Source organism: Mycobacterium sp. IS-1590, assembly GCF_001500025.1.
In the GTDB taxonomy this organism is placed as follows: domain Bacteria; phylum Actinomycetota; class Actinomycetes; order Mycobacteriales; family Mycobacteriaceae; genus Mycobacterium.
In genome coordinates, this window is sequence record NZ_LQIW01000005.1 from 1 (window position 1) to 56,460 (window position 56,460).

Below are 56,460 nucleotides of genomic sequence, written 5' to 3' on the forward strand. Positions count from 1 at the left end.
GTGAACGCAATCCCGTGCGTCTGGGCCACCGCCTGCTGCAAACCCACCACCGGATTCCCACCACCGTGCACCACCGCAGCCGGCGCCACCGCGGCGGCCGCGTGCTGCAACTGGGCCGCCGACGCGTTCTGCACGCCGGCACCGCACATGGCGCGTTGCGGATCGTCGACGAAGGCCTGCGCCGAGACCTCGTCGCGGAACAGGTTCAGAATCCAGTCGATCACGTTCATCTCAGTTGTCCTTTCGAATGCCTCGCCGACCTTCGGCGAACTGATGCGAACGTTATGGATCGGCAGACACCGCGAAAACGGGTCGAAGCCCCCTCCCTACCGCACACGGATACAGGGTCGACCGGGGCCCCCATTAGGGGGTTAGGGGCAGTTTGTGGTCGCCGGACAGCGTCGAGCGTGCGGCAACTGCGGACATTCGGCGGCGCGTCGTGTGCAGACACGCACGCTCGCGCAGCAAGGGAACGAGAGAGGGCTAGCGGGAGGCCTTTTTGCGTTCGATGTCGGCGAGGGCCGCGGCAAGTTCCGCGCGCTGCGCCGCCGATGTCTCCCAGGCGAGTTGACGGTTCTTGACCACCTTGGCGGGCGCGCCGACCGCGATCGAGAAGTCGGGCACGTCGCCGCGCACGACCGCATGCGATCCGAGCACGCAACCACGCCCGATCGTGGTGTTACGCAACACCGTGACCTTGACGCCGACCCAGGTGTCGGGTCCGATCCGCACCGGACCCTTGACGATCCCCTGGTCTTTGATCGGCACGTTGATGTCGTCCATGCGATGGTCGAAATCGCAGATGTAGCACCAGTCGGCCATCAGCACCGAGTCACCCAGCTCGATGTCGAGGTAGGTGTTGATGACGTTGTCGCGGCCCAGCACCACCTTGTCGCCGAACCGCAGCGAACCCTCGTGGCAGCGGATGGTGTTCTTGTCGCCGATGTGCACCCAGCGGCCGATCTCCATTGTGGACAACTCCGGCGTCGCCTCGATTTCGACGCCCTTACCGAGGAAGACCATCCCGCGCGTGATGATGTGCGGATTGCGCAGCTTGAACTTCAGCAATCTCCAGTACCGCACCAGGTACCACGGGGTGTAGGCGCGGTTGGCCAGCACCCACTTCAGCGAGGCCAGGGTCAGGAACTTGGCCTGCCTCGGGTCCCGCAGTCGCGACCCTCGCCAGCGCTTGTGCAGCGGCGCGCCCCACATGGTCGTCATGGCCGGAAAGCCTACGCGAGCGTTCCAGTGCCGAACGGTTACCCTCACGTGGACCGATGACGAGGAACGGGAAGGATCGAGTGTTCCGGCGATTGACCGTGCTGGCTACCTCAGTACTGACAGCGCTGATCGCGGCCACACTGGCGGGCTGCCAGGACACCACCTCCTGGGTCGACGCCAAGGCCGCTGACGGCTGGGCCGCCCAATACGGTGACGCCGCCAACAGCAGCTACCAACCGGTGGCGGGCGCCGACGCGCTGCGCCTGGAATGGACGCGGTCGGTCAAGGGCGACCTGGCCGCCGCGGTGGCACTCGGCTCCGGCAGCTATCTGGGGGTCAACGCGCAGACTCCGGCCGGTTGCTCGCTGATGGTGTGGGAGGCCGACAACAGGGCGCGACAGCGGTGGTGCACCCGCCTCGTGCAGGGCGGCGGCGCGTCCAGCCCTCTGTTCGATGGCTTCGACAACCTCTACGTCGGACAGCCCGGCGCGATGCTGTCGTTCCCGCCGACGCAGTGGATCCGTTGGCGTCAACCGGTCATCGGGATGCCGACCACCGCACGGATCCTGAAGCCCGGCCACCTGCTGGTCGTGACGCACCTGGGTCAGGTGCTGGTTTTCGACGCCCATCGCGGCACCGTGGAAGGCAGCCCGCTGGACCTGGTCGCCGGTGTCGACCCGAAGGACTCCGAACGCGGACTCGCCGACTGCCGGCCGGCCCGCCCCCGCTGCCCGGTCGCCGCCGCACCGGCGTTCGCCTCGGCGACCGGGACCGTCGTCCTCTCGCTGTGGGAGCCGGGTGCTGACGGGCCCGTCCTCGTCGGCCTGCGCTACCGGCCCGGGCAGTCGCCGCTTCTGACCCGCGAATGGACCAGCGACGCGGTCGGCGGCGGACCCCTTGCCAGCCCGGTGTTTTCGGCCGACGGATCGACCGTCTTCGTCAACGGCCGCGACGACCGATTGTGGGCGCTCGACGCCGGCGACGGCAAGGCCAAGTGGTCGGTGCCGCTCGACTACCTCGCCCAGACCCCACCGTCCGTGTCGCCCGACGGGCTGATCGTCACCGGCGGCGGGCCCGGGGCGAAGTTGATCGGCATCAGAGACGAGGGCGATCGCGGCGAGGTGCAGTGGACCCGTGACGACGTCACGCCGCTGTCGACGTCGAGTCGATCGGGAGCCGACGTCGCCTACACCGTCGTGCGCGACGGCGATGGGGAGGACGCCGGACAGGCGTTGCTGGTCTTCGATCCCGCCGACGGGCGCACCCTCAACAGCTATCCGCTGCCCAGGGCGACGGGGTGGCCGGTGGGCGTCTCGATCGGGAAAGACCGCCGCGTGGTCACCGCCACCAGCGACGGCATGGTGTACGGCTTCGCACCGGCGTAGTGCCGTTCGGCGCGGACCGACTCTTACAGCGCGAGCATCGGCGCCACCGCGGCGCGGGGCACCGTCGCCTGAACCGGGCCCACCGATTCGGGGAACAGACCGCCCTGGCTGAAGAAGAAGATCAGCGAATCGTCGGTCAGCGCAAAGTTCTGGTAGTTCGCCGGATCGGTACCTTCACCTTGGGGAACCGGGGCGATCATGCCCTGCTTCTGCAGGTACCGATCGATCTGCGGGTAGATCACGTCCATCGGTTCGGTGCCCGGTTTGAACAAGGTGTCGAAGGTGATCGGCGCATTCGTGGCGAGGTTCCAGTTGAACGACTGGTAGAAGGTCTGCGGACGCAACCCGCCGACGTTCTGCCAGACGGTGAACACCACGCTGCGGGTGCCCGTGGTCGGTGGTCCCGATCGGTAGCCGGTCCCTTCGGCGTCGAGTTCATACGGCAGCCTGCCCGCATCCGGGTTCTCGGCGACGTTGACGAATCCGTCGCGCGCCTGCGTCAGGTAGGCCACCAGCGGCGCCTGGTCGGGATAGTCGTCGGGGAAACTCAAATCGAGGGTGTAGTTCGGCTTTTCGACGTGCACCCGGCATATCTGATCCGGCCCCACCGTGCCCTGCAGGTCGGCGCACCCCGGCTGGGCGGCGGCCGCAGGACTGGCGAGGGCGCCCATGGCGGCGGCCACCGCGAACAGAGCGGTCCACCTGGAAATGCGCATCGTCGACGTCCTCGCAACCGGCGCCGGTCTGGATACCGGCGCGTGCCGCAAGGATACGTGGGCCGTCAGCGCGACGGACGACAAATGTATGCCGTTGCCCGGCTTGCGGCTCCGGCCCCGATGCGGGTGATCACCACCGAGGCTTGCTGTGAGCCGCGCAGGCGAAGCCGGGGACGCAGTGCGTCGGGGTGCACGTCGACGCCGCGCACGAGGATCTCGACCGCGCCGACGTGGCGGGCCGCGAGCGCCTGTCGCAGCCGCCGTTCGCTGAAGGCCACCTCGTCGAGAACCTCGAAACCGCGTACACCGGGCGGGAGCCGGTCCCCGGACAGGTAGGCGATGGCGGCGTCGAGTTGCCACAGCCCGTGCCGTGCGGCGTAGTGCCGAACCAGCCCCGCGCGCACGACCGCCCCGTCGGGGTCGACGATCCATCGCCCGGCGGGCGCCACCGCACAGTCGTCGGGTTCGGCGTCGGTGATCTGTTCGCCGGTGTCCAGCAACGAGGCTCGGCGTCGGACGCCGCCCTCTGTGAGCCCGACCGACCACAGGCACGCTTCACGCACACTTCCCGCCAGCGACGTCACCTCGACCTCCCCGTCGAAGCCCAGCCGCTGCACGGCGTCGAAATCGATTCCGGGAGCGCACTTCACGACCGTGTCGCGCCGGCGATAGACATCCAGCAGCTCGTCGAGCGGGGGCGCGTAGCCCCGCGGGTCGAAACGCCGGCGCCCGGCGCTGCGTCGCGCCGGGTCGAGCACCACGACCGTGCCACTCGTGATGGGCCGCAGCGCATCGGCGCGGCAGAGGTCCACACCGTCGACGTTGTTATGCGCCATCGCGATCCGAACCGGGTCGATATCGCTGCCGATCAGGAGCTCTGTCGTTTCGCGGAGCGCCGCCAACTCCGCGCCGATCGAACACGTCGCGTCGTGCACTCGGGCCCCGCCGAGCCGGCGGGCGCGGTGCCGGGCGACGGGTTGGCTGGTGGCCTGCTGCAGGGCTTCGTCGGTGAACAGCCAGCCGTCCGGATTCGAGAGTTTGGCCGCCGCCTTACGACGCAGCCTGACGGTCTCGACCAGAACGGCGGCACGAGCACCGAAACGGGCACGCGCCGAGGCGATGTCGGCGACCAACGTGTCGGCGGACAGCTGCAGCATGGCGATTTCCCGCAGAGCGTCGAGGCCGGGCGCGCTGCGCAGATAGTCGACGTCGTCGACGTCGAACGCCACCGTCACGTCGCGGCGGGCTTGACCCCTGTGATCATGACGTTGTAGTACCAGGACTTCGGCACCACACGGCTCCAGAGGTTGGCATCGATCCAGCTCAACGCGATCCAACTGTGGAACGCGAACTTCGCGTAGCCCCAACCCAATCGGCCGGGCGGAACGGCGGCCTCGAAGGTACGCAGCGGCCAGCCCAGCATCGCGGCGGTGAACTCGGTGGTGGCGGTCGAGACCTCGACGGCGCCGGCGTTGCTCGCCATGCGCTCCAGATCCGCCGGAGAGAAGGTGTGCAGGTCCACGACCGCCTCCAACGCGGCCGCGCGTGAGGACTCGTCGAGTTCGGCCTGGGGGCGACGCCAACCCGAGAGCCCCGGCAGCTTCGTCACATTGGTCACCGCGCGCCAGGTCAGCGTCGACAACGGGCGGGCGTAGTTCTCCCCCGCGTTCGTCGGCTCGCCGGCGAAGATGAACCGGCCGCCGGGCTTGAGCACCCGCACCACTTCGCGCAGCGACAGTTCGACGTCGGGGATGTGGTGCAACACGGCATGGCCGACCACGAGATCGAAGGTGTCGTCGTCGTACGGGATGCCTTCCGCGTCGGCCACCCGCCCGTCGATCTCGAGGCCCAGGTTCTCACCGTTTCGGGTGGCGACCTTGACCATGCCCGGCGACAGGTCGGTCACCGAACCGCGCCGTGCCACACCCGCCTGGATCAGGTTGAGCAGGAAGAACCCGCTGCCGCACCCGAGCTCCAACGCCCGGTCGTAGGGCAGCTTGCGCTGCTCGGCGAACGGAACCGTGGCGTCGAACAGGTCACGGGCGTAGTCCACGCAGCGCTTGTCGTAGGAGATCGACCACTTCTCGTCGTAGCTCTCGGCTTCCCAGTCGTGGTACAGCACCTGGGCCAGTTTGGAGTCGTGGCGGGCGGCTTCCACCTCTTCGGCGGTGGCGTGCGGATTCGGAGCCGGCTCGCCGGCGACATCTGGCAGGGCGCCGGGTTCCTTCAGGTCCATAACAGGGCAGCCTAAAGGTCAAACGTCGCCTTGGCCGCAGCCAGTACCTGGGGCGGGTGCTCGACGAACCGTTGCGCCCAGGCCAGCGCCGCGTCGTAGACACCGTCGGGCGCCACCATCTGGTCGACGAGGCCCAACGCATGCGCCTCCTTGGCGTCGATGAACCGGCCGCTGAAGACCAGCTCCTTGGCCCTGCTCACGCCGACGGTGCGGGCCAGTCTCGCCGTTCCGCCCGCGGGCACGAGCCCGGCGAGGATCTCCGTCACACCGAACTTGACGTTGTCGCCGCTGACCCGCCAGTCGGCCGCCAACGCCAGTGTGAGCCCCCCACCCAACGCGTAGCCGGTGATCGCGGCGACCGTGGGTTTGGGGATGGCCGCCACGGCGTCGACGGCCTCGCGGCAAACCTTCGCCGCCGTGTCGGCTTCATCGGCATTGAGCGTGCGTAGTTCGGGGACGTCGTCTCCGGCCGAGAAGATCTCGTGGCCGCCGTACACGATCACAGAGTGGATGTCGTCACGTTCCCCGATGCGTCGCGCAGCGGAGGCCAGCTCGCGGTAGACCTGGCGGGTCAGGGCGTTGGTCGGCGGCCGTGAGAGCAGCAGCGTGGCGATGCCAGCTCGCTCATCGCTGGTGTGGATCGAGACGAACTCGCTCATACCCGGCGCGCGTCGGATCCGTAGCCCTCGGGGCTGCGGCGGTTGCGGGCGGCGTTGTAGCGGTCGCTGTCGAAGAACTCGATCTCCCAGTTACCGGTGTCCTTGTTCGCAGCCAGATGCGGTGTGACGGAGACGATCTGACGTTCCACCGCAAGTACCTCGGCGACGGTGCGGCCGGCCAGTGAGTCCAACTGGGTCCATGTCGGTGGCAGCAGGAACGTCCGGCCGGCGGCGAAATCGTCGAGCGCTTGCTGCGGGGTGATCCAATCGGCCGCGTCGGTCTCGGTGTTGTCGCCGTCGGCGCGTTGCCCCTCAGGCAGGGCGCCGACGAAGAAGTAGGTGTCGTAGCGGCGGGTGCGTTCTTCCTTCGGCGTCACCCAATTAGCCCACGGCCGAAGCAGATCGGCGCGAAGCACCAACTTCTCGCGGTGCAGGAAGTCGGCGAATGACAGCGACCGGTTGACCAGCGCCGCGCGCGCCTCGTGGTAGACCGAAGCGTCGTCAACCAGGACATCCGGGTCGTCCGCCGCGCCGGCGAACAACACCCCGGACTCCTCGAAGGTCTCTCGCGCCGCTGCGCACACCAGCGCCTGTGCGAGGCTCGGCTCCACAGTCAAACGCTTTGCCCACCAGTCGGGTTCGGGACCGAACCAGTCGATGTCGGCGTCACGGTCGCGATCGTCGACCCCGCCGCCGGGAAAGACCATCACGCCGGCGACGAAATCCATCGCGGAGTGCCGCCGCATCAGAAAAACTTCAAGTCCTCCCGCGAGCCCGTCCCGCTTGTCGCGAACCAACATCACGGTCGAGGCGGGCCGCGGCGTGAGTGGCTGTTCGGCTGGTTCTTCGGTCATGCTCGTCTCCTGTGCGCGGCCCGACTCCTGGCACGTCGGGCGAAATAGCGCCCGTCCACGACCTCGAGCGTGATCGACTGGCCGAAAGCTTTGGAGAGGTTCTCGGCGGTCAGCACATCGGGCAGCAGCCCGGAGTCGACCACCTTGCCCTCGGACAGGATCAGCCCGTGCGAGAAACCGCGCGGAATCTCTTCGACGTGATGGGTCACCAACACCATCGCCGGGGCATCCGGGTCGGCGGCCAGATCCTCGAGCCGGGCCAGAAGTTCCTCGCGTCCACCGAGGTCCAGTCCGGCGGCCGGCTCGTCGAGCAACAGCAGTTCGGGATCGGTCATCATCGACCGTGCGATCAGCACCCGTTTGCGTTCGCCTTCGGACAGCGTGCCGTATGTGCGCAGGGCCAGATGTTCGGCGCCGACGCTCTCGAGCATGTCGATCGCCTGCTCGTAGTCGACGTCGTCGTAGGCCTCGCGCCACCGGCCCAGCACCGCGTATCCGGCCGAGACCACCAGATCGCGCACCACCTCGCTGTCGGGCACCCGCTGCGACAACGCCGAACTGCTCAACCCGACCCGCGAGCGCAGTTCGGACATGTCCGTTCGGCCGAGTCGTTCACCGAGCACGTACGCCGTCCCCGACGACGGGTACTCCAGAGCGGCCGCGATGCGCAGCAGCGAGGTCTTGCCCGCACCGTTGGGGCCGATGACCACCCAACGCTCGTCGAGTTCGACCGCCCACGTGATGGGTCCGATCAGGGTCTGTCCCCCGCGCCGCAACGACACCTTCGCGAAGTCGATCAGCACGTCGGGGTCGGCTGCATCTCCTTCGGTGGTGGGCACTCGCCCATCGTAGACAGGCGACTTGTGCGTGATTTCGCTCGCCCAGCGATCGATTTCACGCCCAAATCGCCCGCGCGCCTGCGGCGAGCCTCGGCGACGGAAGTTGTCGCGCGCCTGCGGCAAGCCTCGGCGGTCAACCCGACCAGGAGAACGAAGCCGCGGACGACCCCCCTACGCATGGTGGGGGAAGCGCACCTTGATGAGTTCGAGTTCCCGGGCCATGCGTTCGGCGTCGCGGTCGTCGTAATCGGCGCGCGCGACCGGCGGCTGCCACGCCAGGGTCGAGGCGAGGCGGCGGCTCAAGCGAGGTATCCAGTTCAAGCTCATGCAGGCCATGCTCCGTAACAACTGGCTTGCTCTTCAATAGCCAGTTAGACCATACTGGCCTCTAATGACGCTCGAAATGCCCGCCCGAACTCTCGATGTGGACCTTTTGGCTCGCGAGTTGGGCAACTGGCGGACGTCCAGTAGAAGTGGACCCGCGTACCAGGGTCTGGCCGACGCCCTGCGTCTTCTGATCATCGACGGACGTGTCCCCGTCGGGGCGCGCGTGCCCAGTGAACGCGCACTCGCCGACAAGTTGCGGGTGTCACGCACCACGGTCACTGCCGCATACACACAGCTGCAGGAGGACGGGTATCTCGTCGCGCGCCGCGGTACCCGTAGCACCACTGCGCTACCCGTCGCCCCTGCCGCGCGCGTGGAGCCCGCCGCACCATCGGTGAGTCTGGCCGCGGCAGCGTTGTCGGCTCCCGCCGCCGCGGTGATGGAGGCCTTCACAGAGGCCACCCGTGACGTCACGCCGTATCTGCACGCTCCCGGTCACGAACTCGTCGGCGTACCGGCACTGCGAGCGGCGATCGCCGAAAGATACTGCGAGCGTGGGCTTCTGACCGAGCCTGACGAGATCATGGTGACCACCGGGGCGTTGCACGCCATCGGACTGATCCTGACCACATATGTCCAGCCAGGTGACCGCGTACTCGTCGAACAACCGACGTATCACGGTGCGCTGTCCTGCCTCACGACCGCAGGTGCGCGCCCCGTTCCGGTCGCGCTGACCGAAAACGGCTGGGATTTCGACGCACTCCAGAACGCGCTGCATCAGATGTCACCGACGCTGGCGTATCTGATACCCGACAATCAGAACCCGACCGGTATGACGATGTCGGCCGCGGACCGGAAATGGCTGGCGCGCATCATCACCGAGACCCGCACCCGCACGGTCATCGACGAGACGATCCTCGACATGTGGCTGGACGAGCCCGCGCCCGGCCCGGCGGCGGGCGAGATGACGTCACGACGCGATCTGGTGCTGACGGTCGGCTCGATGTCGAAGTCGTTCTGGGGCGGGTTGCGGGTCGGCTGGATCCGGGCGGAACGCGCCACCATCGCCACCATCGCCGCGCTGCGGCCGTCGGTCGACATGGGTACGGCGGTGCTCGAACAGTACGCCGCCGCAAGACTTCTCGCGCGACACGAGCAACTGTTGCCGGAGCGGCGCGAGATCTTGCGCAGCCGTCGCGCATATCTGCAATCGCTGCTGAGTCAGCACCTGCCCGACTGGGAACCGGGCCCCGGCGCCGGCGGTATGTCGTTGTGGGTGCGGCTGCCCGCCCCGATGAGTACCGCGCTGTCGGCCGCGGCCTCCCGGCTGGGTCTCGACATACCCGCGGGCCCACGGTTCGGGGTGGACGGCACCCTCGAGCGGTTCGTGCGCGTGCCGTACGCGCTGCCCGAGGAACAGTTGAGCGAGGCGGTGGAACTGCTGGCGCGGGCGTGGCGCAACGTCACCGGGCTGTCGGCGCCGGAGCCAACCACCGTCGTGGTCTAGTCGGCCGGGAGCCGCTGCCCCACGTCGGCCAACACCCGCCGCGAACGACCGCGTCTGCCCCTCGACACGCCGCGGGCGGGCGTACAAATGCGGTCGCTCGCACCAGACGAGGGGCCGCACTCAGTCGGGAATCTCGACCCGCCGCACCACACCGTCGACGGCGTCGGCGGCCTCGATCTCGCCGCGCGTGACGCCCAGAATGAACAGCACGGTGTCCAGGTAAGGCTGGCTCAGCGACGCGTCGGCGACCTCCCGCAGCGCCGGCTTGGCGTTGAAGGCCACACCCAGACCCGCCGCAGCGAGCATGTCAATGTCGTTGGCGCCGTCGCCGACGGCCACCGTCTGCTCCATCGGCACACCGGCCTGCTGCGCGAAATCCCTGAGCGCCTTGGCCTTTCCGGGCCGATCGATGACCGGGCCGATCACCCGGCCGGTCAATTTGCCGTCCACGATCTCGAGTTCGTTCGCGGCGACGAAATCCATCATCAGCTCATGTGCGAGCGGTTCGATGACCTGGCGGAAGCCGCCCGACACAATGCCGCAGTGATATCCCAGCCGCCGAAGCGTGCGCAGCGTGGTGCGGGCACCGGGCGTCAGCTCGATCTGCTCGGCGACGTCATCGAGCACCGACGCGGGCAGACCCGCGAGTGTCGCCACGCGCCGGTGCAGGGATTCAGCGAAGTCGAGTTCGCCGCGCATGGCGGCCTCGGTGACCTCGGCGACCGCGGCCTCGGCGCCCACCTTGGCGGCCAGCATTTCGATCACCTCGCCCTGGATCAGCGTCGAGTCCACGTCGAACACGATGAGGCGCTTGGCCCGTCGCGTCAGGCTGTAGTCCTCGAGCGCGACGTCGATCTCCTGGGCGACCGCCACGCGCGCCAGCGCCTGCTGCAATTCCTCGTAGACCGTGCGCGACGGCACCGAGACCCGCAGCTCCAATCCCGTGACCGGGTAATCCGATATGCCGCCGATCGTGTCGATGTTGACCCCGAGCCGCGCGAGTTCGCGGGCCACCACACCGAACTCCTCAGCGGTGATCGGACGGCCGAGGACGACGATCGTGTGCGTCGACGGTTGCCGCATGACGGGCTCGCCGTCGCTGCGTTCGATCGTGACGTCCAGACCCACCTCGCGGATCGCCGCCGTGACGGCGTCACGAAGCTCAACGCTGCCGGCGGCCTCCGCCGATCCGGCGACCAGCACGCCCAGCGTCAGCCGGCCGCGGATCACGACCTGTTCGACGTTGAGCAGCTCGACCTGGTGACGCGACAGCACCTCGAACAACGCCGAGGTGATGCCGGGTTGGTCGCGGCCGGTGACCGTGATCAGCAGCGACACGCGTTCGCGTGATTTGCCGGTCATGCCGCGATCGTCAGGTACGGACGTTCGCGTCGTCCAGCCGTGTCACATCGCCGTCCGCGGGCCCGTGGGCGCGTCCGACGTGAGCCTCCGCGCGCATCCGCTCCACCATGTGCGGGTAGTGCAACTCGAATGCCGGTCGCTCCGAACGGATTCGGGGCAGCTCGGTGAAGTTGTGCCGCGGCGGCGGGCACGACGTCGCCCACTCCAGCGAGTTGCCGTAACCCCACGGATCGTCGACCGTGACCGGCTCGCCGTAGCGCCAGCTCTTGAAGATGTTCCACACGAACGGCAGCATCGAGATACCCAGGATGAACGCGCCGATGGTCGACACGACGTTGAGCGTGGTGAACCCATCGGTCGGCAGGTAGTCGGCGTAGCGGCGCGGCATACCCTCGTCGCCCACCCAGTGCTGCACCAGGAACGTGACGTGGAAGCCGATGAACGTCAGCCAGAAGTGCAGCTTGCCCAACCGTTCGTCGAGTAAGCGGCCCGTCATCTTCGGGAACCAGAAGTAGATCCCGGCATAGGTCGCGAACACGATCGTGCCGAACAGCACGTAGTGGAAGTGCGCGATGACGAAGTAGCTGTCGGTGACGTGGAAGTCCAGCGGCGGGCTGGCCAGCAGCACGCCGGACAGGCCGCCCAGCAGGAACGTCAGCAGGAACCCGATGGAGAACAGCATCGGCGACTCGAACGTCAACTGGCCCTTCCACATCGTGCCTATCCAGTTGAAGAACTTGATCCCCGTCGGCACCGCGATCAGGAACGTCATGAACGAGAAGAACGGCAACAGCACGGCACCGGTGGCGTACATGTGGTGCGCCCACACCGCGATCGAGAGCGCGGCGATCGCGATGGTCGCGTAGATCAGCGTGGTGTAGCCGAAGATCGGCTTGCGGCTGAACACCGGGAAGATCTCGCTGACGATGCCGAAGAACGGCAGCGCGATGATGTACACCTCGGGATGGCCGAAGTACCAGAACAGGTGCTGATACAGCAGCACACCGCCGTTGGCCGGGTCATAGATGTGTGCGCCGAGGTGCCGGTCGGCGGCCAGGCCGAACAGCGCGGCGGTCAGCAGCGGGAAGGCCAGCAGCACCAGGATCGACGTCACCAGGATGTTCCAGGTGAAGATCGGCATCCGGAACATCGTCATACCGGGTGCGCGCATGCACACCACGGTGGTGATCATGTTGACCCCGCCGAGGATGGTGCCCAGACCCGAGATCGCCAGACCCAGGATCCACAGGTCACCGCCGGCGCCCGGTGAGTGGATCGCGTTGCTCAGCGGCGCGTACGCCGTCCAGCCGAAGTCGGCCGCACCACCGGGGGTGATGAAGCCACTGATCGCGATCAGGGCGCCGAACACGAACAGCCAGAACGACAGGGCGTTCAGCCGGGGGAACGCGACGTCGGGGGCGCCGATCTGCAACGGCAGCACCAGGTTGGCGAACCCGAAGACGATCGGGGTCGCGTAGAACAGCAGCATCACGGTGCCGTGCATGGTGAACAGCTGGTTGAACTGCTCGTTGGACAGGAACTGCAGTCCCGGCATCGCCAGCTCGGTCCGCATGAACAGCGCCATCAGCCCGCCGATGAAGAAGAAGATGAAGCAGGCGACGCAGTACATGATGCCGATCATCTTGTGATCGGTGGTGGTGATGAGCTTGTAGATCAGGTTGCCCTTGGGGCCGAGTCGCTCCGGGAAAGGACGCCGTACCTCGAGTTCTCCGATAGGGGGCGCTTCGGCTACCAACAGGTCCTCCATACATCCAGGTCGGGACATCCCCGCGGTTGTCTCGATGAATCCTAGCCGCCGTCCGATCGCGGCTGCTCGGGGGTCCTACAAGGTGTCGTAATTGGCGGGCACTCGGCTTTCGGCCCGGGAGCTGGCCGGATGTTACCGTCGGCGACGTGTTGACCGGCGGACGGCGCAGGGGCCTCGTGGCCGCCAGGACGGTGGGCCTGGGCGCGCTCGCAACCGCCGTCGCCATGGCCGTGGTGAGCGGTTGCGGCTCCCCCGGCGGGGAGGCCTCCGACATCGCCTCGCAGACGATCGTCACCAGTACGACCAAGATCGCGGGCGCCGGGGTGTTGGGCAATCAGCGACGCCCCGACGAATCGTGTCCGGCCGAACCCGCAGCGGCGGATCCCGGGCCACCGGAGCGGATGGTGCGCCACGCCGCGGGCGAGACCCTGGTCCGGGCGGACCCGCAGCGCATCGTGGTGCTCTCCGGCGATCAGCTCGATGCTCTGTGCGCGTTGGGGCTGCAGTCGCGGATCGTGGCCGCCGCACTGCCCGACGGCTCGGACAACCAGCCGTCATACCTGGGCCAGGTGATCCACGACGTGCCCGGCGTCGGCACCCGTAGCGAACCGGACCTCGACGGCATCCGCGCCGCAAAACCCGACCTGATCCTCGGTTCGCAGGCGTTGACCCCCGAAGCGTTCGGGCCGCTCTCCGATATCGCGCCGACGGTGTTCTCCGGCCCGCCCGGGGCGGCCTGGCAGGACAACCTGCGCACCGTGGGTGACGCGACCGGCCGCCAAGACGCCGCGAACGGGTTGGTCGAGGATTTTCACCGCGCGGCCGACAAGACGGGCGCCGACAACGACGCCACACACTTCCAGGCGTCGGTCGTGCAGTTCACCGACACCACGATGCGCGTCTACGGCGTCGACACCTTCCCGGGCAGCGTGCTGGCTGACGTCGGCGTCGATCGCCCTGTCACACAACGCTTTACCGATAAGCCCTACATCGAGGTGGGAGTCTCCGACACCGACCTCGCGAACAATCCCGACCTGTCGGTCGCCGACGGCGACATCGTCTACGTGTCCTTCGACTCGCCGGCCGCGCGCGACCGCGCCCCAGCGGTGCTCGAGAGCGACGCGTGGAAGAAGCTGGGCGCCACGCGGGACAACCGGGTCTTCGCGGTCAACAACGAGGTGTGGCAGACCGGAGACAACATCGTGGCCGCGCGCGGCATACTCGCCGACCTGCAATGGCTCAACGCCCCGATCAACTAGCGTTGCCGTCGTGTTCCACGTCCTGAAATCGACCTACCTGCAACCGCCCGAGGTCGTCAACCAGACCCGCCCCGCTCACCTGGAATGGCTCAAGGACGAGGTCGGCGCAGGCCGAATCGTGTTGGCCGGCCGCCTGGAGGACGAGTCGGGCGCCGTTTTGATCACCGGCGACATGGATGCCGAGCAGGCCCAGGACATCGTCGACCGGGATCCCTACACGGCGGCCGGCGTCGCGCGCTACGAACGGTTGTCATTCAACGGGGCGTTCCGCGCCGCCGGTCTCTAGCCCCCGCAGATCTCTGGGAGAAAACTCACAGCTTGGCCAGGAATCATCGGGGCAGGCCACCCCGTTGGTCGTTGCGGGCCGATCGCTGTCAGCGACGGCGTCGATAGTCGATGTCCATAGTCGATATGGGAACGAAAAGAAGAAGGTCGTAATGAGCACTGTTGCCGCATATGCCGCACCGTCGGCGTCCGAACCACTGGTCAAGACCACCATCACCCGCCGCGAGGTCGGGCCGCACGACGTAGCGTTCGACATCCACTTCGCCGGCATCTGCCACTCCGACATCCACACCGTCCGTGACGAGTGGGGCCGCGCGAACTATCCGGTGGTTCCCGGCCACGAGATCGCCGGCATCGTCACCGAGGTCGGTTCGGAGGTGACGGGCTTCACGGTCGGCGACCGCGTCGGCGTCGGCTGCTTCGTCGATTCCTGCCGCGAATGCGCGCAGTGCCGCGCGGGCGAGGAACAGTACTGCGTCAAGGGGATGGTCGGCACGTACAACGCGATCGGTCGTGACGGGGAGCCGACACAGGGCGGCTACAGCGGCGCCATCGTGGTGGACGAGAACTATGTGCTGCGCATTCCCGACAGCCTTCCGCTGGACGCCGCGGCGCCGCTGCTGTGCGCGGGTATCACGGTGTATTCGCCTCTGCGCCATTGGAATGCGGGCCCCGGGACCCGGGTGGCGGTCATCGGACTGGGTGGGCTGGGCCACATGGGCGTCAAGCTCGCGCACGCGATGGGTGCCCATGTGACGGTGCTGAGCCAGTCGCTGAAGAAGATGGAGGACGGGCTGCGTCTCGGCGCCGACGAGTACTACGCGACCTCCGACCCCGAGACGTTCACCACACTGCGCGGATCGTTTGACCTGATCCTGAACACGGTGTCTGCCAACCTCAACCTGGGCCGCTATCTCGGGCTGCTCGCACTCGACGGCACGATGGTGGAATTGGGGATGCCGGAGCAGCCCATGTCCGTACCCGCCGGTGCGCTGGTCTCCGGTCGGCGCCGCCTCGCGGGCTCGCTGATCGGCGGCATCGCCGAGACGCAGGAGATGCTCGACTTCTGCGCCGAGCACGCCGTACGCCCCGAGATCGAGGTCATCACACCGGATTACATCAACGAGGCTTACGAGCGGGTGGTGGCCAGCGATGTGCGGTACCGCTTCGTGATCGATACGCAGTCACTGCGTGCGTGATCCGCTCGTCAGACGTCATGCGGCCGATCAGAACTGACGAACGTCCTCGGCGTTGATGAAAAGTCCGTGACCGGTGGCGTCATACGTGATTCGGGTCCGCAGGTCCTCGTCTTGAATGGTCCACCCGTCGACGCGATATGTCTGTCCGGCGTCCACGGCGACGTCTCCGCCGGGGATCTCGTTCTCGGCGGGGACGACGCCCCGCTCCCAGTACATTTCACCGGTGCCACGCACAACCGCGAGGTTGAGCCGGTTGTTGAATTTCGACGTCTCCCACGGAGCCTGGCCCCATGGTTGGCCGTCGACACGCTGACATACCACAATCGGTCCACCGCCGCGCTTCACGTCGTCGGCACTCACCAGGCAGCGGACCGTCCCGGACTGCAGAAGCACCAGCTGCTGCCCCGCGTCGGCAGCAGCCGGCGGCGCCAAAACCACTGCACCGAGAACGGAGGCACCAAGAGCCGTCACTGCCCGCCGAATCATGCCCGTCTCCACCATCGCGCTACACCATCACCTTCAGCCCGGAATCGTCTCACGGGGCCGATCATGACAGGCCGGTTTCGTGCGAATCCGGCCGGTCGGTGCAGGTTCAGCGGTTCCAGTCCTGGTTTTTCGGTCACGACGGGCGGGTGACCACGCAGCTCGACCCGGGAAACGAGTCGAGCTCCGTGAGCCGTCCCCTCCGCGGCTCACGGAGCAAAGTTGACGCTATGTGCCGGCCGGGTGCCGGGAATATAGGGAATTCCCTGGGCTTTGAGGTGACGGCCCGGGCGCAAGGCCGCTGTTCCTACGGTTCGCGGGCCGCGGGGAGGCGGGCGTGGACGGCGCTGATGCGATCGGCCGGCAGACCGGCTTGGCGGCAGGTGTGCGCGACGGTTTCGGCGGTGTCGGAACTGAAGACGCCGTAGAGAATCTCATCGCCGGCCGCGGCCACCGTGATGATCAGCTCTACGGGCTCGCCCTCGGCGGCGATCCCGCGCGCGCTGTGCTCGAGCGCGCTGGTGAGGTAATCGAGGTCGGAGGTCTTGAGCCGCGGTTGGTACCACTCGGTGAGGAAGCAGCGTCGCCGGTCGAGACGGGTGGTCACCACCGGAGGATATTGACTGCCGGCGATCTAGGTACCGGGGATTTCCCTGGTATCGGGGTCCGGCAGATGAGTGTGCAGTTGGGAGCGTGAGCGGATTCCGAGCTTTCGGTAGACGTTGCTCAGGTTCATCTCGACCGTCTTGGCCGATATGAAGAGTTCTGCGGCGATTTCGCGGTTGGACAGTCCATCTGCAGCACGGCGCGCGACGCGTTCCTCGGCCGGCGTGAGGCCCAGCCCCGGAGTTGCATTGCGGTTCAGATGGTTGCGCTCGGCACGGGCGCGACGCACCCACAGCGGTGCGCCGAGCTGTTCGAAGGCATGCTGGGCGGCCACGAGGTGTACCTCGGCCGGCTTTCTGTGGCGTCGTCGCCGCAGCACCTGGCCCAACACCAGTTGCGTGCGGGCGGTCTCGAAGGGCATCGGCAGTTCGCGGTGGTGGTCGAGCGCCGTGAGGGCCACCGCCTCGGCGGACGACAGGTCGCCGCGCGCGGCAAGCCACAGACACCGTCCACGCGCGCCGACGGCCAGCATCCACGGCCGCTGTCGCCGGTTTCCGTTCGTTTCGAGGGCATCGATCAGCGGCTGGGCCTCGTCGAGTCTGCCCAGGGCGGCCAAGGCTTCGATGGCATCGGGGAGGTATCCGCCGCTGATGATTTCTGTGTCGTGGGCGGGGTCGAACGTGCGCAGCAGAGGCTCGTAGGCATCGGCCGCTGCGGTGTAGTTCCCCAGCGAGATTTCGAGGAATCCCAGGCTGGTGATGGGCGATCGGGCCAGATACTGTCCGCCGGTTGCGCGCGCTATGCCGACCGCCAGCTGAGCCGCCTCGCGGGCTTCTTGCTCACGTCCGGTGTAGGCGGCGACTGCGGCACGGCAGCTCGCCGCGAACAACCGGGGGTGGTGGCCGTCGATCTCTTCGGCTCGTCGGGTGGCCTCCTCGGCGATCGCGGCGGCATCGTCGTATCGGCCTGACCAGATGTTGATCATCGTCGCGTGAGTGTCGACCCAGATCGCGTCGATTTCGTTGCCCCGGTCGGCGGCCTGCCCCCTGAGGGCCTGCATCACCTGTTGGGCCTGCTGCAGATCGCCGGTACCGGCGTCGATCACGGCCTTGACCGCGTCGGCTCGATGGTGGACGTGGCCAAACGGTGTGCTGCCTTGGAGGCGGAGGGCCTCGGCGAGCGTGTGTTCTTCAATGCCACGCCCGTACTGGAAGTGCAGCATGGCCGCCAATGCGCGCGCTTGGCTCTGGAAAGCGGTGTCGGGGATCTGGTCGGCGACGTCGACGGCTTCCCGCGCGTACGCGAGCGCCTGTTCGAAGTCGCCCGTGATACCGGTGGCGGGCGCAAGTGTCATCAGCGCCTGCAGCCGCAGGTGCGGGCTGTCGACAGCGTCGTCCAAGCCTCGGGTCAGACCCTCGACGGCGGCGGTGAACGAGCCGTCGTATCCGTCGATGGCGCCTTGGAGGATCACCACCGCACCGCGGATCGCGCCTGGCGGGAGTTCTTCAGAGAGCCCCTTGAGGTGCTGGCGCGCGGCCGCAATGGCCCCGGCATCGAAGTGGTATCGCGCGGCGAGAATCCGCCGCACGGGTTCGTCACCACCGAGCGCGATCGCAAGTTCGACGAGTTCGGCGGCGGCGGTGGGCGCCCCCTGTTCGCGGGCTGCGAATGCGGCGGCGTCGAGGGCCGCCAGGGTTGCCGGGTCGGCGCTGGTAGCCGCCAGCGCGAGATGACGCGCCTTGAGTTCCGGCGTCTCGACGAGCTCAGCCAGCCGACGGTGCATCGCTCGGCGGTCGGCGGGTTGCGCCGCATCGTAAACACCGGCCGACAGCAGGGCATGCGAGAACTCGATGGCCGTTCCGACGACAGAGACAACGTGTGCGGCCTCCCCGCGTTCCAGTAATTCCACAACGCGCTCTTCGTCGACTCCAGTCGCTTGGGAGACCGTCGCAATGGTCGGTTTCGTCGCACAGGCGGCGGCGAGCAGGAGGGGGGCCGCCTCCTGTTCGAGTCCTTCCAGCCGGGCCGCGACGATGGCGGCCAGCGTTTCTGGAAGCGTCCCATCGATTCCGCGACCGTCTTCGACGGCCCGGACCAGTTCCAGCGCGTAAAACGGGTTACCGCCCGAGATCTCCTGGATTCTCCGCATCTGTGGTCGTGGCAGGACTTTCCCGTGGCGTTTGGCGATCAGCGCGTGAAGCCCACCCATGGTCAGTGGCGTCATGTGGACGCGGCGCAGCGCGTCGGGATGAGCCATCTGCAGGCGTAGCTGTGCTTCAAGCGATCCCGGCTCGCCGGTACGCGTGGTGACGAGGATGCCGACCGGCCCCTGCACCCGCCGCGCCACATAACGGATGGCCGTGGCGCTCGGTGTGTCGAGCCACTGGCCGTCGTCGATCGCGATCAGCACCGGTGTGTGGGCCGATAACCACTGCACCACTGACTGAAACGCCGCCGCGGCCCCGCGTTCGTCGGTGGCGGCGGGCGCGTGATCGTGGAGAACAAGACTGTTCACCGCCGCTCGCTGTATCGAGGACAGACACTCGAACGCTTCGGGATCGACGCCGCCGAGGAGATCTGCAAGGGCAGCGAAGGAAAATGTCACCTCACCCGGATCACCTTGAGCTGTAAGAACTTTGAACCCGCGAGCCGAAGCCGCGCTGACGGCGTCGCGGTACAGCGTTGTCTTGCCGATGCCCGGTTCGCCGTCGACGATCAGCCCTGTCGCCGTGGCGGCAGCACTGTCCAGGAACGCTGTCACGGCGGACTGCTCGGCAAGGCGTGTTACCGAGTGCGCCCCGCTGAATTCCACGTCAGACTGGCTCGGACCGCCCACCAACATCGGCGCGCTTCCCCCGTCCCCATCGCTGATCCGTTGTGAAGCCAACGATAAGCCAGATCGGAGCGAGGTTCGCTGTTTCTCGGTAGATCCGCGTGAGCGCCGGTGGGCCAGAACAGATACCCGAAGCCATCGTTGCCTCGAGTCATCGGGTGGCGGCGTGATCGTCTCGTGTGTACCGGCTGGGCGTTACCCGCATGACGTGCCCGGCGCGCGAATGACGCTGCAGCGGATAGTCTCTCGGTTCAATTGACCTCCAGTGCGGCGGCGCCTGGAAGCTCCCGACACCGAGTTGATATCGCGACGCGGGCAGGGCGAGAAACAGGCGGTGGTGATCGGTGGATTCCGTCGTCGAACCGAACGGCCGAGTGCGTCAGTTCAGAGATGCGCCACCGGTCACCATAGTTAGCTCGGCGAACCGAGAGCTTTGTCCGACGCGCGAAAATCGCACGCGCTGCGCGCTAGCGTGAAACTCATGGCACCGACGTTGCCTGGCTTCGACGAGTGGCTGACTGCCGCTCTGATCGAAGAGGCAGACAGCGTCGGCGAATCCGTGGAGACCTACATCGGTCGCGCCGTCGCTGCCCGGATGATCATCGAGCGGGCACGCAGGGGTGAGGGCGATGTGCGCGAACTCATGGCGCACGTCAGGTCGTTGAATTTGGACACGCATGACCCGGTCGCGGCCCTCGCCGAGGGTGCCGTCATCTCCGACCCCGATCGACTCCGCGCTCTCTACGACAGCGGTTTGCTCAACGCCGACCGAGCGCGCAGCCTCGACCGGATCGTCGGCATGGTGGTGTCCGCGGTCGGGGTGCCGTCGGCCGCGGTGACACTGATCGATCGCGACACCCAATACATGTGCAGCGCGATCGGCCTCACCGGCGAAATGGCGGTCAAACGTCAAGGCCCGCTGAAGGGTTCCCTCGGCCGCGAGGTTCTCGTCACCGGCAAACCGCTGGTCGTCGCCGATGCCCGACAGGAACCGCTGCTGCGCGACCACTGGGCGGTCAAGGAGGGAACCGTCGTGGCCTACGCGGGCTTCCCGTTGACCGACGCCCAGGGACACACCATCGGCACGCTCATCGCCTGGGACACCAAACCCCGCCGGTGGATGCCCGGCCACATCCGGGTGATGGAAGATTTCGTCATGGTGCTGCGCGCGCGCCTGTTCGGCGTCAATCCCTGACAGCATCCGCGACGAGCCCTCGCCGCAGAAGCACCCCGGCTAGAAGTCCCAGTCCTCGTCTTCGGTCACGACGGCCTTGCCGATGACGTAGCTGGACCCAGACCCGGAGAAGAAGTCGTGGTTCTCGTCGGCGTTGGGTGAGAGTGCCGACAGGATCGCGGGGTTGACGTCGGTCTCGTCACGCGGGAACAGCGCCTCGTAGCCGAGGTTCATCAGGGCCTTGTTGGCGTTGTAGCGCAGGAACTTCTTGACGTCCTCGGTCAGGCCGACGCCGTCGTAGAGGTCCTGGGTGTACTCGACCTCGTTGTCGTAGAGCTCGAACAGCAGCTCGTAGGTGTAGTCCTTGAGCTCGGCCTGCTTGGCCGCGTCCTCGAGCGCCAGACCGCGTTGGTACTTGTAGCCGATGTAGTAGCCGTGCACGGCCTCGTCGCGGATGATCAACCGGATCATGTCCGCGGTGTTGGTCAGCTTGGCCCGGCTGCTCCAGTACATCGGCAGGTAGAACCCGGAGTAGAACAGGAAGCTCTCCAGCAGCGTCGAGGCCACCTTGCGCTTGAGCGGCTCGTCGCCCTTGTAGTACTGCATGACGATCTCGGCCTTGCGCTGCAGGTTGGGGTTTTCCTCCGACCAGCGGAACGCGTCGTCGATCTCGGCGGTCGAGCACAGCGTGGAGAAGATGTTGCTGTAGCTACGCGCGTGCACCGACTCCATGAACGCGATGTTGGTGTAAACGGCTTCCTCGTGCGGGGTCAGCGCGTCGGGGATCAGGCTGACCGCCCCGACCGTGCCCTGGATGGTGTCGAGCAGCGTCAGGCCGGTGAACACCCGCATCGTCAACTGCTTCTCATGGTCGTTGAGCGTGTTCCACGACGGAATGTCATTGGAGACCGGCACCTTCTCCGGCAACCAGAAGTTACCCGTCAGCCGGTCCCAGACCTCGGCGTCCTTCTCGTCCTGGAGACGGTTCCAGTTGATCGCCGAGACACGGTCAATCAGCTTCATGCCATCACTCACGAGAACCCCATTTCACCTGGTCTTTGGTCCGCTCGAAGCGGTTCTTTCGCCCGCCATCGACACTACCCCTGGGGGACGACATCGCGGGCCAACACAACATCGTGTGTTTTGGCGTGTCGTCCCGCCAACGAGTTACCGCTGCGGCAGTGTGCATTCTGATCGTCTTTTCCGGCCGACGGGCACGGAACCGCGATCTGGGCGCACACTAGGCGGCGACGACCGCCCGCCGCCCACCGAAGAACCGGTACTCCGACTTGTCGAACTTGCGGGTCGCCAGCCAGTACTGCCATGTCATGCCGCTCCACAACGTCCGGTTCACGCCGTGCTCGTCGAGATACCAGCTCTGACAACCGCCGGTGCTCCACACGGTTCCGGCCAGGTCGTCCTGCAGCTGATCGTTGTAGCGGTCCTGAGCCTCGCGGGTCGGCGCCAACGCCTCTGCGCCTGCCCGGTCGACGGCCGCGATCGCCTGGGCGGCGTAGCGGATCTGCGACTCGATCATGAACACCACCGAGTTGTGCCCCAGCGCGGTGTTGGGTCCGAGCAGGAAGAACAGGTTCGGCATGTCGGCGACCGTGATGCCGCGCAGCGCCGCGATGCCCTCGCGGTTCCAGCGGTCCACCAGGTCCTCGCCGCGCGGACCCTTGATGTGGACATAGGTGTAGGAATCGGTGACGTGGAAGCCCGTGGCGAATACGACGACGTCCACCTCGCGCTGGATGCCGTCGGCGGCCACGATGCCCGTCGGCGTGAACCGCGCGATCCCGTCGGTGATGATCTCGGTCCTCGGGTCGGCGATGCCGCGATAGTAGGTGTCGGAGTTCAGGATTCGCTTACAACCGGCCCGGTAGTTCGGTGTCAGCTTGCGGCGCAGCTCGCGGTCCTTGATCGACCTGCGGATGTTCCACCTACCCATCAGCTCACCGATTTTCAGCAGCCGCGGCTCGCGCGTCATCGCGAAACCGACGCCCTCGTGAATCCAGTAGATGCCCGCGCGCACAAGTTGCCGGGTACCCGGCACGTTGGTGAACAGGTCGCGCGCCCATCGCGGAATCGGGTTGTTGGGCCGCGGCATCACCCACGCCGGCGTGCGCTGGTACAGGTGCAGCGAGCCGACGTCCTTGACGATCTCCGGCACGATCTGGATCGCACTCGCGCCGGTGCCGATCACCGCCACCCGTTTGCCGGTCAGATCCACACCGTGGTCCCACTCCGCGGAATGGAAAGTGGCACCGGTGAATTCGTCGAGCCCGGGAAACTCTGGAACGAACGGGATGTGCAGACCGCCCGCCCCGGAGATGACGAACTGCGCGACGAATTCGCGGCCGTCCTTGGTGAAGACATGCCAGCGCAGTTCGTTGTCGTCCCAGTGCACCCGCTCGACGTGGGCGCCGAACTCGATGTAGCGGCGTAGCCCGTATTTGTCGGTCACACCCTTGAGGTAGTCGAGGATCTCGGGCTGGAACGACCACATGTGGCGCCAGTCGGCCTTGGGCTCGAACGAGAACGAGTACATGTGCGACGGGATGTCGCAGGCGCATCCGGGATAGGTGTTGTCCCGCCACGTGCCGCCGATCTCGTCGGCCTTTTCGAGCATCAGGAACCCGACGTTCTGGCGCTGCAGCGCAATGGCCATTCCGATGCCGGAGAAGCCGGTGCCGATGATCAGCGCGCGGGTGTGCACCGGTTGTTGGGCGGTGGCGCCCTCAGCCGTCTGCTCGGCAACCGTCATCATCGGGCCTCTTTCCTGGGAACGCCGGTACCGGGTACTTACCTCAAGTTTCCGGGGCACGGGCGTGGGTGTCAATGACGACGTCCGCTCCCCAGCGTGCTCTCGAGTGTGGCCTCATGACACGTTCCCACGCCTGCAAGCGTGTCAAACCCCCACACTCGGCGGGTGATCCCGGGCGTCAGGCGACCGGCTGCTGCTTGCGAACCGCGGTGTGAACCGGCTGGTCAGGATCGATCTGGATGCCCAGCAGATCGGCGGTGCCGTTGATCGCGCCCACCATGATCGTGGTCATGTGCGCGACGAACTGATCGGCCGGCATGCGGCGGGTGCCGTCGTCATCGTCACCCAGCCACCAGTCCGTCGCCGACGCGGCGGTACCGAAGATCGCGTACGCCGCCAACTCGAAGGCGGCCGGATCCGGCGCCAGATCTTTGAGTTCCTCGCTGATCATGTCGGCGACGGCCAGCGTGATCTCGCTGCCTCGGTTGACGGTTGTCATTGCGGCGGCCGACTTGTCGGCGAACCGACCCTGCAACAGGAACCGCACCACATTGGGATGCTGCTCGACCAGGTCGACGTAGTGCGCGACGCCACGACCGACGATCTGGCGCGCGGAATCGTGCTCGACGTCGATCGACGGAATGATCGCCGCCCACAACATGTCTCGCATGCGCTGGCCGATCTCGCTGAACATGTCCGACTTGTCGGTGAAGTGGCGGTAGATCTTGGGTTTGGCGGTGCCGGCCTCTTCGGCGATCTCTCGCACACTGACGTTGGGGCCCAGCCGGTCGATGGCGCGGAAGGCGGCGTCGACGATCTCGGCGCGCACCTTCTTGCGGTGCTCGCGCCAGCGCTCACTGCGGGCGTCCACCTTGACACCCGGCTCGCCACTGGACCGTGGCCTCCCCGCTCGTCGCACCCGGTCACTCTACCGCTCAAGCACCGCTGACCAGCTCAGACCAGGTCACATGCGTTTCCGGACGCCGCCTCTGGGCAACTCCGTCCGACAGGAGAGGCCGACGCAGCACGGGTAATATCGCTGCGACAGCCGATCGACGAGACGAGTTTCATGACGCAGCAATACGACCTGGTCATCGCAGGTGGCGGGCCTTCCGGCTCGGCAGCCGCGTGGCAGGCCGCTCAGACCGGCGCAAAGGTCGTGGTCCTGGACAAGGCCGAATTCCCGCGAGCCAAGCCCTGCGGTGACGGGCTGACGGCCCGCGCGGTGAGCTATCTGCAGAAGATGGGTCTGGCCGACGAGGTGGCCACTTATCACCGCGTGAATCGCGTGACGGTGTTCAGCCCGAGTCAGTGGGAACTGTCGTTCCCGAAGCGGCCCGGCATGCCCGACCACGGTCATACCGTCAGCCGCGAGCGCCTCGACACCACCCTGCTCAAGCACGCCGAGTCGGCGGGCGCCGAGGTGCGCCAGGGCGCGGAGGTGTCCGGGCCGATCCTCGAGAACGGTCGCGTCGTGGGGGTGACGCTCAAAAGCGGCGAGAAGGTGCACGGCGACGCGGTGATTGCCGCCGACGGCGCCTACTCCCCCATCAAGCGGGCCCTGAAGATCGACTCCGAATACAACGGCTACTCGGCGATCGCGATCCGCTCGGAGATGCCAGCCAACCGGCCGGACTCCGACAGCCTCGACATCTATCTCAAGCTCGTCTTCGAGGGCGATCAGCTGCCCGGGTACGGCTGGGTGTTCCCGATGGGCAACGGCATCTTCAACATCGGGCTGGGCTACGTCAACAGCTATAAGAACTGGCAGTCGATCAACGCCACGCAGTTCCTCGGCGACTTCCTTCGCACACTGCCGCCGGAGTGGGACCTGCCGCCGATCGAGGAGCTCAAGAAGAACAAGAGCGTGCGGGCGTGGCGGCTGCCGATGGGGTTCACCGCGTGGCCCCCGTGGCGCCCGGGCGTCCTGTTCACCGGCGACTCGCTGGGCGCGGGCAAGCCGGCCTCGGGCGCGGGCATCTCCAAGGCGCTCGAATCCGGTTTGGCCGCAGGCGAATGCGCGATCGCCGCCTTGCAGAACGGCGGGCCCGACGACTTCACGAACTACGCGCAGCGCATGGAGGCCGCGTGGGGCCGGGAATATCGCCGGGGCCGCTACTTCCACAAGCTGCTCGGGTATCCGAAGTTCGCGAACGCCGGAATCAAGCTGATCGACAACGCGATGTTCCGCGACCGGATGCTCAAGGCTCTCTACAAGAAGGCGCAGGGCCCGCAGCACACCGTCAAGTGAAGCGGCGGGCTTAGCTCACTTCTTGGCGACGACAGTCAACAACACCGCCGAGTCCTCGAGGGCGTCAAGGCTGTGACGTTCGTCCGGTATCGCGAGGTAGTCTCCTTCGCCACCCTCCACCGAGGCGCTCGCCGCCCGCAGTGCCACCCGTCCGCGCAGCACCAACAGCGTTGCCTCGCCGGGGCTTTCGTGGTCGTCCAGGCCATGGTCGGCGGCCAGCGCCAGCACGGTCTGACGCAGCGTGCGCCCGCTCCCGCCGTACACGGTCTGCGCGGAACGTCCGGACGACGCGGCCTTGGCGGCGGCGAGTTGCTCGTCGGCGAGTCGCTGCAACGACAGAGCGGTTGTCGCGGTCATGAGTCTTCCCTCCTCGCCCCGACTTTCATCGTTCGGGGCGCAATACCAAACTGACTTCGCACGAGCCGCCGTGCGGGTCGGGCGTCACCGACGCCTGATAGCGGGCGCCGACGGCGTCGGCGTTGCAGTTGATCACCTCTTGGATGAGGCCCTGCTGGATGCCGCGTACGACTTCGGGCGCCGACGCGGCCACCTCGGCCAGCGGGCACGTGCAGATCTGCACCGTCACCTCGCCGAACGACGTCAGCACCGAACGAACCTGAAAGCCCAGCTCGTTCAGGGTGGCGACGACCATATCGGCAATCGTCGCCTCGCGGCGCCTGCGCGCCAACCGAACCCGACGGGCCAAATCCGCACCGATCCGGTGAGCACGTTGTTCGCGTTCCTGCATTGTTCCGCCCAGGTGTGCGGCGAACAGCGAGACGATGTCTGCGTAGTCGAACCGGGGCGCCAACTCGTAGGTGAGCCGCGGTCGCCCCGCTCGACCGGCCTTGACCGCGTCGCCCCGCCGGATGAAGCCCTGGTCCTCCAGCGTGGTCAAGTGAAAGCGGGCCGTGGTGATGTGGATCTGCAGCGCGTCGGCCACGTGCTGGGCGTCGACGGGGTCTGCCGCGTTCTTGAGCAGGCTCAACACTTTCTGGCGCTGCTGGCCCGCCGCCCGTTCCGGCTGCGCATCGAGATCGTGGCGCGACACTGGCATGGTGCGAGTCTGTCACGACGTCGGCACGACACCGACCACCGCAACCGCGGTCAGTGCGCGCCGATAACGATGGAACGTCTTGCGCATACCGATGACCCGTTTGCGCGCCGCGGGCCTGACGATCAGGTTGCCGACGATGCGCAATGCGCCGGTGAACCCCTCGTCGGCCAGCACCCGCGCCGGGTTGAGCAGCGCCATCTTCGCGTGGTCCACGGCCATGACCTCGAACCCGGCCTCGGTCAGCAGCGCCACCCATTCCGACGTCGTCAGGGGCCGCGCGTTGACCTTGATCGCACGCGCCATGTCGCGCCGGATCTCGTCCTTGGTGTCCTGCGGGAGGTCATCGGGCTGTAGACCCAGTTCGTGGATCGCGTAGCGCCCGCCGGGCCGCAGCACGCGGAAGGCCTCGGCAACGATCGCACGCTTGTCGCGGTCGCCCTGCATCGTCAGCATCGCCTCACCGATCACCACATCGGCACTGCCCGAGGGTAATCCGGTCTCTGCGGCGTTGGCGACCACGACCTTGCCGTCGACGGGCGCGACGACGGCGCGCACCGTCTCACTGGTGGCTGCGGTGTCGTCGACACCGACATAGGAGCGCGGTTGTCGGGCGACAATGTCGGTGGCGGTGCGGCCCAGTCCCGGACCGAGTTCGACGACGTCGGCCCCGGTGACTTTGGCGGAAGCGAGCAGCCGGCTGGTCAGCTCGAGACCGCCGGGCCGCAGCACCCGCTTGCCCAGCCGGGCCAGCAGCCAGTGGCCGGGCAGGTCGGCGTCGGACCGCTGCGCGAGCGGGAGTGATTCTTTGCCTGTCATCTTCGGATTGTCCTTCCCACGGCGGCGATCACGAAGATCGCCGAAAAAACTGAGCATGCGTAGAGCAGCGCACCGGTCTGGCCCCACGGCGGCGTGAGCACGGTGTCTTGTCCGGTGGCGTATACCGCGTTCAGAAGGGGCATGTACCGCTGGAGCGTCGCTCCGCTCGGTAGGTATCCGGCCGCGGTCTCGGCGACGAACGCCCACAGCAGGATGCCGCCCACCGCGGCGAGCGGCGAGCGGGTGAGGGCCCCGACTCCCACACCCGCTCCCGCCGCGAACAGCGCCAGCACCGGCACCGTCCACAACAGCCGCAGCCCGACATCGTCGGTCAGCGACACCGGTCCATAAACCATCGGCGCCACGGCAGGCAGACCCGCGAGCACCACGATCAGGGTTACGACGGCCACGAGTATGCCCAAGACACCGTAGAACGCCCACCGGCCGAGCAACACCGGCCAGGTGCGCGGCATGGCGAGGCGTACGTGTTCGCCTGCGCCGTAACGACTTTCAGCGGCCTGGCCGTCGGCTCCTGCGACGGCCACCAGCGCGACGGTGATTGTGATGACCCAGTACGCGGCGTTCGAAGTCGTGACCTGCAGTACCGAGATCTGGCCGGGGATCCGCGCGAACGACTCCGCGACGAGCGCGATGCCGAACGTGATCACCACCGGGACGATCACCGCCGCGGGCGTCACCACCGTCCACAGCCGACTGCGCCCTCCGGTGCGGATGGCCTCGGCGCGCGCGCTGCGCGCGACCGCGACGGTGCTCACGCGCACTCCAGCAGGGTGGCCTCGAGCCACTCCCGGGCGTCGGCGCCGGTGGGGGTCAGCTGCGCCAGCTCGCCGGCAGCCTGCATCCGACCGCGACTGAGCACGGCGACGTGATCGGCGGTCAGCGCCACTTCGCCGAGCAGATGGGTGGCGACGACGACCGTGCGGCCCTGATCGGCGAGCCGACGAAGCAGGGATCGGAACCAGACGATGCCGGGAACGTCGAGCCCGTTGAGGGGTTCGTCGAACAGCAGCGTCTTCGGGTCGGCCAGCAGGGTGGCCGCGATGGCCACGCGCTGGCGCAGGCCGAGGGACAGCCGGTCGATGCGCGTCGACCGGTAGGCGCGCAGGTCGGCCTCGCCGAGAACCTCGTCAAGGCGGGTGCCGTCGATACCCGAAAGTGCTGCGAGCCACGACAAATAGCGTCGCACGGTGTGACGGGGGTCCATGCAGGCCGGACCCAGATGAAATCCCAGCACGCGTGGGTCGTGGCCGGGGCGCTGCCCGCAGACCGCGATCGTTCCGCTGTCGGGACGGGTCAGCCCGGCGAGCACGCGCAGCAGAGTGGTCTTGCCGGCGCCGTTGAGCCCGAGGAGCGCGGTGACGGATCCGGCGGGAAAGGTGACGGTGACGTCGTCGATGGCGCGGTGAGGGCCGAACGACTTGGTCAATCCAACGACTTCGATCACGCGGACATCATTCGAAATTGCAGGGGATGGGCAGGCCGAGGGTCTTGATGCCGTTGCACAGCGACTTGCTGGCCAGCTTCCACCGACCGTCGATCCGGCGCCATTCGGCTTCCACGCGCACGGTCGGCGCCCCCTGCCTGCTGGCGTTGATGATCGCGGTGTGGCGGTCACCGTCGTGGGTTTCGGGACCGGTCACCTGGCTCGATCCGCGAGGCGGGCGGAAGAAGCCGATCCGGTAGACCATCTTCGGCACGACCACCGCGCGGCTGCCGCCCTCGAGTTGAGCGGCCTTCACCTCGTCCGGCGCCGGAGTCCCGACCAGCAGCCGAATCTGAGCATCGAGTTCGGCCAGGGTCGGGATCTCGGAGGTGATCGCGAACTCATGCTCCGGTAGGGGCTGGGCATGCGCCGTTGGGGCAAACGAGGCTGCGGCGACCACCGTTGTCGCGAGAACGCACAGGCGCCTGAGCATCAACCGGACTCCTATTTAGAGGAAATCTTTCCGGTTAATGTAGATCCGAATACAAGCTGAGGCAAGCCTTACCTCTTCCCCGCATCCCCTACTTGTCGGCGGTGCCATTCCCTGATCGGGGCCCTGCGGATGGCGGTGCCTCCCCCGTTTCCTGAGACGTCCCTGCGCTGCAGGCTCATCCGCATGACCATCACACGACTCCTGAGCACGGTCGCAACGACGCTCGGCGTCGCCCTCGGAATGGCCGCGACGGCCGGCGCGGCCCCCGTCAGCGACGACTTCTGGGAATGCGCGGCCGACCACCAGGACACCGACGGTCTCGGCGTGTGCTGCGTGTTCTACGGCGGTGACTACGACGAGAAAACCGGCGAATGCTGGATAGACCACGAAGCGAAGTCAGAGGAGGCCCAGACCGGCCCCGGCGTTCCGCCGAAGCGCCCGGCGCTGACGCGGGTGGACCGCCTGCCCATTTACGTCATGGGCTAGCGGCGTTCGCCGAGAGTCGGATCAATGCACGGTCGATCCGCACACAGCGTGTCTCAACCCGACACTCGGCGGGGCGGTCCTACAGCATGCAGGACACGCAACCCTCGACTTCGGTTCCCTCCAAAGCCATCTGGCGCAACCGGATGTAGTACAGCGTCTTGATGCCCTTGCGCCAGGCGTAGATCTGCGCCTTGTTCACGTCGCGCGTGGTGGCCGTGTCCTTGAAGAACAACGTCAGGCTCAAGCCCTGGTCCACATGCTGTGTGGCCGCGGCGTAGGTGTCGATGACCTTCTCGTAGCCGATCTCGTACGCGTCCTGGAAGTACTCCAGGTTGTCGTTGGTCATGTAGGGCGCCGGGTAGTAGACGCGGCCGATCTTGCCTTCCTTGCGGATCTCGACCTTGCTGGCGATCGGGTGGATCGAGCTGGTCGAGTGGTTGATGTAGCTGATCGACCCCGTCGGCGGCACCGCCTGCAGGTTCTGGTTGTAGATGCCGTGCTGTTGCACCGACTCCTTGAGCCGCTTCCAGTCCTCCTGATCGGGGATCCGGATGTCGGCATCGGCGAAGAGCGCACGGACCTTGTCGGTCTTGGGCTCCCACACCTGCTCGGTGTACTTGTCGAAGAACTCCCCCGACGCGTACTTGGACTTCTCGAAGCCCTTGAACGCCGTACCCCGTTCGATCGCAATGCGATTCGATGCCCGCAGCGCGTGATAGAGCACCGTGTAGAAGTAGATGTTGGTGAAATCGACACCCTCTTCGGACCCGTAGAAGATCCGCTCACGGGCCAGGTACCCGTGCAGGTTCATCTGGCCGAGACCGATCGCGTGAGACTCGTTGTTGCCCTGCTCGATCGACGGCACCGAGGTGATGTGGGTCTGATCGCTCACCGCGGTCAGCGCACGGATGGCCACCTCGATCGTCTGGGCGAAGTCCGGTGAGTCCATCGCCTTGGCGATGTTCAACGACCCCAGGTTGCACGAGATGTCCTTGCCGATCTTCTTGTAGGACAAGTCCTCGTTGAACTCCGAGGGCGTGGACACCTGCAGGATCTCCGAGCACAGGTTCGAGTGGGTGATCTTGCCGTCGATCGGGTTCGACCGGTTCACCGTGTCCTCGAACATGATGTAGGGGTAGCCCGACTCGAACTGCAGCTCGGCCAGCGTCTGGAAGAACTCGCGCGCCTTGATCTTCGTCTTGCGGATTCGGCTGTCGTCGACCATCTCGTAGTACTTCTCGGTGACCGAGATGTCGGCGAACGGCAAACCGTAGACCCGTTCGACGTCGTACGGCGAGAACAGGTACATGTCCTCGTTCTTCTTGGCCAGCTCGAAGGTGATGTCGGGGATCACCACGCCCAGGCTCAGCGTCTTGATCCGGATCTTCTCGTCGGCGTTCTCGCGCTTGGTGTCGAGGAACCGGTAGATGTCGGGATGGTGGGCGTGCAGGTAAACCGCACCGGCACCCTGGCGGGCACCGAGCTGGTTGGCGTAGGAGAACGAGTCCTCCAGCAGCTTCATGATCGGGATGACGCCCGAGCTCTGGTTCTCGATGTTCTTGATCGGTGCGCCGTGCTCACGAATGTTGGTCAGCAGCAACGCGACTCCGCCACCGCGCTTGGACAGCTGCAGCGCCGAGTTGATCGAGCGCCCGATCGACTCCATGTTGTCCTCGATGCGAAGGAGGAAGCACGAAACCGGCTCTCCCCGTTGCTTCTTCCCTGAATTCAGGAAAGTCGGCGTGGCCGGCTGGAAACGGCCGTCGATGATCTCGTCGACAAGCTTCTCGGCCAGGGTGGTGTCGCCGGCCGCCAAGGTGAGCGCCACCATCACCACGCGGTCCTCGAAGCGCTCCAGGTACCGCTTCCCGTCGAAGGTCTTCAGCGTGTAGGAGGTGTAGTATTTGAACGCGCCGAGGAACGTCGGGAACCGAAACTTCTTGGCGTACGCCCGATCCAGCAGCGTCTTGACGAAGTTACGCGAGTACTGGTCGAGCACCTCACGCTCGTAGTACTCCTTCTGGATCAGGTAGTCGAGTTTCTCGTCCTGATTGTGGAAGAAGACCGTGTTCTGGTTGACGTGCTGCAGAAAGTACTCACGCGCGGCGAGTACATCCTTGTCGAACTGAATCTTGCCGTCGGCGTCGTACAGATTCAGCATCGCGTTGAGCGCGTGATAGTCCGTCTCGCCGGGCAGCGTGGCCGGCGCGGACGTTACAGGCTCTGCAGCTGTGACGGTTGGTGACACGTCTGGTCCTTCCAAAAGTCTTCCAAACCCGAACGGACGGCGGCGACGTCGTCCGGGGTTCCCATCAGTTCGAAGCGGTACAGGTACGGGACGCCGCACTTGCGTGACACGACATTGCCCGCATAGGCGAACTCGGCGCCGAAGTTGTTGTTGCCCGCCGCGATCACGCCGCGGATCAACGACCGGTTGTGTTCGTTGTTGAGGAAAGCGATGACCTGCTTGGGCACATAGCCGCCGTCGTTGATGTCCGGTGTGGCCCGCCCACCGCCGTAGGTGGGCAGGACCAACACATAGGGCTCGTCGACCTCGATGCGCCCGTGCAGCGGAATCCGGATGGCGGGCAGGCCCAGCTTCTCGACGAAGCGATGGGTGTTCTCCGAGACGCTGGAGAAGTACACGAGGTTGCTCACGCGTTCCCCCTTTCTGCCCGTCGAGTACCCCTGAGCCGTCTAAGCCGTCGCTGCGACCGCTCCGAGCGCCTTGATGCGGTCGGGGCGGAAGCCCGACCAGTGCTCGCTGCCGGCCACGACGACCGGGGCCTGCAGGTAACCCAACGCCATCACGTAGTCGCGGGCTTCGCTGTCGAGGCTGATGTCGACGGTCTCGTAGGCGATGCCCTGCTTGTCCAACGCCTTGTAGGTCGCGTTGCACTGCACGCAGGCGGGCTTCGTATACACGGTGATCGATTGCTGAGTCATCTGCGGTACGGCTCCTCTACAACTGGCCCTGCATGCTGGCTGGCAACTGGTCGGACACTTCTTGTTGCCGAGATTCATCGAATTTCAGCAGCCCGAAGACCCGGAAAATTCCTGCCGTCCGAGGCCACCGCCGGTGTGTCTGGGAAAACCCATACAACCGGGTCCGGGGGCTCCGGCCGACCCTCGGAAGGTTTGGGAATCGTGGGGCCTGTCGGTGCTCGAAACACTACACCTAGTGTCCGACAATGCGAAGGAATACCAGATGTTCTGAATAACAATTTTGGAATTCCCAGGTCGTAAGCTGTTGGGGCCGGCGCGCCACGGCGTGTCGCACGTCACATTGGGGGCGTGTCGCGCACGCCGAGCCAGAAGTGGTGGGCGATGCGGTAGATATAGCAGCCGGGACCGACAACGGGGCCCAGCGCTTCGCGCCACCAGCAAACTCGACGGCCGGCCCTCCGACCCGGGTTCAGCGTCCTGTGCGCGCCAACGGGTCAGCCGACTTCGGCGACCAGTTTCCCGATGACATCGCGCAGGTTCGCGGCTACCTCGGCGTTCTCCCGCGGATGCCTCCCGTCGAACGCCTTGCTCTGCACCGACAACTCGAGATCCTCGATGACCCGCGGGCCGGCGATGGCGAAGCTCTTACGCGTCTCATCATGTGCCCACCGACCGCCGTACCGCCCCAGCGCCGCACCGACGACCGCGAGCGGCTTGCCCTGAAGCGCGCTGTTGCCGTACGGCCGCGACAGCCAGTCGATCGCGTTCTTGAGCACGCCCGGGATGCTGCCGTTGTACTCAGGTGTGACGACCAGGGCGGCGTCTGCCCCGGCGGCTGCCCGGCGCAGCGCCGCCACAGGTTCGGCCAGGCCGTCCTCGTTGTCGATGTCCTCGTTGTAGAACGGCAACTCGCCCAGCCTGTCGAAAAAGTCGAGACGAACACCGTCGGGAGCGCTTTCCAGCGCGAGTTCGACCAACTGCCGGTTGATCGACGCCGCTCGCAGACTGCCCAGCAACACCAGCACGTTCACTTTCGCGGTGTCCGACAACTTTTCTATCCTTCCGTCGTCGGTGGAGATTCTCGCATCCTCTAACCGGACTGCGGTCCGAATAATTCCGGTTGAACTAAACTGCTGACATGGCCGCTCCTCGCCCGCTCAACGAGCTGCCGGTCACCGACCAGACACCCCACGAACGCGGGGACGCTGCGCGCAACCGCACTTTGCTTCTGGACGCGGCACGACGGCTGATCGCCGCGCGCGGTGCCGACGCCGTCACCACCGACGACATCGCCGCCGCGGCGGGAGTCGGCAAGGGCACTCTGTTCCGTCGGTTCGGAAGCCGCGCGGGGTTGATGATCGTCCTGCTCGACGAGGACGAGAAAGCACATCAGGAAGCGTTTCTCTTCGGTCCGCCGCCGCTGGGGCCCGGCGCGCCGCCGCTCGAGCGGCTGCTCGCCTACGGGCGAGATCGCCTGGCATTCGTGCACAAACATCAGGCACTGCTGTCCGATGCCAATCGGGACCCCCAGACGCGGTTCAACGCCCCCGCGACGCTGCACCATCGCCACGTTCGGGTCTTGTTGGAGTCCGCGGCCACGACCGGTGACCTCGATGCGCAGGCCGCCGCGCTTCTGGCATTACTCGACGCGGACTATGTGCAGCATCAGCTCCAGGAGCGCGGCGCGACGATCGAGTCGCTCGGTGATGCGTGGGAGTCGGTGGCGCGCAAGCTGTGCGGCCAATGAGCGTTCAATGAGACGCTGGGTCCTGCACGTCGATCTCGACCAGTTCCAGGCCGCAGTCGAGATCCGCCGCAACCCGCAACTGGCCGGGCTGCCGATCGTCGTCGGCGGCAACGGTGACCCGAACGAGCCTCGCAAGGTCGTCACGTGCGCGTCGTATCCGGCCAGGGCCTACGGCGTGCGGGCGGGCATGCCACTGCGCACCGCAGCCCGCAAATGCCCGGATGCGACGTTTCTCCCACTGGACACCGATGCCTACGACGAGGCCTCCGAGGAGGTCATGGGCTTGCTGCGCGACTTCGGACATCCCGTGGAGGTGTGGGGCTGGGACGAGGCCTACGTCGGCGCCGACCTGGACGACTCGCAGGGCCCGTTCGAGTTCGCCCAGCGGATCCGCGAGGTGATCGCCGCCGCAACGGGCCTGTCGTGCTCGGTCGGCATCAGCGACAACAAGCAACGCGCCAAGGTGGCGACCGGCTTCGGCAAGCCGGGACGCGAACCAGGTGAGTCGGCGGGCGTGTATCAACTCACCGACGACAACTGGATGGCGGTGATGGGCGACCGGGAGGTCGACGCGCTCTGGGGAATCGGCCCCAAAACGGCGAAGAAGCTCGCCGCGATGGGTATCGGCACCGTGGCCGATCTCGCCGGCACCGACCCGACCGTGCTCACCCAGGCTTTCGGGCCGACGACCGGGCTGTGGATCCTGCTGCTTGCCAAGGGCGGCGGAGACGCCGACGTGAGCGCCGCGCCATGGGTGCCGCGCTCGCGCAGCCACGTCATCACCTTCCCGCGTGATCTGACCGAGCGCGACGAGATGAACTCCGCGGTCGTCGATCTGGCACGCCAGACGCTGACCGAGATCATCGAACAGAATCGGGTCGTCACCCGGGTGGCGGTGACGGTGCGGACCAAGACCTTCTACACGAGAACCAAGATCCGCAAACTCCCCGAGCCCACGGTGAACGAGAACGTCGTCACGCAAACGGCTCTCGACGTACTGGCCCAATTCGAACTCGACCGGCCCATCCGGTTGCTGGGTGTGCGACTCGAACTTGCTCCACCGGAGGGTGGGTACTGAGGGTGCTCACCACGGTCGCCATCCGGGGTTACCGCTCGCTGCGCGAGATCGTGCTACCGCTCGCACGGCTCACCGTCGTCACCGGCGCCAACGGAACGGGTAAGTCGTCACTGTATCGGGCGATGCGCTTGCTCGCCGACTGCGGCCGCGGAGAGGTGATCGGATCGCTGGCCCGCGAGGGCGGACTGCAGTCGGTTCTGTGGGCGGGCCCTGAACATCTCGGCGGCGCACGCCGCACCGGACGGGCGCAAGGGACAACGCGCACCGGTCCGGTGTCACTCGAAATGGGCTTTGCCGCAGATGACTTCGGCTACCTCGTCGACCTCGGGCTGCCTCAGATGGCGGGACCTGAATCGCTGTTCTCGCTCGACCCGGAGATCAAACGTGAGGCGGTGTTCGCCGGGCCCGTCATGCGCACCAGTTCGACCCTGGTGCGGCGAACCCGCGACTACGTCGAGGCGAGGGGCGAAAACGGGCGCGGATTCGACAAGGTGACGCAAGCACTTCCCGCCTACCGCAGCGTGCTCGCCGAATTTGCCCATCCCGGCACGCATCCCGAGCTTGCCGCGGTGCGGGACCGGTTGCGTGACTGGCGGTTCTACGACGGCTTTCGCGTCGACGCCGCAGCGCCCGCGCGACAACGCACCGCGGGGACCCGCACGCCCGTGCTCTCCGACGACGGCAGCGACGTGGCCGCCGCGATCCAGACCATCATCGAGGCCGGCCACGACGACCTCCAACGGGCCATCGCCGACGCCTTCGACGGTGCGACGGTGACGATTTCGGTGGACGACGGACTTTTCGATCTACAGCTGCGGCAGCCGGGTATGCTCCGCCCGCTGCGGGGCGCCGAATTGTCCGATGGCACACTGCGATTCCTTCTGTGGGCCGCGGCGCTGCTGAGCCCGCGGCCGCCGTCGCTGATGGTGCTCAACGAACCGGAGACGTCCTTGCACCCGGACCTGGTGGGCCCGCTGGCGTCGTTGATCCGCGCCGCCGCCGACACCACACAGGTCGTCGTCGTCACCCATGCCAAAGCCCTGCTCGAGCATCTCGACACGGTCCCCGTCGGCGAGGACCACGAGATACCAGCCGCTGTGGAGGTCCCGTTGTACAAGGACCTCGGCGAGACCAGGGTCGAGGGCCTCGGCATGCTCACCGCCCCGCCGTGGGACTGGGGTAAGCGCTAACCGCGGTGTGCCGAGGGCCGCAGCGCCTTGGTGAACAACACGTTCGCCTGACGCATCGCGACGCTGTACGGCCACCACATGGTGCGCTTGAACAGATACAGCGCCCGGATGTCGGTCGAGGTGTAGATCAGGAACCGGTTGCGGCGCACGCCCTTGAGGATGCACTCGGCGGCGCGCTCGGGTGAGACCGCATGCCCGCTGAAGCGGTCGGTCCACTTCTTCACCCGCGGGTCTTCACGGTCCACTCCGGCGATCTGAACCGTCTGCACCAGAGGCGTTTTCACCGCCCCGGGAACCACCACCGACACCCCGATGCGGTGTCGGGCCAGGTCGAAGCGCAGCACCTCGGACATCCCTCGCAGCCCGAACTTGCTCGCGCTGTAGGCCGCATGCCAGGGCAGCGCGACCAACCCGGCCGCCGAGGACACGTTGACGATGTGACCGCCCGTGCCGGCCGCGACCATGCGCGGCACGAACGCCTCGATGACGTGGATCGGCCCCATCAGGTTGATGTCGACCATGGACTTCCAATGTTGGTGGGTCAGCGTCGAGACCGTGCCCCACGCCGACACCCCGGCGATGTTCATCACGATGTCCATCGCGGGGTGGCGCGAATGGATGTCGTCGGCGAACGCGACCACCGCGTCGTAGTCGGAGATGTCCAGCGCGCGGTACTCGGCCACTTCGGCGCCCAGGGCGCGCGCGTCGGCGACGGTCTTCTCCAGACCCTCGGCGTCGCGGTCGGTCAGATAGAGCTCGGCGCCCTCGGCGGCCAGCTTCAACGCGGTCGCGCGGCCGATGCCGCTGGCAGCCCCGGTCAGGAAACAACGCTTGTTCGCATACCCGGTGTGCGCCATGGCGGTGAGGATACTGACTGACCCTCGCCTTAACGTTGTCCGGATGGCGCGATGTGCCCCCAGAACGCCGCCACCCACAGCCGCTCGAGGGTGTCGACGGCCCGGCGGGGGTCGATGCCGCGGCCGACGAACGTGCTGTCGTGCGTCAGCGTCATCGTCGTCGTCGCCGCCAGTGTCCGCACGAGTGCGGGCAGGTCACCGGAGATCGGGCGCGCGTCGGCGTCGTTCTCGAGCAGCGCGATCAGCTTGTCGATGATGCCGTCGTAGAAGTCGTCCATCATCTCGCGGATCTTGGCGTCGGTGTTGCGGGCCACCGCACACGCCGTCAGCACCGGGTCGTCGTTGGCGTACACCGCCGCCGCGCTGCCCACCATCCGTTTCGCGAACGCCTCCGGCGTCTCCCCCGGCTCCCGGGGCGCGAAGTGGTGGGTGAGGCTGTCGAGCATCTCGCCCGCGCCCGCGAGGATCTCGGCGAGCACCGCGTACTTGGAATCGAAGTAGAAGTAGAACCCGGAGCGGGCGACCCCGGCGTGTTCGCTGATCGCGCTGACGGACAGGTCCGCGAACGGTTGTTCCTGAACCAACTCGCGCACCGCGTTGAGGATCGCGTCGCGCTGCCGGTCACCACGGCTGCGACGCGTCTGCGATGCTGGTTGAGCGCTCATCGCCCTAGACCTTCGCACCGCGGCGCGCCAGAACAAAACTTGACATGCGTCAAGTCTGCCATCCAGGATGGTGATCAGAGTGACAACGGCCACATTCTTTTGCATCAGGAGCTTGTGAATGACCGCGACGATCAGCACCCCGGATTATCTGCTCGACCAGGCCAAGCGGCGGCTCACACCGTCGTTCAACAACTTCCCGGGCATGGGACTTTTAGAGCGCAAGCTGCTCGACACGGATTTCCCGCAGAAGCCGATGGCCACCCCACCGGCGGGCAGCGATCTCAAGCCGGTGATCGGCGACGCCGGTCTGCCGATCATCGGGCACATGATCGAGATGTTCCGCGGCGGGCCCGACTACCTGCTGCACGTCTACCGCAAGTACGGCCCGCTGTACTACGCCGACTCGCCGGCGCTGCCCGCCGTCGCGGCGCTCGGCCCCGACGCCGCGCAGGCCGTCTACTCCAACCGCAACAAGGACTTCTCCCAGCAGGGCTGGGTTCCGGTGATCGGGCCGTTCTTCCATCGCGGCCTGATGCTGCTCGACTTCGAGGAGCACATGTTCCACCGCCGCATCATGCAGGAGGCGTTCGTGCGCACCCGCCTGGTCGGCTACCAGGAGCAGGTGGACAAAGTGGTGTCGCAGGTGATCGTCAACGACTGGGTGGTCAACGACGGCCGTTTCCTGATGTACCCGGCGATGAAGGAACTGACCCTCGACATCGCCTCGATGGTGTTCATGGGCCACGAACCCGGCTCCGACAAGGAACTGGTGACCAAGGTCAACCAGGCGTTCACCACCACGACCCGCGCCGGCAACGCCATCATCCGCAAACCCGTGCGCCCGTTCACCTGGTGGCGCGGCATGCAGGCCCGCAAGCTGCTCGAGGACTACTTCGAGGAGCGCGTCAAGGAACGCCGCGGCAAGGACGGCTCGGATCTGTTGACGGTGCTGTGCCACACCGAGGACGAGGACGGCAACAAGTTCTCCGACGAGGACATCGTCAACCACATGATCTTCCTGATGATGGCCGCCCATGACACGTCGACCTCCACCGCCACGACGATGATCTACCACCTGGCCAAGCACCCCGAGTGGCAGGAACGCTGCCGCGAGGAGTCCGACCGCCTCGGCGACGGGCCGGCCGACATCGAGTCCCTCGAAAAGCTCGAGTCGCTCGACCTGGTGATGAACGAGTCGATCCGCCTGGTCACCCCGGTGCAGTGGGCCATGCGTCAAACGGTGCGCGACACCGAGCTGCTGGGCTACTACCTGCCCAAGGGCACCAACGTGATCGCCTACCCGGGGATGAACCACCGTCTCGAGGAGTTCTACCCCGAGCCGATGAAGTTCGACCCGTTGCGGTTCACCGAGCCGCGCAACGAGCACAAGCAGCACCGCTACGCGTTCAGCCCCTTCGGCGGCGGCGCGCACAAGTGCATCGGCATGACCTTCGGCCAGCTGGAGGTCAAGACGATCCTGCACCGGCTGCTGCGTAAGTACCGGCTCGAACTGCCCCGCCCGGACTACACGACCGAATGGGATTACGGCGGCATGCCGGTGCCCAAGGACGGCATGCACATCGTGCTGCGCCCGCTGCACTGAGCCTGGTTGCCGCGCAATCGCATTCCGGCAGCGAAAGGTCGAGTGACGGCCTGCGGAAATGCCCTTTCGCGGACCAGGGCGCGATCAGTCAGCGATCAGGACGCCGCCAGTAAGCGGTTCGCACAAGCGATGACCGCGCTCAACGCCGATTGCGTCGCGTCCTCGGACAGCCCCATCGCCCACTCCGACTTCAGCCCGTCGGAGCCGTGGATGAACGTGGCGGTGCGCTCACCGGCTTGCACCTGGTGAAACGCGGTCATCTCCACCGAGATGCCGCGGTCGTAGAGCATCGAGGTCAGCGCGGCGACGGGACCCTGCGCCGCCGCTGACGTCGTGCAGATCCGGTCTCCGATGGCCAGCGTCGCCTGATAGTTGCGTGGCCCCAGCCGGGTGGCGGGACGATCGCCGTCGGCGCAGCTCCAGTTGCCCAACCTCAGGGGTCCCGAAGTGGGCGCGTACTCGGCGAGAAACGTTTCGAAGGACATCGCGTCGGCCTCCTCGCGCAGACCGCGGGGCGGCGGGGCGTCCAGATAGGCCGCGAACGCCGACGGTGCGCTGGTAGCGGATTCTGTTGCAGAGGTCATGTGCCGGCCTTTTCTTCGAAGAGAAGCGACCGACTACGTAGCGACGACCCACAGCGAGGGGTCGGTCAGATCAGACCCCGCTGCGGGTTGCTACTACGAGTCGCCTCGGCACGCGTTCGATCGTAGACAACCACCGACGGGGCCGCAAAGGAAAACCTGTTCGCAAACTGACTCCGGGTCCTTCGCGTTCCGACTGTCTTTCTGCCGGACGCTTTGAAAAGGTGTGATCCTACTTCTGGTGTCCCGATGACCTGGGGGGATGAGTTGCGAAGCGAGGGGAAAGGCAACCGCGTCGCGTTCAGCGCGACCGACATATCCACATCCGCCGGCGAACGCGTGGGCTCGTTCCGCTACTTCCGCGCGGAGGACCGCTGGGAGTGGTCCGACACGGTCGCCCGGATGCACGGCTATCCGCCCGGGGAGGCCGCGCCCAGCACCTCACTGGTGCTCTCGCACAAGCACCCCGACGATGCGGCCAGTGTCGCGCTGCTGATCGAGACGGTGACCGGCCAGGGCCGGCCGTTCAGCAGCCGCCACCGCATCATCGACACCCACGGCGACGTCCACCCCGTTCTCGTCATCGGGGAACGCATGCGAGACGACGACGGCGAAGTCATCGGCACCCAGGGCCTGTACGTGGATCTGAGCAACGTCGATGACACGGGGACGGTCGACGCCGCCGTCGCCGACTTCACCGAGCACCGGGCGATCATCGAACAGGCCAAAGGCGTGCTGATGATGACGTATGCCATCACGGCCGAGCGGGCCTTCGACATTCTCGTGTGGCGCTCCCAGGAGACCAACACCAAACTGCGCGTGCTGGCCTCGCAGCTCGTCGACGATTTCACCGCCGAGCTGAAAGTGCCCGATGAGGTTCGCCAGCGGGCCGACCATCTGCTGCTCACGTCGCATCGGCGGATCAGGTGCTCGGGCGGCGAGCGCAGCAACGCCTGCTGAAGGCCGAGCCGAGCGAGGCACATCACAGCGCTTCGAATCTTCGATCCGCACGCCCTGGCCGTAGCGTGACCTTCGATGACGTGGGCCCTGCTGTTCGCCGCCGGCGTTCTCGGCGGGCTCACCGGCAGCATCGCCGGGCTGGCGTCGGTGGCCACCTATCCCGCGCTGCTGCTCTTCGGGTTGCCTCCAGTGACCGCCAACGTGACCAACACCGTGGCGCTGGTGTTCAACGGCATCGGCTCGGTGTTGGGTTCGCGTCCCGAACTCACGGGGCAAGGCCGGTGGATTCTGCGCACCGCGCCGATCGCGGTGTTCGGCGGCCTGGCCGGCGCCGCGCTGTTGCTCACCACACCCGCCGAGGGCTTCGAGAGGTCCGTGCCGATTCTGCTCGGCGTCGCCTCGGTCGCGATCCTGTTGCCCCGTCGGGCTCCGCGTGACGAACCGAGCGCGGGGCGTCGCCGTGCGGCGGTGGTCATCGAGGCGACCGCTGTGTTCTTGATCTGTATTTATGGCGGCTACTTCGGCGCGGCCGCGGGCGTGCTGCTGCTGGCGCTCCTCCTGCGCACCGGCCACGCGTCGCTCGCGGAGGCCAACGCGGGCAAGAACGTGATCCTCGGTGTGGCCAACCTCGTGGCGGCCGTGGTCTTCGCGGTGCTGGCGCCGGTGCAGTGGGGGGCGGTGTTGGTGCTGGGCCTGGGGTGTCTGATCGGGTCCCGGCTCGGGCCGGTGGTCGTGCGGCATGCACCCGCGGGGCCGCTTCGGGTGGCGATCGGCGCGGCCGGCGTGGCGCTGGCTGTTCAGCTGGCGTTCGATACCTACACCTAGATCTCGAAGGGGCTGTCGCCCTTGCTCACCCGGGTGCCGAGGTCGATGAGGTTCTGGGCGTTGGCATGCAGCCGCTCCCCCGCGTCCCGGCTGGCCTGACCGACCAGGAACCGCGACCACGTGCCTTCGATGACGATCCCGAGCTTGAAGCACGCCATCGCGACATACCAATCCAGACTTGATGTTTCGCGTCCACCCGCCTGGAGATAGGCCTCGAGGAGCTCCCGGCGGCTGGCGAGTCCGCCGAGCGCGGCCAATTCCGCACCCGCGGTGATCGTGTTGGTCTCCAACGGCCAGCAGATCAACATCCAGCCCAGGTCCAGCAACGGGTCGCCGATCGTGCACATCTCCCAGTCGACAAACGCCGCCACCTCGGGCTTGTCGCGACGCAGCAGCACGTTGCTCAGATGCGGATCGCCGTGCAGGACGCCCGGCCGACCCTCGGGCGGCAGGTTCGAGGCCAACCACTCGGCGAGCTCGGTCACGGCCAGCGACTCCGGGTCGTATCGGTCGTGCCGGTAGCTCTCGAGCAAGCGGAGGAACTGCGGAACCTGGCGCTCCAGGAAGGATCCGGGGCGTTTGAGCTCGGCCAGCGGGCTGCCCTCCCATTCGACCTGCCCGAGCGCGGCCAGGCTCGCCGCGTACGACAGCCCCACCTGATGACGCATCGCGGGATCGCGCACATATGCCTCGGACATGTCGTCGCCGGGGTTGAAGCCGTCGACCACTTCCATCAGGTAGAAGACGACGCCGAGGACGCTGAGATCCTCACAGCCGGCGATGAATCCGGGGTGGGGCACCGGTGTTCCCGCCAATGTCCGCAACGCCGCGATCTCGCGCAGCATCGTCTTGTCGCTCGTCGGCCGCGGGTGCGCCGGCGGCCGGCGAAGCACCATCGGCCGGTCGTCGATGCGCAACCGCACCACGATGTTCTGCGTCCCACCGGTCAGTGGTTCGACATCGCTGACCGTCGTCCCGAGACCCTGCGTGCGCACCCACTTCTGCAGTGCGGCCTGGTCGTCCTGGCTCAGTGTCGGGAGTTGTTGCGCGTCGTCGGGCATGCAGTCATCGTGTCAGGTCGACCGCGTGAGCGGCACGGGAGTCAGCCTTCGCAGAGGCCGTCGGCGCGCTCAGTCCAGGATCCGCCGTGCCACGTTCGTCGTCACCAGGTCCAACAACTCGTCTGCCCGGCCCGCCAGGATTGTCCTGATCGCGTACAGCGAGAAGCCTTTGGCCTGCTCGGCGGTGATGGTCGGCGGTATCGACAGTTCCTGTCGCGCGGTCACGACGTCCACGAGCGCGGGACCGTCGTGGGTGAAGGCGTCGGCCAAGGCCGGTTCGAGATCCGACGGCTGTTCCACGCGCCGGCCGAAAATGCCCATCGCCGTTGCGACGGCAGCGAAGTCGGGGTTGACGAGATCGGTGCCGAAGTTGACGATCCCGGCCGCCTTCATCTCCAACTCCACAAAGTTCAGCGACGAATTGTTGAAGACGACCACTTTGACAGGGAGGCGGTTCTGAATCAGCGTGACGAGTTCACCAAACAGCATCGTCAGCCCGCCGTCGCCGGCCAGGGCGACGATCTGCCGGCCGCGGTCGACGGTTTGTGCCCCGATGGCCAGCGGCAACGCGCACGCCATCGTGCCGTGATTGAACGATCCGATCAGCCGGCGGCGACCGTTCATGCTCAGATAGCGCGCCGCCCACACCACCGGCGAGCCGACATCGACGGTGAACACCGCGTCGTCGGCGGCCAGCCGATCGGCAAGTCCGGCAACGTATTCCGGTCGGATGGGCTGACGGTCACGATCGTTGACGGCCAGGTCGTCCAGTCGCTGGCGGGTTCTGCGGTAGTGCTTGAGCGATCGGTCGAGGTGTTCGCGGTCGACCTTCTGCCGCAGCAGCGGTTGCAGCGCATCGAGTGTGTCGGCAACGGTACCGACGAGCCCGAGGTCGATCGGCACGCGGCGACCGAGGTGGCGGCCGCGGATGTCGACCTGGATGACCTTGGCATGGTCGGGATAGAACTGCTGGTACGGAAAGTCGGTACCGAGCATCAGCAGGACGTCGGACTCCTTGATGGCCTTGTAGCCGGAGGCGAAACCGAGCAGCCCGGTCATACCCACGTCGAACGGGTTGTCGTATTCGATGAACTCCTTGCCCCGCAACGCATGTACCACCGGCGCGTTGAGTGTGCCCGCCGCGCGGATGAGCGCATCGTGTGCCCCCGCGACGCCGGCCCCTCCCAGGATGGTGACGGCGCGACCCTCGTTGAGGATCGCCGCCGCCTGACGCAGCGACTCGTCGTCGGGACGCACGATGGACCGCGTCGGCCGCACGCCCCGCGTGTTCCAGCTCGACGCGTCGGAACGGTGGCCGAGGATCTCACCGGGGATCACGACCACGGCGACACCGTTGTCCTCGACGGCGGCGCGCATCGCCATCTCGACGATGCGCGGCGCCATCTCCGGTGTGCTGACCAGCTCGCAGTAGACGCTGCACTCGCGGAACAGGTCTTGCGGGTGCGTCTCCTGGAAATAGTCCGACCCGATCTCGGTGCGGGGGATGTGCGCGGCGATCGCGAGGACGGGCACCCGGCTGCGATGGGCGTCGAACAGGCCGTTGATGAGGTGCAGGTTGCCCGGACCGCAGCTGCCCGCACAGACCGCCAGCGTGCCGGTAAGGGCGGCGTCGGCGGCCGCGGCGAATGCAGCGGCCTCCTCGTGGCGGACGTGTTCCCAGTTGATCTGGCCCGAGCGGCGGATCGCGTCGGTGAAGCCGTTGAGGCTGTCGCCGGGCAGGCCGTAGACGCGGCGCACGCCGCTGACGCTCAAGGCCTCGATGAGGTGATCGGCGACGGTCGCCACGCCGCTAGGTTAGCGATTCGTGCACGTCTAGGAGCGGTGAGCGCTCCTAAACGTGCACAAACCGCGTCGTTTACTTGGGGGCGAAGCGCTGGCCGGCGTCCAGACGCAGGCACTGGCCGTTGAGCATCGGGTTCTCGACGATCGCGGCCACCAGCTTGGCGTACTCCTCGGGCTTGCCGAGCCGCTTCGGGAACGCCGCGTCCTTGGTCAGCGCCTTGGCGAACTCGTCGGGGATGCCCTCGGTCAGGCCCGTGGCGAACAGGCTCGGCGCGATCGCCAGCGCCCGGATGCCCAGGCTGCCCATGTCGCGGGCCATCGTCAGGCACATCCCGGCGATCGCGGCCTTCGACGCGGTGTAGGCGACCTGACCGATCTGGCCCTCGAACGCCGCGATCGAGGCGGTGTTGATGATGACGCCGCGCTCTTCCTGCTCGTCGTCGACGAGGTCCTGCTGGCTCATCTGCCAACCGGCCAACCTGCTGATGTTGAACGTGCCGATGAGGTTGAGGTCGACGCACTTGCGGAAGGTGTCGAGGCTGTGCGGTCCGTCCTTCTTGACCGTGCGCTCGGCGGCGCCGCCGCCGGCCGTCGTCACGATGATGTGCAGCCCGCCGAGCTTGTCGATCGCCTGCTGCAGCACCTTCTCGGTGCCCTCGAAGTCGGTGACGTCCACCTCGAAGAAGGAGCCGCCGATCGCGTCGGCCACTTCCTTGCCCTTCGACTGCGGACGGTCCAGAACCGCCACGTCCGCGCCTCGCTGAGCCAGCAACTCGGCCGTCGCCTTGCCGAAGCCCGACGCTCCGCCGACGACAATGGCCTTCTTGCCAGAAATCTCCACCTGGGTCTCCCCTTTCCAAAAAGAGCTCGATTCGTAAAGCAACCTAGCTGACGTCACCGTTAGGTAAGCCCGTCGGGTCGCCAACGTGAGTACGTTGAGCGGCATGACGTCGCGCAGCACCAAGTCGATGGGCGGCATCGCTGCGGCCGCCGTCGCGCTGGGCGTGACCCAACTGCTCGCCGTCTTCGTCGGGCCGCGGGCCGACTCCCGCACCGCGGTCGGGTCGACGGTCATCGACCTGACGCCCGCGCCGGTCAAAGAGTGGGCGATCAAGACCTTCGGCATGGCCGACAAACTCGTGCTGGCGATGCTGGTGCTCGCGGTGATCGCCGTCGTGGCCGCCGCCACCGCGGCGCTGGAGACGCGCCGCTTCCCCATCGGCAGCTTCGCGATCGTCGCGGCGGGTGTCGCCGGCTGCGCTGCGGTCCTCTCACGCGCGGGGGCCACCTTCGTCGACATCCTGCCGACGGTTGTGGGCACGGTCTGCGGGGTCGCGGTGCTGCGGCTGCTGACCTCGGGCCGGTTCACCGACGCCGCCGGGAACGCCGCCGACGACGGACCCGATCCCGGCCGCCGGCTGTCATTGATCACGCTGGGCTTCCTCGGAGCGGGCGCGTTGACCGGAGTGGGCGGGGTGGTGCTGTCCCGCCTCACGACCTCGGTCTCCGGCGACCGCACGGCTTTCGCGCTGCCACCGGTCGACGTCGCAGCTCCCCCGGTCCCGGCGACGGTGCAGCCGAAAGGTGTTGGCCTGCCGTCGTTCGTCACCCCCAACACCGACTTCTACCGGATCGACACCGCGCTGAGCGTTCCACAGCTGAGCCGCGAGAACTGGCAGCTGCGGATCCACGGCATGGTGGACCGCGAGATCACCTTGCGTTTCGACGATCTCGACCGCTTCGACGTGATCGAGAAACTCGTGACGCTTACATGTGTCTCGAACCCCGTCGGCGGCGATCTCATCGGCAACGCGACCTGGACGGGGTACCGCGTATCGGACCTGCTGGCCGAGGCCGGGGTGCATCGTGACGCGGACATGGTGCTGTCGACATCGATCGACGGGTTCACCGCGGGCACTCCGGTCGAGGCGCTCACCGACGACCGCGGCTCGCTGCTTGCGGTCGGCATGAACGGCGAACCACTGCCGACCGACCACGGCTACCCCGCCCGCCTTGTCGTGCCCGGGTTGTACGGGTATGTCTCGGCCACGAAGTGGGTGGTCGACCTCGAGGTGACGCGATTCGACCGGGCCCAGGCCTACTGGACGCGTCTGGGGTGGTCGCCGCGCGGGCCGATCAAGACGCAGTCGCGGATCGACGTGCCGCGCAGCGGTCAAGACGTGCCCCGCGGCTCCGTGACATTCGGTGGTGTGGCGTGGGCGCAGAACCGCGGGGTGCGCAATGTCGAGGTGCGCATCGACGGGCCCGACCGCCAGGGCGACTGGCGGCAAGCCGAACTCGGCGCCGCCTACTCGAACGAGACCTGGCGGCTGTGGAGCCTCCCGTGGCAGGCCACCGAGCCGGGTCGTCACACCATCACGGTGCGGGCCACCGACAACACCGGCGCGACCCAGACCGCCGACATCGCTCAACCGATCCCCGACGGCGCCAGCGGCTGGCACAGCGTCGACTTCGAGGTCACCTAACCCTTTCCCCGCCGCGAGCGACCGTGTTTGCGCCCTGACACGCCGCTGAAATGTGTGCAAACGCGGTCAGTCGCGCCAATCACCTGACCCGTGATGTCCGACCGCCGTGACAGGCTGAACCCGTGCAGTTACTCGACGTGGCCACGGCGTCGGCCGAGGTCGGTGCATCCTCGTCGCGGCTGGCCAAGACGGCCCGAATCGCCGACCTGCTGGCCCGTGCCGGCACCGACGGCGACGCCGACCAGGTCGCGGTCGTCGTGTCATGGCTGTCGGGTGAGCTGCCGCAACGGCAGATCGGTGTCGGGTGGGCCGCTCTGCGCTCGCTGCCGCCTCCGGCGCAGTCCGCGTCGCTGACGGTGCCGGACGTGCACGCGCGGTTCACCGAGATCGGGCAGGTCGCGGGCAAGGGTTCGCAGGCAAGGCGCGCCGAGCTGCTCGCCGGGCTGTTCGGCTCCGCCACCGCCGAAGAGCAGACATTCCTACGCCGGCTGCTCGGCGGTGAGCTGCGCCAGGGCGCACTGGTCGGCGTGATGGCCGACGCGGTGGCCAAGGCCGCCGACCTTCCGGCCGCCGCCGTGCGCCGCGCCGCGATGCTCGGCGGCGACCTGCCCGCGGTCGCGGCCGCCGCCCTGACCGTCGGCGAGGCCGCGCTGGAGCGGTTCACGCTGACGGTGGGCCGTCCGGTCGGCCCGATGCTGGCGCAGACGGCCGCCGGCGTTGCCGAGGCGCTCGAACGGCTCGGCGGCACAGCCGTTTTCGAGGCCAAGTTGGACGGCGCGCGCGTGCAGGTGCATCGCCGGGGTGACGAGGTTTCCATCTACACCAGAAGCCTCGACGACGTGACCGCCCGCCTCCCGGAGGTCGTCGACGCCGCGCTGGCGCTGCCGGTCTCGACGCTGATCGCCGACGCCGAGGCGATCGCGCTCAAACCCGACGGGCGACCGCACCGCTTCCAGGTCACGGCGTCGCGGTTCGGTCGCTCCGCTGACATCGCCGCCGCCGCGGCGGCCCAGCCATTGTCGGTATTCGTATTCGACCTTCTGCATGTCGACGGCGAAGACCTGCTCGACAAGCCGGCCGGTGAGCGCATCGAGGTGCTCGACACGCTCGTCCCGAAACTCCATCGCGTCGACCGCCTCGTCACCGGCGACGTCGACCAGGCGCGAGAGTTCTTGGAGCTGACGCTGGCCGCGGGCCACGAGGGCGTGATGGTGAAGTCGTTGACCGCACCGTACGAGGCCGGGCGCCGGGGGGCGGGCTGGCTCAAGGTCAAGCCCGTGCACACCCTCGACCTCGTGGTCCTCGCGGTCGAATGGGGGTCGGGACGGCGCAGCGGCAAGCTGTCGAACATTCACCTCGGCGCGCGGGATCCGCAGACGGGTGAATTCGTCATGCTCGGAAAGACTTTCAAGGGCATGACCGACGCCATGCTCGAGTGGCAGACCACCCGGTTCCTGGAGTTGGCCGACGGACCGACCGACGGTTATGTGGTGCGGGTGAGGCCCGAGCAGGTCGTGGAGATCGCGTTCGACGGCGTACAGACGTCGTCGCGCTACCCCGGGGGGATGGCCCTGCGGTTCGCCAGGGTGTTGCGGTACCGCGACGACAAAAGCCCTGCGGAAGCCGACACCATCGACACGGTGCGGGCGTTCCACCAGCGCGGAAGCTGAAGCCCGCGGTTTTCACACAGCGCCGGCGCAGCCGATGAAAGGATCGCCACATGGCATCTCCAACCGCTCCCGCAGAGCGCACAGAGGAAACCGAAGGCGACGTCACCTATGTCCGCACCGACAAGGATCTGCCCCCGGTCGCGATCATCGACCGGTCGCCGATCACCCTGCGGCACCGGATCATCTTCGGCGTCATCGCGGTGCTCGGCGCGGTCGCCTGGGCGGTGATCGCGTTCTTCCGCGGAGAGACCGTCAACGCCGTGTGGTTCGTCATCGCCGCGATCTGCACCTACGTGATCGGCTTCCGGTTCTACGCCCGGCTGATCGAGATGAAGATCGTGCGCCCGCGCGACGACAATGCCACTCCCGCCGAACTATTCGAGAACGGCACGGACTACATGCCGACCGACCGGCGGGTGTTGTTCGGGCACCACTTCGCCGCGATCGCCGGCGCGGGTCCGCTCGTCGGACCCGTCCTCGCCATGCAGATGGGGTACCTGCCCGGCACCATCTGGATCATCATCGGCGCGGTCGTCGCCGGCTGCGTCCAGGACTACCTCGTGTTGGCGATCTCGACGCGTCGGCGGGGCCGTTCGCTCGGACAGATGGCCCGTGACGAACTCGGGACAATCGGCGGTGGCGCCGCCATCCTCGGCGTGCTCGTCATCATGGTGATCCTGCTGGCGGTGCTGGCCCTGGTGGTCGTCGGTGCGCTCGCCGAGAGCCCGTGGGGCGTCTTCTCGATCGCGATGACCATTCCGATCGCGATCTTCATGGGCCTGTACCTGAGGTTCCTGCGGCCGGGCCGGGTGTCGGAGGTGTCGCTGATCGGCGTCGCGCTCCTGCTGCTCGCGGTCGTCGCCGGCGGCTGGGTCGCCGAAACCGCCTGGGGCACCGAATGGTTCACCTTGTCGAAGGTGAGCCTGTCGTGGGCCATCATCATCTATGGGTTCGCCGCATCCGTACTGCCGGTGTGGTTCCTGCTCGCACCGCGCGACTATCTGTCGACGTTCATGAAGGTCGGCACCATCGCGCTGCTGGCGGTCGGCATCGTGCTCGCGCGCCCGATCATGGAGGCACCGGCAATCTCGGCGTTCGCCACCGCGGGCACCGGTCCGGTGTTCGCGGGATCGCTGTTCCCCTTCCTGTTCATCACGATCGCGTGCGGTGCGCTATCGGGTTTTCATGCGCTGATCTCGTCGGGCACCACGCCCAAGCTGCTGGAGAAGGAAGGCCAGATGCGCCTGATCGGCTACGGCGGCATGATCACCGAGTCGTTCGTCGCGATCATGGCGCTGATCACCGCGGCCATCCTCAATCAGCATCTGTACTTCGCGATCAACGCGCCAGCGGCCTCGACGGGCGCCACCGCGGAGACCGCAGCGGCCTACGTCAACAGCCTGCCGATCGACGGCCCGCCGGTGACCGCCGAGCAGATCACTCAGGCCGCCGAGAGCGTCGGCGAAGAGTCGATCGTGTCCAGGACCGGCGGTGCGCCCACGCTGGCGTTCGGCATGTCCGAGGTGCTGAGCAAGGTGTTCGGCGGTGACGCGCTCAAGGCGTTCTGGTACCACTTCGCGATCATGTTCGAGGCGCTGTTCATCCTCACCACCGTGGACGCGGGCACTCGGGTCGCACGGTTCATGCTCTCTGATGGACTGAGCAACCTCGGCGGTCCGCTACGCAAGCTGAAGGACCCGAGTTGGCGTGTGGGAGCGTGGATCTGCAGCCTGGCCGTGGTCGCGGGATGGGGCAGCATCCTGCTGATGGGCGTCACCGACCCGCTCGGCGGCATCAACACGCTCTTCCCGTTGTTCGGCATCGCCAACCAGTTGCTGGCCGCGATCGCGTTGACGGTCGTGACCGTGGTGGTGGCCAAAAAGGGCCTACTGAAATGGGCCTGGATCCCGGCAATTCCGTTGCTGTGGGATCTGACCGTGACGATGACGGCGTCGTGGCAGAAGATCTTCTCCGGCGACCCGAAGGTGGGCTACTGGACTCAGCACTTCCAGTACCGCAACGCCAAGGACGCCGGTGAGACGGCGTTCGGCGCGGCCAAAAACGCCGGCGAACTGGACGCGGTCATCCGCAACACGTTCATCCAGGGCACACTGTCGATCGTGTTCGCACTGCTGGTGCTGATCGTGTTCACCACCGGGGTGATCATGGTGATCCGGACGCTCCGCGGCGGCGCCCCGCCGACGACCGAGGACGAACCGGTCCCCTCGCGGATCTTCGCGCCGTCGGGCCTGCTGATGACGGAACCGGAAAAGGAGGTGCAGAAGCAGTGGGACGCATTACCGATAGCGCACGCCAAATCGGTTCGTACTGGCGCACATTCGTAGGCGACCTGATGGGCGACACCCACTACCGGCGCTACGTCGAGCACCGGTTGCGGACCCATCCGGGTGAACCGGTGCTCTCCGAACGGGACTACTGGCGGATGCGGCACGCCGCGGCGGAGGCCAATCCGGGTGCGCGCTGCTGTTAGGTCGGGATTCGGCTGCACACGCTAGCCCGACGCGATGACCCCTTCGGAAATCCAGGGTGCCGCAGTCGTTTCGGCGCGGAAGGCGCCGGGGACGTCGTCGGTGACGGCCCATGTCGCGGCCAGCCGGCCCATACCTACCGCGTACGCACAATGCACGCCGAGCTCGACCAGTTCATCCTCGGCGAAATGGCGCCGAAGGTCGTCGTAGACGGCGTCGTCGATCGCGAGGTGATCGGTGGCGAACAGATCAGCGAACCGCAGCGCGCTGCGCTCGGCGTCCGACAGGTCGTCGGCTTCCTCCGGGCGCTCAAGGGAGCAGACCGCGTCCTCGGTGAGCCCGGCATCGACCGCGCTCTGGTAGCGCACCGACATGCAACTGCGGCACTGGTTGTGGAACGCGATGCGCAGCCGCACGAGCTCCACGAGCCTCGGCGACAGGGTGCCGCTGGATTGTAGTGCCGCGCGAAGCGAGCCGAGCGCCCCCGCCAGGTCGGGACGATGCCCGAGTATCGAGGCCACGCCCAGGTTGATTCGATCGCCCTCGCCCAGATCGTCGGTCGGGATCGAGGTAAAGGCCGACGACGGTGCAACTCGGGACATGGCCACCTCACATCGCAGGTTCTGGCGTCGGTACACGATAACTCGCCCGGTCGGAACCGTTGGGCGAAAAGCTCGGGCGGCAACGGGCCCGTGCGAGAAAGCCGGGCCGGTCTAGGCCGTCAGTGAGTAGCGGATCGGCAGGTGTTTGAGCCCGCCGACGAAGGTGGTCGCCACATTCTCGGGGCGGCCCGCCGGCTCGACGGCTTTCAGGCGGGGCAGCAGCTCGCTGAAGAAGCTGTTGACCTCCATGCGGGCCAATGCCGCGCCCAGGCAGAAATGCACGCCGTATCCGAACGCGACGTGCTTGTTGGGGTCACGGGCGATGTCGAAGCGGAAGGGATCGTCGAACACGTCTTCGTCGCGATTGCCCGAGACATAGGACAGCAGAACCGATTCCCCGGCCGCGATCGGGACACCCCGCACGATGGTGCCCTCGGCGGCGGTGCGCATGAAGGCCTTCACCGGCGTGACCCAGCGGATCATCTCCTCGACCGCCAGGGGCATCAGGTCGAGGTTGCTGCACAGCTTGTTTCGTTGGTCGGGGTTCTCGATGAGGGCCAGCATCCCGCCGGAGATGGTCGCGCTCGTGGTGTCGTGCCCCGCGGCGGCGATGATCGCGTAGTAGGAGATCGTGTCGATGTCCGACAGCGGTTCGCCGTCGATGGTCGCGTTGGCGATCGCCGAGGCCAGGTCATCGGTCGGGGTCTCGCGGCGCGAGGCCGTCAACGCGGTGAAGTACTCGAACATCTCGAGCAGCGCCGACATCTGGTCGGCCTGGTCCGTCCCACGTTTGAACTCGTCGTCGTCACTGCCGAACAGTTCTTGGGTGAGCTTGAGCATCAGCGGGAAGTCCGACTCCGGGATGCCCAGCAACGACATGATGACGTAGAGCGGAAAGTTCACCGCGACCTGTTGGACGAAGTCGCACTCGGTGCCGATGTCCATCATCTTGTCGACGTAGACCTTCGCAAGCTCGTCGACACGGATCTTCAACGCGCGCATCGCCTTCGGGCGGAACCAGTCGGCCCCGATCGCGCGCACGACGCGATGCTGCGGGTCGTCCATGTGGATCAGGGTGCGCACGCCGATGGCCGCCTGCTGCTCGTCGCCCTCTTTGGTGACCAGCACCGGCCGCGGATGGTTTGTGAACACATCGTTGGCCCGCTCGATGTCCATGATGTCGGCGTGCTTGGTGATCGCCCAGAACGGGTGGTAGTTCGGCACGTCGACCCACGAGACGGGTGCGTTGGCGCGCAGATGCGTCAGCGACGCATGCAGTTTCACCTCATCGGTGTAGGCCATCGGGGTGGCGAAGACCTTGGCCGCCTCGTCCATAATCGGTGTGCTCACGAACAACTCCTCTGAAACATCATGTGCCGCGCACTTCCTTCAGCACGGCGACTACCGTCGCTTCGTCGACCGAGCGTGGGAACCCGATCATCACCCGGTCGATCACGCCGTCACATCGGTCGCGGATCTTGGCGGCCAGCTTGTCGATCGGGGCGACGACCGCGAACGCCTCGAGGATCTCGTCGTCGATCAGCGTGCCCATCGCGTCCCACTCACCGGCGAGGCTGAGCCGGTGCAGCTCGTCGTGCAGGTCGCCCCACCCGTGCAGCGCAAGCACCTTGCGGTAGGCCGGCGTCGAACCGTAGAAGGCGATCTGCTTGCGGGTGGCGACGGAGGCCTCCGCGACCTCGCGCTCGTCGGCACCGGTCACCACGAAGATCGGACACGACACCTGAAAGTCGCTGCGCTGCCTGCCCGATCGAGCCATGCCGCGTTCGAGCGCCGGGATGGTGACCTCTTCGAAGTAGCGCTTGGTCGTGAACGCGTGGGCCAACACACCGTCGGCGACTTCACCGGCCATCTCGGTCATCGCCTCGCCCACCGCTGCGATGAACACCCGGGGGAACCCGTAGTCGTGCGGTTCGGGGGTGAACATCGGCGTCATGAGCTTGTGCGTGTAGAAGTCGCCATCGAACTGCAACCGCGTGCCGTCGCGCCAGCACGTCCAGATCTCGCGCATCGCGTGCACGAATTCGCCCATGCGTCGCACGGGTTGGCTCCACGGCATGCTGAACCGCTTCTCGATGTGCGGGCGAATCTGCGATCCCAGACCCACGATCAACCGGCCGCGCGAATACTCCTGCAGATCCCAGCCGATGTTGGCCACCGTCATGGGGTTTCGGGCGAATGCCACGGCGATGCTGGTGCCCAGATCGAGGCTTTCGGTGTGCTCGGCGGCCAGCGTCAACGGCAGGAACGGGTCGTGGGCCACCTCGGCGGTCCAGCATCCGTCGTATCCGCGCCGCTGCAAGGTGCCCGCCGTTTCGGCCACGTTGGCGAGCTGGCTGGAAACCGCTCCGTCGACCTTCAGGCCGGCGCCGCTAAGCATGGTCGTAGACGCTACAGTAAGCAATTCAGTATGGTCAACGAGGTCGTGTCGGTGCGACGATCGCCTATCCGTGGACAGGAGTTGTGATGACCAAGGCCGAGGATTGGCATGCCACGCTCGACGAGTTGTCGCGGCGGCGCCAGACCGCTTACGCCATGGGCGGCGCCGAGCGGGTCGCCAAGCACCACGACAAAGGCAAGCTCGACGCCCGCGCACGCATCGAGTATCTGCTTGACAAGGGCACGTTCCGCGAGTTCGGCACGCTGGTCGGGGGTGACATCGCCGCCGACGGCATCGTCGCCGGCTCCGGTTACCTCGACGGCAAGCCCGTGATGATCGGCGCCGAGGACTTCACGACGCTGGCCGGCAGCATCGGCCCGGGCGGAAACTCCAAACGGTATCGATTGGCGGAGTTGGCCGTGCGCGACAAGGTGCCGCTGGTGATGCTGCTGGAGGGGGCGGGTTTCCGTCCCAGCGGCGAACACTACGGCCGCACCCCCACCGACCTTCTCGCCCAGGCGCAGTGTTCGGGCAAGGTGCCGATGGTCGCCGGCCTGCTCGGGCCGTCGGCCGGACATGGCGCGCTGGTCGCTCCCGTCTGCGACTGGACGATCATGAGCCGCCAGGGCGCCATCTTCACCGCGGGCCCGCCCGTGGTGAAAGAGTCCACGGGCGAAGACATCTCGAAGGAAGACCTCGGCGGGCCCACGGTGGCCCTCGCCAGCGGCGTGATCCACAACATCGCCGACGACGACGAAGCCGTGCTCGACGACATCCGCCGCTACCTGTCGTACTTTCCGGCCAGCGCCTGGTCGTATCCGGAGTCGCTTCCCGCCGACGAGGCGGCCGCCCCGCGGAGCACGCCAGAACTGCTCGACCTCGTCCCCCGCGGCAACCGGCGCGTCTACGACATGCGCCGCGTCCTCGACGTCGCCTTCGACCGCCCCGACTGGTTCGAGATTCAGCCGAAGTTCGGGCCCGCAATCATCTGTGCGCTCGCCCATCTGGGCGGTCACCCCGTCGCGGTGGTTGCCAACCAACCGCAGGTGATCGCCGGGTCGATCGACGCCGACGCCGCGGACAAGGCGGCACACTTCATCACCGTCGCCGACTCCTTCCACCTGCCTATCGTGTTCCTCGCCGACAACCCCGGCATGCTGCCCGGCAGCCGGTCGGAGAAGGCCGGCGTGCTGCGCAGCGGTGCGCGAATGTTCGCCGCGCAGACCGCGGCGACGACGATCAAGCTGCACGTCACGCTGCGCAAAGCGTACGGCTTCGGCTCAATGGTGATGTCGCTGTTGGGGTTCGACAACCAGAGCGCGACGTTCGCGTACCCGGGGGCAACGATGGGCGCGATGAGCGCGGCCGCACTCAGCAAGGCTTCACACGCCGCGGAGGACGTCGAAGCGCGGTTGCGCCAGATGGAGGTCGAAGCCTCGTTCCGGTCCGCCGGCCACCTCGGTTTCGACGAC

The 56,460-nt window shown here is 66.9% G+C and carries 55 protein-coding genes (1 of these 55 only partly in view); 19 read left to right on the forward strand and 36 right to left on the reverse strand.

The window, feature by feature from the left end; all coding sequences use genetic code 11:
* Positions 1 to 230, reverse strand: a 230-nt coding sequence (locus AU197_RS05730; protein WP_197415467.1) for an IniB N-terminal domain-containing protein, incomplete at its 3' end; no start/stop codon positions are given.
* Positions 231 to 483: 253 nt separating this feature from the next.
* Positions 484 to 1,221, reverse strand: a complete 738-nt coding sequence (locus tag AU197_RS05735) for an acyltransferase (protein WP_064349682.1) — start codon at positions 1,219 to 1,221, stop codon at positions 484 to 486.
* Between the two features lie 80 nt (positions 1,222 to 1,301).
* Between AU197_RS05735 and AU197_RS05740 the strand changes: the two genes are divergently transcribed.
* Positions 1,302 to 2,606, forward strand: a complete 1,305-nt coding sequence (locus AU197_RS05740; RefSeq protein ID WP_064401572.1) for an outer membrane protein assembly factor BamB family protein — start codon at positions 1,302 to 1,304, stop codon at positions 2,604 to 2,606.
* A gap of 23 nt (positions 2,607 to 2,629) precedes the next feature.
* Here AU197_RS05740 and AU197_RS05745 read toward each other — a convergent pair whose 3' ends face one another.
* From AU197_RS05745 to AU197_RS26440, 7 genes are all read right to left on the reverse strand, one after another.
* Positions 2,630 to 3,322, reverse strand: coding sequence for an esterase (locus tag AU197_RS05745; protein ID WP_064401573.1), 693 nt, complete (start codon positions 3,320 to 3,322; stop codon positions 2,630 to 2,632).
* 65 nt (positions 3,323 to 3,387) lie between these two features.
* On the reverse strand, positions 3,388 to 4,557 hold the full coding sequence (locus AU197_RS05750) for a class I SAM-dependent methyltransferase (protein WP_502687857.1): 1,170 nt from the start codon (positions 4,555 to 4,557) through the stop codon (positions 3,388 to 3,390).
* Positions 4,554 to 5,558 (reverse strand): class I SAM-dependent methyltransferase, encoded by a 1,005-nt coding sequence (locus AU197_RS05755; RefSeq protein ID WP_064401574.1) that lies wholly within the window; start codon positions 5,556 to 5,558, stop codon positions 4,554 to 4,556. Before AU197_RS05755 ends, AU197_RS05750 begins: the two co-directional genes overlap by 4 nt.
* Positions 5,559 to 5,569: 11 nt before the next feature.
* Entirely contained in the window at positions 5,570 to 6,217 is a 648-nt protein-coding gene (locus AU197_RS05760) for an enoyl-CoA hydratase (RefSeq protein WP_064401575.1), read from the reverse strand.
* A complete protein-coding gene (locus AU197_RS05765; RefSeq protein ID WP_064401576.1) occupies positions 6,214 to 7,071 on the reverse strand; it encodes an NUDIX hydrolase in 858 nt (285 codons plus the stop codon). Before AU197_RS05765 ends, AU197_RS05760 begins: the two co-directional genes overlap by 4 nt.
* Positions 7,068 to 7,943 (reverse strand): ABC transporter ATP-binding protein, encoded by an 876-nt coding sequence (locus tag AU197_RS05770; RefSeq protein WP_502687859.1) that lies wholly within the window; start codon positions 7,941 to 7,943, stop codon positions 7,068 to 7,070. The genes AU197_RS05765 and AU197_RS05770 overlap by 4 nt, the downstream gene beginning before the upstream one ends.
* A gap of 138 nt (positions 7,944 to 8,081) precedes the next feature.
* Entirely contained in the window at positions 8,082 to 8,237 is a 156-nt protein-coding gene (locus AU197_RS26440; RefSeq protein WP_197415468.1) for a hypothetical protein, read from the reverse strand.
* A gap of 64 nt (positions 8,238 to 8,301) precedes the next feature.
* Between AU197_RS26440 and yczR the strand changes: the two genes are divergently transcribed.
* Positions 8,302 to 9,744, forward strand: coding sequence for a MocR-like transcription factor YczR (gene yczR, locus AU197_RS05775; protein WP_064401578.1), 1,443 nt, complete (start codon positions 8,302 to 8,304; stop codon positions 9,742 to 9,744).
* A 120-nt stretch (positions 9,745 to 9,864) separates the two neighbouring features.
* On the opposite strand, the gene serB is transcribed toward yczR, so the two are convergent.
* Positions 9,865 to 11,106, reverse strand: coding sequence for a phosphoserine phosphatase SerB (gene serB / locus AU197_RS05780; RefSeq protein ID WP_064401579.1), 1,242 nt, complete (start codon positions 11,104 to 11,106; stop codon positions 9,865 to 9,867).
* A gap of 10 nt (positions 11,107 to 11,116) precedes the next feature.
* A complete protein-coding gene (ctaD, locus tag AU197_RS05785; protein WP_064401681.1) occupies positions 11,117 to 12,862 on the reverse strand; it encodes an aa3-type cytochrome oxidase subunit I in 1,746 nt (581 codons plus the stop codon).
* 158 nt (positions 12,863 to 13,020) lie between these two features.
* Here ctaD and AU197_RS05790 point away from each other — a divergent pair, with 158 nt between their 5' ends.
* The 3 genes from AU197_RS05790 (at position 13,021) to AU197_RS05800 (ending at position 15,617) form a co-directional block, all read left to right on the forward strand.
* Complete coding sequence (locus tag AU197_RS05790; protein WP_064401580.1) at positions 13,021 to 14,133, forward strand: iron-siderophore ABC transporter substrate-binding protein; 1,113 nt, start codon at positions 13,021 to 13,023, stop codon at positions 14,131 to 14,133.
* A gap of 10 nt (positions 14,134 to 14,143) precedes the next feature.
* Positions 14,144 to 14,419: a YciI family protein gene (locus AU197_RS05795; RefSeq protein WP_064401581.1), complete on the forward strand. Its 276-nt coding sequence runs from the start codon at positions 14,144 to 14,146 to the stop codon at positions 14,417 to 14,419.
* A 151-nt stretch (positions 14,420 to 14,570) separates the two neighbouring features.
* Complete coding sequence (locus tag AU197_RS05800; RefSeq protein WP_064401582.1) at positions 14,571 to 15,617, forward strand: NAD(P)-dependent alcohol dehydrogenase; 1,047 nt, start codon at positions 14,571 to 14,573, stop codon at positions 15,615 to 15,617.
* 27 nt (positions 15,618 to 15,644) lie between these two features.
* On the opposite strand, the gene AU197_RS05805 is transcribed toward AU197_RS05800, so the two are convergent.
* From AU197_RS05805 to AU197_RS05815, 3 genes are all read right to left on the reverse strand, one after another.
* A complete protein-coding gene (locus AU197_RS05805) occupies positions 15,645 to 16,103 on the reverse strand; it encodes a hypothetical protein (RefSeq protein ID WP_064401682.1) in 459 nt (152 codons plus the stop codon).
* Between the two features lie 304 nt (positions 16,104 to 16,407).
* Positions 16,408 to 16,707 (reverse strand): hypothetical protein, encoded by a 300-nt coding sequence (locus AU197_RS05810; protein WP_156434317.1) that lies wholly within the window; start codon positions 16,705 to 16,707, stop codon positions 16,408 to 16,410.
* A gap of 27 nt (positions 16,708 to 16,734) precedes the next feature.
* The gene (locus AU197_RS05815) at positions 16,735 to 19,548 is read right to left on the reverse strand and encodes a LuxR family transcriptional regulator (protein ID WP_064401584.1); all 2,814 of its coding nucleotides are present in this window, start codon (positions 19,546 to 19,548) and stop codon (positions 16,735 to 16,737) included.
* 472 nt (positions 19,549 to 20,020) lie between these two features.
* Between AU197_RS05815 and AU197_RS05820 the strand changes: the two genes are divergently transcribed.
* On the forward strand, positions 20,021 to 20,734 hold the full coding sequence (locus AU197_RS05820; RefSeq protein ID WP_064401683.1) for a GAF domain-containing protein: 714 nt from the start codon (positions 20,021 to 20,023) through the stop codon (positions 20,732 to 20,734).
* Between the two features lie 39 nt (positions 20,735 to 20,773).
* Here the strand turns inward: AU197_RS05820 and nrdF are convergent, their stop codons facing one another.
* The 3 genes from nrdF to AU197_RS05835 form a co-directional block, all read right to left on the reverse strand.
* Positions 20,774 to 21,736 carry a class 1b ribonucleoside-diphosphate reductase subunit beta gene (gene nrdF / locus AU197_RS05825; RefSeq protein ID WP_064401585.1) on the reverse strand — a complete coding sequence of 321 codons (963 nt, stop codon included), beginning with the start codon at positions 21,734 to 21,736 and terminating at the stop codon, positions 20,774 to 20,776.
* A gap of 217 nt (positions 21,737 to 21,953) precedes the next feature.
* Positions 21,954 to 23,480 (reverse strand): flavin-containing monooxygenase, encoded by a 1,527-nt coding sequence (locus AU197_RS05830; RefSeq protein ID WP_064401684.1) that lies wholly within the window; start codon positions 23,478 to 23,480, stop codon positions 21,954 to 21,956.
* A 178-nt stretch (positions 23,481 to 23,658) separates the two neighbouring features.
* Positions 23,659 to 24,399, reverse strand: coding sequence for a TetR/AcrR family transcriptional regulator (locus tag AU197_RS05835; RefSeq protein ID WP_064401586.1), 741 nt, complete (start codon positions 24,397 to 24,399; stop codon positions 23,659 to 23,661).
* A 150-nt stretch (positions 24,400 to 24,549) separates the two neighbouring features.
* On the opposite strand from AU197_RS05835, the gene AU197_RS05840 reads away from it, so the two are divergent.
* On the forward strand, positions 24,550 to 25,731 hold the full coding sequence (locus AU197_RS05840; RefSeq protein WP_064401587.1) for an NAD(P)/FAD-dependent oxidoreductase: 1,182 nt from the start codon (positions 24,550 to 24,552) through the stop codon (positions 25,729 to 25,731).
* Between the two features lie 15 nt (positions 25,732 to 25,746).
* Here the strand turns inward: AU197_RS05840 and AU197_RS05845 are convergent, their stop codons facing one another.
* From AU197_RS05845 to AU197_RS05870, 6 genes are read right to left on the reverse strand one after another with little or no spacing between them, the layout of a single operon-like run.
* Positions 25,747 to 26,088, reverse strand: coding sequence for a cupin domain-containing protein (locus AU197_RS05845; RefSeq protein ID WP_064401588.1), 342 nt, complete (start codon positions 26,086 to 26,088; stop codon positions 25,747 to 25,749).
* 25 nt (positions 26,089 to 26,113) lie between these two features.
* Entirely contained in the window at positions 26,114 to 26,788 is a 675-nt protein-coding gene (locus AU197_RS05850; RefSeq protein WP_064401589.1) for a helix-turn-helix transcriptional regulator, read from the reverse strand.
* Positions 26,789 to 26,800: 12 nt separating this feature from the next.
* Positions 26,801 to 27,604 carry a class I SAM-dependent methyltransferase gene (locus AU197_RS05855; protein ID WP_064401590.1) on the reverse strand — a complete coding sequence of 268 codons (804 nt, stop codon included), beginning with the start codon at positions 27,602 to 27,604 and terminating at the stop codon, positions 26,801 to 26,803.
* Positions 27,601 to 28,380, reverse strand: coding sequence for an ABC transporter (locus AU197_RS05860; protein ID WP_064401685.1), 780 nt, complete (start codon positions 28,378 to 28,380; stop codon positions 27,601 to 27,603). The genes AU197_RS05855 and AU197_RS05860 overlap by 4 nt, the downstream gene beginning before the upstream one ends.
* Entirely contained in the window at positions 28,377 to 29,069 is a 693-nt protein-coding gene (locus AU197_RS05865) for an ABC transporter ATP-binding protein (protein ID WP_064401591.1), read from the reverse strand. Before AU197_RS05865 ends, AU197_RS05860 begins: the two co-directional genes overlap by 4 nt.
* Before the next feature lie 7 nt (positions 29,070 to 29,076).
* Positions 29,077 to 29,541, reverse strand: a complete 465-nt coding sequence (locus AU197_RS05870) for an MTB12 C-terminal domain-containing protein (RefSeq protein ID WP_064401592.1) — start codon at positions 29,539 to 29,541, stop codon at positions 29,077 to 29,079.
* A 183-nt stretch (positions 29,542 to 29,724) separates the two neighbouring features.
* Here AU197_RS05870 and AU197_RS05875 point away from each other — a divergent pair, with 183 nt between their 5' ends.
* Complete coding sequence (locus tag AU197_RS05875) at positions 29,725 to 30,027, forward strand: hypothetical protein (RefSeq protein ID WP_064401593.1); 303 nt, start codon at positions 29,725 to 29,727, stop codon at positions 30,025 to 30,027.
* 79 nt (positions 30,028 to 30,106) lie between these two features.
* Here AU197_RS05875 and nrdE read toward each other — a convergent pair whose 3' ends face one another.
* The 4 genes from nrdE to AU197_RS05895 form a co-directional block, all read right to left on the reverse strand.
* A complete protein-coding gene (nrdE, locus tag AU197_RS05880) occupies positions 30,107 to 32,224 on the reverse strand; it encodes a class 1b ribonucleoside-diphosphate reductase subunit alpha (RefSeq protein ID WP_197415473.1) in 2,118 nt (705 codons plus the stop codon).
* Between the two features lie 17 nt (positions 32,225 to 32,241).
* Positions 32,242 to 32,685 (reverse strand): class Ib ribonucleoside-diphosphate reductase assembly flavoprotein NrdI, encoded by a 444-nt coding sequence (nrdI, locus tag AU197_RS05885; RefSeq protein WP_064401595.1) that lies wholly within the window; start codon positions 32,683 to 32,685, stop codon positions 32,242 to 32,244.
* 39 nt (positions 32,686 to 32,724) lie between these two features.
* A complete protein-coding gene (locus AU197_RS05890; protein ID WP_064401596.1) occupies positions 32,725 to 32,973 on the reverse strand; it encodes a redoxin NrdH in 249 nt (82 codons plus the stop codon).
* 494 nt (positions 32,974 to 33,467) lie between these two features.
* Complete coding sequence (locus tag AU197_RS05895) at positions 33,468 to 34,022, reverse strand: NAD(P)H-dependent oxidoreductase (RefSeq protein WP_064401597.1); 555 nt, start codon at positions 34,020 to 34,022, stop codon at positions 33,468 to 33,470.
* A gap of 89 nt (positions 34,023 to 34,111) precedes the next feature.
* Between AU197_RS05895 and AU197_RS05900 the strand changes: the two genes are divergently transcribed.
* The 3 genes from AU197_RS05900 to AU197_RS05910 are packed head-to-tail and all read left to right on the forward strand — an operon-like array spanning position 34,112 to position 36,988.
* Complete coding sequence (locus AU197_RS05900; protein ID WP_064401598.1) at positions 34,112 to 34,720, forward strand: TetR/AcrR family transcriptional regulator; 609 nt, start codon at positions 34,112 to 34,114, stop codon at positions 34,718 to 34,720.
* 7 nt (positions 34,721 to 34,727) lie between these two features.
* A complete protein-coding gene (locus AU197_RS05905) occupies positions 34,728 to 35,798 on the forward strand; it encodes a DNA polymerase IV (RefSeq protein WP_064401599.1) in 1,071 nt (356 codons plus the stop codon).
* A gap of 2 nt (positions 35,799 to 35,800) precedes the next feature.
* Positions 35,801 to 36,988, forward strand: a complete 1,188-nt coding sequence (locus tag AU197_RS05910) for an AAA family ATPase (RefSeq protein WP_064401600.1) — start codon at positions 35,801 to 35,803, stop codon at positions 36,986 to 36,988.
* On the opposite strand, the gene AU197_RS05915 is transcribed toward AU197_RS05910, so the two are convergent.
* Positions 36,985 to 37,845, reverse strand: a complete 861-nt coding sequence (locus AU197_RS05915; protein ID WP_064401601.1) for an SDR family oxidoreductase — start codon at positions 37,843 to 37,845, stop codon at positions 36,985 to 36,987. The genes AU197_RS05910 and AU197_RS05915 overlap by 4 nt on opposite strands.
* Before the next feature lie 29 nt (positions 37,846 to 37,874).
* The gene (locus tag AU197_RS05920; protein WP_064401602.1) at positions 37,875 to 38,510 is read right to left on the reverse strand and encodes a TetR/AcrR family transcriptional regulator; all 636 of its coding nucleotides are present in this window, start codon (positions 38,508 to 38,510) and stop codon (positions 37,875 to 37,877) included.
* A 118-nt stretch (positions 38,511 to 38,628) separates the two neighbouring features.
* Between AU197_RS05920 and AU197_RS05925 the strand changes: the two genes are divergently transcribed.
* The gene (locus AU197_RS05925) at positions 38,629 to 40,113 is read left to right on the forward strand and encodes a cytochrome P450 (RefSeq protein ID WP_064401603.1); all 1,485 of its coding nucleotides are present in this window, start codon (positions 38,629 to 38,631) and stop codon (positions 40,111 to 40,113) included.
* Between the two features lie 95 nt (positions 40,114 to 40,208).
* Here the strand turns inward: AU197_RS05925 and AU197_RS05930 are convergent, their stop codons facing one another.
* On the reverse strand, positions 40,209 to 40,697 hold the full coding sequence (locus tag AU197_RS05930; RefSeq protein WP_082696528.1) for a 2-isopropylmalate synthase: 489 nt from the start codon (positions 40,695 to 40,697) through the stop codon (positions 40,209 to 40,211).
* Between the two features lie 246 nt (positions 40,698 to 40,943).
* Between AU197_RS05930 and AU197_RS05935 the strand changes: the two genes are divergently transcribed.
* A complete protein-coding gene (locus AU197_RS05935) occupies positions 40,944 to 41,654 on the forward strand; it encodes a PAS and ANTAR domain-containing protein (RefSeq protein WP_082696529.1) in 711 nt (236 codons plus the stop codon).
* Positions 41,655 to 41,729: 75 nt separating this feature from the next.
* Positions 41,730 to 42,479: a sulfite exporter TauE/SafE family protein gene (locus AU197_RS05940; RefSeq protein WP_064401604.1), complete on the forward strand. Its 750-nt coding sequence runs from the start codon at positions 41,730 to 41,732 to the stop codon at positions 42,477 to 42,479.
* Here AU197_RS05940 and AU197_RS05945 read toward each other — a convergent pair.
* The 3 genes from AU197_RS05945 to AU197_RS05955 all read right to left on the reverse strand — a co-directional run bounded on the left by AU197_RS05945 (position 42,476) and on the right by AU197_RS05955 (position 46,184).
* Positions 42,476 to 43,540 carry a phosphotransferase family protein gene (locus AU197_RS05945; RefSeq protein ID WP_064401605.1) on the reverse strand — a complete coding sequence of 355 codons (1,065 nt, stop codon included), beginning with the start codon at positions 43,538 to 43,540 and terminating at the stop codon, positions 42,476 to 42,478. The two genes, AU197_RS05940 and AU197_RS05945, sit on opposite strands and share 4 nt — an antisense overlap.
* 69 nt (positions 43,541 to 43,609) lie before the next feature.
* Entirely contained in the window at positions 43,610 to 45,346 is a 1,737-nt protein-coding gene (gene poxB, locus AU197_RS05950) for a ubiquinone-dependent pyruvate dehydrogenase (RefSeq protein WP_064401606.1), read from the reverse strand.
* A gap of 70 nt (positions 45,347 to 45,416) precedes the next feature.
* On the reverse strand, positions 45,417 to 46,184 hold the full coding sequence (locus AU197_RS05955) for an SDR family NAD(P)-dependent oxidoreductase (protein ID WP_064401607.1): 768 nt from the start codon (positions 46,182 to 46,184) through the stop codon (positions 45,417 to 45,419).
* Between the two features lie 103 nt (positions 46,185 to 46,287).
* Between AU197_RS05955 and AU197_RS05960 the strand changes: the two genes are divergently transcribed.
* The 4 genes from AU197_RS05960 to AU197_RS25915 all read left to right on the forward strand — a co-directional run bounded on the left by AU197_RS05960 (position 46,288) and on the right by AU197_RS25915 (position 51,990).
* Complete coding sequence (locus tag AU197_RS05960; protein ID WP_064401608.1) at positions 46,288 to 47,829, forward strand: molybdopterin-dependent oxidoreductase; 1,542 nt, start codon at positions 46,288 to 46,290, stop codon at positions 47,827 to 47,829.
* A 122-nt stretch (positions 47,830 to 47,951) separates the two neighbouring features.
* Positions 47,952 to 49,499: an ATP-dependent DNA ligase gene (locus AU197_RS05965; protein ID WP_064401609.1), complete on the forward strand. Its 1,548-nt coding sequence runs from the start codon at positions 47,952 to 47,954 to the stop codon at positions 49,497 to 49,499.
* Between the two features lie 50 nt (positions 49,500 to 49,549).
* Complete coding sequence (locus AU197_RS05970) at positions 49,550 to 51,844, forward strand: carbon starvation CstA family protein (RefSeq protein WP_064401610.1); 2,295 nt, start codon at positions 49,550 to 49,552, stop codon at positions 51,842 to 51,844.
* Positions 51,845 to 51,852: 8 nt separating this feature from the next.
* Positions 51,853 to 51,990 carry a YbdD/YjiX family protein gene (locus AU197_RS25915; RefSeq protein ID WP_502687858.1) on the forward strand — a complete coding sequence of 46 codons (138 nt, stop codon included), beginning with the start codon at positions 51,853 to 51,855 and terminating at the stop codon, positions 51,988 to 51,990.
* A 21-nt stretch (positions 51,991 to 52,011) separates the two neighbouring features.
* On the opposite strand, the gene AU197_RS05975 is transcribed toward AU197_RS25915, so the two are convergent.
* The 3 genes from AU197_RS05975 to AU197_RS05985 all read right to left on the reverse strand — a co-directional run bounded on the left by AU197_RS05975 (position 52,012) and on the right by AU197_RS05985 (position 54,988).
* On the reverse strand, positions 52,012 to 52,590 hold the full coding sequence (locus tag AU197_RS05975; RefSeq protein ID WP_064401688.1) for a carboxymuconolactone decarboxylase family protein: 579 nt from the start codon (positions 52,588 to 52,590) through the stop codon (positions 52,012 to 52,014).
* Between the two features lie 111 nt (positions 52,591 to 52,701).
* Positions 52,702 to 53,925, reverse strand: a complete 1,224-nt coding sequence (locus AU197_RS05980; protein WP_064401611.1) for a cytochrome P450 — start codon at positions 53,923 to 53,925, stop codon at positions 52,702 to 52,704.
* Positions 53,926 to 53,959: 34 nt separating this feature from the next.
* Positions 53,960 to 54,988, reverse strand: a complete 1,029-nt coding sequence (locus tag AU197_RS05985) for an LLM class F420-dependent oxidoreductase (RefSeq protein ID WP_064401612.1) — start codon at positions 54,986 to 54,988, stop codon at positions 53,960 to 53,962.
* Between the two features lie 86 nt (positions 54,989 to 55,074).
* On the opposite strand from AU197_RS05985, the gene AU197_RS05990 reads away from it, so the two are divergent.
* Positions 55,075 to 56,460 carry the 5' portion of an acyl-CoA carboxylase subunit beta gene (locus tag AU197_RS05990; protein ID WP_064401613.1) on the forward strand. 111 nt of this gene lie beyond the right edge of the window, so the window shows 1,386 of its 1,497 coding nt (coding positions 1–1,386); it begins with the start codon at positions 55,075 to 55,077; its stop codon lies off the right edge, out of view.

What these genes read in the sequence shown, in the direction of transcription:
- yczR (WP_064401578.1), top strand. Translation starts at nt 8,302, where the DNA reads ATGACGCTCGAAATGCCCGCCCGAACTCTCGATGTGGACCTTTTGGCT.
- AU197_RS05930 (WP_082696528.1), bottom strand. Translation starts at nt 40,697, where the DNA reads ATGACCTCTGCAACAGAATCCGCTACCAGCGCACCGTCGGCGTTCGCG.
- AU197_RS05850 (WP_064401589.1), bottom strand. Translation starts at nt 26,788, where the DNA reads ATGCCAGTGTCGCGCCACGATCTCGATGCGCAGCCGGAACGGGCGGCG.
- serB (WP_064401579.1), bottom strand. Translation starts at nt 11,106, where the DNA reads ATGACCGGCAAATCACGCGAACGCGTGTCGCTGCTGATCACGGTCACC.
- AU197_RS05870 (WP_064401592.1), bottom strand. Translation starts at nt 29,541, where the DNA reads ATGCTCAGGCGCCTGTGCGTTCTCGCGACAACGGTGGTCGCCGCAGCC.
- AU197_RS05915 (WP_064401601.1), bottom strand. Translation starts at nt 37,845, where the DNA reads ATGGCGCACACCGGGTATGCGAACAAGCGTTGTTTCCTGACCGGGGCT.
- AU197_RS05840 (WP_064401587.1), top strand. Translation starts at nt 24,550, where the DNA reads ATGACGCAGCAATACGACCTGGTCATCGCAGGTGGCGGGCCTTCCGGC.
- AU197_RS05845 (WP_064401588.1), bottom strand. Translation starts at nt 26,088, where the DNA reads ATGACCGCGACAACCGCTCTGTCGTTGCAGCGACTCGCCGACGAGCAA.
- AU197_RS05890 (WP_064401596.1), bottom strand. Translation starts at nt 32,973, where the DNA reads ATGACTCAGCAATCGATCACCGTGTATACGAAGCCCGCCTGCGTGCAG.
- AU197_RS05820 (WP_064401683.1), top strand. Translation starts at nt 20,021, where the DNA reads ATGGCACCGACGTTGCCTGGCTTCGACGAGTGGCTGACTGCCGCTCTG.
- AU197_RS05875 (WP_064401593.1), top strand. Translation starts at nt 29,725, where the DNA reads ATGACCATCACACGACTCCTGAGCACGGTCGCAACGACGCTCGGCGTC.
- AU197_RS05975 (WP_064401688.1), bottom strand. Translation starts at nt 52,590, where the DNA reads ATGTCCCGAGTTGCACCGTCGTCGGCCTTTACCTCGATCCCGACCGAC.
- AU197_RS05805 (WP_064401682.1), bottom strand. Translation starts at nt 16,103, where the DNA reads ATGATTCGGCGGGCAGTGACGGCTCTTGGTGCCTCCGTTCTCGGTGCA.
- AU197_RS05920 (WP_064401602.1), bottom strand. Translation starts at nt 38,510, where the DNA reads ATGAGCGCTCAACCAGCATCGCAGACGCGTCGCAGCCGTGGTGACCGG.
- AU197_RS05800 (WP_064401582.1), top strand. Translation starts at nt 14,571, where the DNA reads ATGAGCACTGTTGCCGCATATGCCGCACCGTCGGCGTCCGAACCACTG.
- AU197_RS05830 (WP_064401684.1), bottom strand. Translation starts at nt 23,480, where the DNA reads ATGACGGTTGCCGAGCAGACGGCTGAGGGCGCCACCGCCCAACAACCG.
- AU197_RS05985 (WP_064401612.1), bottom strand. Translation starts at nt 54,988, where the DNA reads ATGCTTAGCGGCGCCGGCCTGAAGGTCGACGGAGCGGTTTCCAGCCAG.
- AU197_RS25915 (WP_502687858.1), top strand. Translation starts at nt 51,853, where the DNA reads ATGGGCGACACCCACTACCGGCGCTACGTCGAGCACCGGTTGCGGACC.
- AU197_RS26440 (WP_197415468.1), bottom strand. Translation starts at nt 8,237, where the DNA reads ATGAGCTTGAACTGGATACCTCGCTTGAGCCGCCGCCTCGCCTCGACC.
- AU197_RS05925 (WP_064401603.1), top strand. Translation starts at nt 38,629, where the DNA reads ATGACCGCGACGATCAGCACCCCGGATTATCTGCTCGACCAGGCCAAG.
- AU197_RS05945 (WP_064401605.1), bottom strand. Translation starts at nt 43,540, where the DNA reads ATGCCCGACGACGCGCAACAACTCCCGACACTGAGCCAGGACGACCAG.
- nrdF (WP_064401585.1), bottom strand. Translation starts at nt 21,736, where the DNA reads ATGAAGCTGATTGACCGTGTCTCGGCGATCAACTGGAACCGTCTCCAG.
- AU197_RS05935 (WP_082696529.1), top strand. Translation starts at nt 40,944, where the DNA reads ATGACCTGGGGGGATGAGTTGCGAAGCGAGGGGAAAGGCAACCGCGTC.
- AU197_RS05735 (WP_064349682.1), bottom strand. Translation starts at nt 1,221, where the DNA reads ATGACGACCATGTGGGGCGCGCCGCTGCACAAGCGCTGGCGAGGGTCG.
- AU197_RS05980 (WP_064401611.1), bottom strand. Translation starts at nt 53,925, where the DNA reads ATGGACGAGGCGGCCAAGGTCTTCGCCACCCCGATGGCCTACACCGAT.
- AU197_RS05905 (WP_064401599.1), top strand. Translation starts at nt 34,728, where the DNA reads ATGAGACGCTGGGTCCTGCACGTCGATCTCGACCAGTTCCAGGCCGCA.
- AU197_RS05755 (WP_064401574.1), bottom strand. Translation starts at nt 5,558, where the DNA reads ATGGACCTGAAGGAACCCGGCGCCCTGCCAGATGTCGCCGGCGAGCCG.
- AU197_RS05760 (WP_064401575.1), bottom strand. Translation starts at nt 6,217, where the DNA reads ATGAGCGAGTTCGTCTCGATCCACACCAGCGATGAGCGAGCTGGCATC.
- AU197_RS05960 (WP_064401608.1), top strand. Translation starts at nt 46,288, where the DNA reads ATGACGTCGCGCAGCACCAAGTCGATGGGCGGCATCGCTGCGGCCGCC.
- AU197_RS05900 (WP_064401598.1), top strand. Translation starts at nt 34,112, where the DNA reads ATGGCCGCTCCTCGCCCGCTCAACGAGCTGCCGGTCACCGACCAGACA.
- AU197_RS05970 (WP_064401610.1), top strand. Translation starts at nt 49,550, where the DNA reads ATGGCATCTCCAACCGCTCCCGCAGAGCGCACAGAGGAAACCGAAGGC.
- AU197_RS05855 (WP_064401590.1), bottom strand. Translation starts at nt 27,604, where the DNA reads ATGACAGGCAAAGAATCACTCCCGCTCGCGCAGCGGTCCGACGCCGAC.
- AU197_RS05815 (WP_064401584.1), bottom strand. Translation starts at nt 19,548, where the DNA reads ATGTTGGTGGGCGGTCCGAGCCAGTCTGACGTGGAATTCAGCGGGGCG.
- AU197_RS05745 (WP_064401573.1), bottom strand. Translation starts at nt 3,322, where the DNA reads ATGCGCATTTCCAGGTGGACCGCTCTGTTCGCGGTGGCCGCCGCCATG.
- AU197_RS05940 (WP_064401604.1), top strand. Translation starts at nt 41,730, where the DNA reads ATGACGTGGGCCCTGCTGTTCGCCGCCGGCGTTCTCGGCGGGCTCACC.
- AU197_RS05765 (WP_064401576.1), bottom strand. Translation starts at nt 7,071, where the DNA reads ATGACCGAAGAACCAGCCGAACAGCCACTCACGCCGCGGCCCGCCTCG.